Annotated in this window: 51 protein-coding genes and 2 tRNA genes (1 of these 53 running past the window's edge); 31 read left to right on the forward strand and 22 right to left on the reverse strand. The window is 32.7% G+C overall.

Translation table 11 applies throughout. The features are described 5' to 3' along the window. The first annotated feature begins 557 nt into the window (after positions 1–557). From thrS to ACQ0RB_RS13315, 6 genes are all read left to right on the forward strand, one after another. Positions 558–2,495, forward strand: a complete 1,938-nt coding sequence (gene thrS / locus ACQ0RB_RS13290) for a threonine--tRNA ligase (protein WP_430499032.1) — start codon at positions 558–560, stop codon at positions 2,493–2,495. A gap of 30 nt (positions 2,496–2,525) precedes the next feature. Continuing rightward, the gene (gene infC / locus ACQ0RB_RS13295) at positions 2,526–3,074 is read left to right on the forward strand and encodes a translation initiation factor IF-3 (protein ID WP_202865202.1); all 549 of its coding nucleotides are present in this window, start codon (positions 2,526–2,528) and stop codon (positions 3,072–3,074) included. Between the two features lie 64 nt (positions 3,075–3,138). Then, on the forward strand, positions 3,139–3,336 hold the full coding sequence (gene rpmI / locus ACQ0RB_RS13300) for a 50S ribosomal protein L35 (protein ID WP_129761794.1): 198 nt from the start codon (positions 3,139–3,141) through the stop codon (positions 3,334–3,336). A gap of 103 nt (positions 3,337–3,439) precedes the next feature. Further along, complete coding sequence (gene rplT / locus ACQ0RB_RS13305; RefSeq protein ID WP_129761793.1) at positions 3,440–3,784, forward strand: 50S ribosomal protein L20; 345 nt, start codon at positions 3,440–3,442, stop codon at positions 3,782–3,784. A gap of 153 nt (positions 3,785–3,937) precedes the next feature. Next, positions 3,938–7,198, forward strand: a complete 3,261-nt coding sequence (locus ACQ0RB_RS13310; RefSeq protein ID WP_430499034.1) for an amidohydrolase family protein — start codon at positions 3,938–3,940, stop codon at positions 7,196–7,198. 67 nt (positions 7,199–7,265) lie between these two features. Then, positions 7,266–8,096 (forward strand): HAD family hydrolase, encoded by an 831-nt coding sequence (locus tag ACQ0RB_RS13315; protein WP_430499036.1) that lies wholly within the window; start codon positions 7,266–7,268, stop codon positions 8,094–8,096. Here ACQ0RB_RS13315 and ACQ0RB_RS13320 read toward each other — a convergent pair. The 8 genes from ACQ0RB_RS13320 to tgt all read right to left on the reverse strand — a co-directional run bounded on the left by ACQ0RB_RS13320 (position 8,070) and on the right by tgt (position 16,763). Then, a complete protein-coding gene (locus tag ACQ0RB_RS13320) occupies positions 8,070–8,492 on the reverse strand; it encodes a secondary thiamine-phosphate synthase enzyme YjbQ (protein ID WP_430499038.1) in 423 nt (140 codons plus the stop codon). The two genes, ACQ0RB_RS13315 and ACQ0RB_RS13320, sit on opposite strands and share 27 nt — an antisense overlap. A 5-nt stretch (positions 8,493–8,497) precedes the next feature. Continuing rightward, positions 8,498–9,757, reverse strand: a complete 1,260-nt coding sequence (locus ACQ0RB_RS13325) for an asparagine synthetase B (RefSeq protein WP_430499040.1) — start codon at positions 9,755–9,757, stop codon at positions 8,498–8,500. Positions 9,758–9,838: 81 nt separating this feature from the next. Next, positions 9,839–10,858, reverse strand: a complete 1,020-nt coding sequence (locus tag ACQ0RB_RS13330) for an AI-2E family transporter (RefSeq protein ID WP_430499042.1) — start codon at positions 10,856–10,858, stop codon at positions 9,839–9,841. 89 nt (positions 10,859–10,947) lie between these two features. Further along, positions 10,948–12,486 (reverse strand): replicative DNA helicase, encoded by a 1,539-nt coding sequence (gene dnaB / locus ACQ0RB_RS13335; protein ID WP_129761788.1) that lies wholly within the window; start codon positions 12,484–12,486, stop codon positions 10,948–10,950. 168 nt (positions 12,487–12,654) lie between these two features. Then, on the reverse strand, positions 12,655–13,608 hold the full coding sequence (locus ACQ0RB_RS13340) for an acetyl-CoA carboxylase carboxyltransferase subunit alpha (protein ID WP_129761787.1): 954 nt from the start codon (positions 13,606–13,608) through the stop codon (positions 12,655–12,657). A gap of 53 nt (positions 13,609–13,661) precedes the next feature. Further along, on the reverse strand, positions 13,662–14,567 hold the full coding sequence (locus ACQ0RB_RS13345) for a DMT family transporter (RefSeq protein ID WP_430499044.1): 906 nt from the start codon (positions 14,565–14,567) through the stop codon (positions 13,662–13,664). Further along, on the reverse strand, positions 14,554–15,633 hold the full coding sequence (locus ACQ0RB_RS13350) for an LptF/LptG family permease (RefSeq protein ID WP_430499045.1): 1,080 nt from the start codon (positions 15,631–15,633) through the stop codon (positions 14,554–14,556). The genes ACQ0RB_RS13345 and ACQ0RB_RS13350 overlap by 14 nt, the downstream gene beginning before the upstream one ends. After that, entirely contained in the window at positions 15,633–16,763 is a 1,131-nt protein-coding gene (tgt, locus tag ACQ0RB_RS13355; RefSeq protein WP_430499047.1) for a tRNA guanosine(34) transglycosylase Tgt, read from the reverse strand. Before tgt ends, ACQ0RB_RS13350 begins: the two co-directional genes overlap by 1 nt. A gap of 171 nt (positions 16,764–16,934) precedes the next feature. On the opposite strand from tgt, the gene ACQ0RB_RS13360 reads away from it, so the two are divergent. The 3 genes from ACQ0RB_RS13360 to ACQ0RB_RS13370 are packed head-to-tail and all read left to right on the forward strand — an operon-like array spanning position 16,935 to position 19,394. Then, positions 16,935–17,780 carry a transketolase gene (locus tag ACQ0RB_RS13360; protein WP_430499048.1) on the forward strand — a complete coding sequence of 282 codons (846 nt, stop codon included), beginning with the start codon at positions 16,935–16,937 and terminating at the stop codon, positions 17,778–17,780. An 18-nt stretch (positions 17,781–17,798) separates the two neighbouring features. Then, positions 17,799–18,752, forward strand: coding sequence for a transketolase family protein (locus ACQ0RB_RS13365; RefSeq protein ID WP_430499050.1), 954 nt, complete (start codon positions 17,799–17,801; stop codon positions 18,750–18,752). A 54-nt stretch (positions 18,753–18,806) separates the two neighbouring features. Then, complete coding sequence (locus ACQ0RB_RS13370) at positions 18,807–19,394, forward strand: porin family protein (protein WP_129761781.1); 588 nt, start codon at positions 18,807–18,809, stop codon at positions 19,392–19,394. A gap of 52 nt (positions 19,395–19,446) precedes the next feature. Here the strand turns inward: ACQ0RB_RS13370 and ACQ0RB_RS13375 are convergent, their stop codons facing one another. Beyond that, a complete protein-coding gene (locus ACQ0RB_RS13375; RefSeq protein WP_430499052.1) occupies positions 19,447–20,391 on the reverse strand; it encodes an FKBP-type peptidyl-prolyl cis-trans isomerase in 945 nt (314 codons plus the stop codon). 137 nt (positions 20,392–20,528) lie between these two features. Here ACQ0RB_RS13375 and ACQ0RB_RS13380 point away from each other — a divergent pair, with 137 nt between their 5' ends. Together ACQ0RB_RS13380 and ACQ0RB_RS13385 are read left to right on the forward strand one after the other, a co-directional pair. Next, positions 20,529–20,900, forward strand: coding sequence for an RNA-binding S4 domain-containing protein (locus tag ACQ0RB_RS13380; protein ID WP_129761778.1), 372 nt, complete (start codon positions 20,529–20,531; stop codon positions 20,898–20,900). 42 nt (positions 20,901–20,942) lie between these two features. Continuing rightward, the gene (locus ACQ0RB_RS13385) at positions 20,943–21,446 is read left to right on the forward strand and encodes a phosphoribosyltransferase family protein (protein ID WP_129761777.1); all 504 of its coding nucleotides are present in this window, start codon (positions 20,943–20,945) and stop codon (positions 21,444–21,446) included. On the opposite strand, the gene ACQ0RB_RS13390 is transcribed toward ACQ0RB_RS13385, so the two are convergent. Next, positions 21,438–21,959 carry a shikimate kinase gene (locus ACQ0RB_RS13390; RefSeq protein ID WP_430499054.1) on the reverse strand — a complete coding sequence of 174 codons (522 nt, stop codon included), beginning with the start codon at positions 21,957–21,959 and terminating at the stop codon, positions 21,438–21,440. The genes ACQ0RB_RS13385 and ACQ0RB_RS13390 overlap by 9 nt on opposite strands. Positions 21,960–22,090: 131 nt before the next feature. On the opposite strand from ACQ0RB_RS13390, the gene ACQ0RB_RS13395 reads away from it, so the two are divergent. From ACQ0RB_RS13395 to ACQ0RB_RS13425, 7 genes are all read left to right on the forward strand, one after another. Beyond that, positions 22,091–22,163 (forward strand) — tRNA-Lys (locus tag ACQ0RB_RS13395). Between the two features lie 57 nt (positions 22,164–22,220). Then, a tRNA-Leu gene (locus ACQ0RB_RS13400) sits at positions 22,221–22,306 on the forward strand. A gap of 53 nt (positions 22,307–22,359) precedes the next feature. Then, a complete protein-coding gene (locus tag ACQ0RB_RS13405; RefSeq protein ID WP_430499056.1) occupies positions 22,360–23,253 on the forward strand; it encodes a MerR family transcriptional regulator in 894 nt (297 codons plus the stop codon). Between the two features lie 45 nt (positions 23,254–23,298). Then, the gene (locus ACQ0RB_RS13410; protein WP_430499058.1) at positions 23,299–24,765 is read left to right on the forward strand and encodes a phytoene desaturase family protein; all 1,467 of its coding nucleotides are present in this window, start codon (positions 23,299–23,301) and stop codon (positions 24,763–24,765) included. A gap of 2 nt (positions 24,766–24,767) precedes the next feature. Then, a complete protein-coding gene (locus ACQ0RB_RS13415; protein WP_430499060.1) occupies positions 24,768–25,607 on the forward strand; it encodes a phytoene/squalene synthase family protein in 840 nt (279 codons plus the stop codon). A gap of 11 nt (positions 25,608–25,618) precedes the next feature. Next, positions 25,619–26,068 carry a sterol desaturase family protein gene (locus ACQ0RB_RS13420; RefSeq protein ID WP_131509039.1) on the forward strand — a complete coding sequence of 150 codons (450 nt, stop codon included), beginning with the start codon at positions 25,619–25,621 and terminating at the stop codon, positions 26,066–26,068. Positions 26,069–26,071: 3 nt separating this feature from the next. Continuing rightward, positions 26,072–26,764 carry a lycopene cyclase domain-containing protein gene (locus tag ACQ0RB_RS13425; RefSeq protein WP_335976270.1) on the forward strand — a complete coding sequence of 231 codons (693 nt, stop codon included), beginning with the start codon at positions 26,072–26,074 and terminating at the stop codon, positions 26,762–26,764. Here ACQ0RB_RS13425 and ACQ0RB_RS13430 read toward each other — a convergent pair. The 10 genes from ACQ0RB_RS13430 to ACQ0RB_RS13475 all read right to left on the reverse strand — a co-directional run bounded on the left by ACQ0RB_RS13430 (position 26,750) and on the right by ACQ0RB_RS13475 (position 41,110). Continuing rightward, entirely contained in the window at positions 26,750–27,313 is a 564-nt protein-coding gene (locus ACQ0RB_RS13430; RefSeq protein WP_430499063.1) for a TlpA family protein disulfide reductase, read from the reverse strand. The genes ACQ0RB_RS13425 and ACQ0RB_RS13430 overlap by 15 nt on opposite strands. Before the next feature lie 117 nt (positions 27,314–27,430). Further along, positions 27,431–28,306, reverse strand: a complete 876-nt coding sequence (locus tag ACQ0RB_RS13435; RefSeq protein ID WP_430499065.1) for an anti-sigma factor — start codon at positions 28,304–28,306, stop codon at positions 27,431–27,433. A gap of 70 nt (positions 28,307–28,376) precedes the next feature. After that, on the reverse strand, positions 28,377–29,048 hold the full coding sequence (locus tag ACQ0RB_RS13440) for a Crp/Fnr family transcriptional regulator (RefSeq protein ID WP_131509035.1): 672 nt from the start codon (positions 29,046–29,048) through the stop codon (positions 28,377–28,379). A 121-nt stretch (positions 29,049–29,169) separates the two neighbouring features. Further along, on the reverse strand, positions 29,170–31,434 hold the full coding sequence (locus tag ACQ0RB_RS13445; RefSeq protein ID WP_430499067.1) for an aconitate hydratase: 2,265 nt from the start codon (positions 31,432–31,434) through the stop codon (positions 29,170–29,172). A gap of 247 nt (positions 31,435–31,681) precedes the next feature. Next, positions 31,682–34,462 (reverse strand): bifunctional aconitate hydratase 2/2-methylisocitrate dehydratase, encoded by a 2,781-nt coding sequence (locus ACQ0RB_RS13450; RefSeq protein ID WP_430499069.1) that lies wholly within the window; start codon positions 34,460–34,462, stop codon positions 31,682–31,684. 264 nt (positions 34,463–34,726) lie between these two features. Continuing rightward, the gene (locus ACQ0RB_RS13455; protein ID WP_430499071.1) at positions 34,727–35,839 is read right to left on the reverse strand and encodes an acyltransferase family protein; all 1,113 of its coding nucleotides are present in this window, start codon (positions 35,837–35,839) and stop codon (positions 34,727–34,729) included. A gap of 59 nt (positions 35,840–35,898) precedes the next feature. After that, a complete protein-coding gene (locus ACQ0RB_RS13460; protein WP_430499073.1) occupies positions 35,899–36,852 on the reverse strand; it encodes an AAA family ATPase in 954 nt (317 codons plus the stop codon). Between the two features lies 1 nt (position 36,853). Then, complete coding sequence (locus ACQ0RB_RS13465; protein ID WP_131509030.1) at positions 36,854–38,305, reverse strand: peptidylprolyl isomerase; 1,452 nt, start codon at positions 38,303–38,305, stop codon at positions 36,854–36,856. After that, a complete protein-coding gene (locus ACQ0RB_RS13470; RefSeq protein ID WP_430499075.1) occupies positions 38,268–39,086 on the reverse strand; it encodes a peptidyl-prolyl cis-trans isomerase in 819 nt (272 codons plus the stop codon). Before ACQ0RB_RS13470 ends, ACQ0RB_RS13465 begins: the two co-directional genes overlap by 38 nt. Before the next feature lie 38 nt (positions 39,087–39,124). Further along, a complete protein-coding gene (locus ACQ0RB_RS13475) occupies positions 39,125–41,110 on the reverse strand; it encodes a peptidylprolyl isomerase (RefSeq protein ID WP_430499077.1) in 1,986 nt (661 codons plus the stop codon). A gap of 131 nt (positions 41,111–41,241) precedes the next feature. On the opposite strand from ACQ0RB_RS13475, the gene ACQ0RB_RS13480 reads away from it, so the two are divergent. From ACQ0RB_RS13480 to ACQ0RB_RS13500, 5 genes are read left to right on the forward strand one after another with little or no spacing between them, the layout of a single operon-like run. Then, positions 41,242–41,697, forward strand: coding sequence for an SRPBCC family protein (locus ACQ0RB_RS13480; RefSeq protein WP_131509028.1), 456 nt, complete (start codon positions 41,242–41,244; stop codon positions 41,695–41,697). Next, the gene (locus ACQ0RB_RS13485) at positions 41,690–41,926 is read left to right on the forward strand and encodes a hypothetical protein (protein ID WP_129761762.1); all 237 of its coding nucleotides are present in this window, start codon (positions 41,690–41,692) and stop codon (positions 41,924–41,926) included. Before ACQ0RB_RS13480 ends, ACQ0RB_RS13485 begins: the two co-directional genes overlap by 8 nt. Positions 41,927–41,935: 9 nt before the next feature. Continuing rightward, positions 41,936–43,804 (forward strand): M1 family metallopeptidase, encoded by a 1,869-nt coding sequence (locus ACQ0RB_RS13490; RefSeq protein ID WP_430499080.1) that lies wholly within the window; start codon positions 41,936–41,938, stop codon positions 43,802–43,804. 12 nt (positions 43,805–43,816) lie between these two features. Next, entirely contained in the window at positions 43,817–44,263 is a 447-nt protein-coding gene (locus ACQ0RB_RS13495) for a 2-dehydro-3-deoxyphosphooctonate aldolase (RefSeq protein ID WP_129761760.1), read from the forward strand. A 3-nt stretch (positions 44,264–44,266) separates the two neighbouring features. Then, on the forward strand, positions 44,267–45,076 hold the full coding sequence (locus tag ACQ0RB_RS13500; protein WP_129761759.1) for a hypothetical protein: 810 nt from the start codon (positions 44,267–44,269) through the stop codon (positions 45,074–45,076). On the opposite strand, the gene ACQ0RB_RS13505 is transcribed toward ACQ0RB_RS13500, so the two are convergent. Continuing rightward, positions 45,071–46,300, reverse strand: a complete 1,230-nt coding sequence (locus ACQ0RB_RS13505; RefSeq protein ID WP_430499082.1) for a peroxiredoxin family protein — start codon at positions 46,298–46,300, stop codon at positions 45,071–45,073. The genes ACQ0RB_RS13500 and ACQ0RB_RS13505 overlap by 6 nt on opposite strands. A gap of 241 nt (positions 46,301–46,541) precedes the next feature. Here ACQ0RB_RS13505 and pheT point away from each other — a divergent pair, with 241 nt between their 5' ends. The 8 genes from pheT to ribB all read left to right on the forward strand — a co-directional run bounded on the left by pheT (position 46,542) and on the right by ribB (position 57,108). Continuing rightward, complete coding sequence (gene pheT, locus ACQ0RB_RS13510) at positions 46,542–48,968, forward strand: phenylalanine--tRNA ligase subunit beta (protein WP_430499084.1); 2,427 nt, start codon at positions 46,542–46,544, stop codon at positions 48,966–48,968. 73 nt (positions 48,969–49,041) lie between these two features. Further along, on the forward strand, positions 49,042–49,863 hold the full coding sequence (locus ACQ0RB_RS13515; protein WP_335976294.1) for a phosphatase PAP2 family protein: 822 nt from the start codon (positions 49,042–49,044) through the stop codon (positions 49,861–49,863). 92 nt (positions 49,864–49,955) lie between these two features. After that, positions 49,956–50,456, forward strand: coding sequence for a thiol peroxidase (gene tpx, locus ACQ0RB_RS13520; RefSeq protein WP_129761755.1), 501 nt, complete (start codon positions 49,956–49,958; stop codon positions 50,454–50,456). 7 nt (positions 50,457–50,463) lie between these two features. Further along, a complete protein-coding gene (locus ACQ0RB_RS13525) occupies positions 50,464–50,832 on the forward strand; it encodes a diacylglycerol kinase (RefSeq protein ID WP_129761754.1) in 369 nt (122 codons plus the stop codon). Between the two features lie 63 nt (positions 50,833–50,895). Then, entirely contained in the window at positions 50,896–53,283 is a 2,388-nt protein-coding gene (locus ACQ0RB_RS13530) for a DNA translocase FtsK (protein ID WP_430499087.1), read from the forward strand. Between the two features lie 17 nt (positions 53,284–53,300). Further along, positions 53,301–53,936 (forward strand): LolA family protein, encoded by a 636-nt coding sequence (locus tag ACQ0RB_RS13535; RefSeq protein WP_131509018.1) that lies wholly within the window; start codon positions 53,301–53,303, stop codon positions 53,934–53,936. A gap of 10 nt (positions 53,937–53,946) precedes the next feature. Beyond that, entirely contained in the window at positions 53,947–55,923 is a 1,977-nt protein-coding gene (locus tag ACQ0RB_RS13540) for an LptF/LptG family permease (RefSeq protein WP_430499089.1), read from the forward strand. A 33-nt stretch (positions 55,924–55,956) separates the two neighbouring features. Then, entirely contained in the window at positions 55,957–57,108 is a 1,152-nt protein-coding gene (ribB, locus tag ACQ0RB_RS13545) for a 3,4-dihydroxy-2-butanone-4-phosphate synthase (protein ID WP_129761750.1), read from the forward strand. Here the strand turns inward: ribB and ACQ0RB_RS13550 are convergent. Next, a protein-coding gene (locus tag ACQ0RB_RS13550; RefSeq protein ID WP_430499091.1) for a hypothetical protein crosses the window boundary here: on the reverse strand, positions 57,105–57,671 show its 3' portion. The gene runs 387 nt beyond the window's last position; the window shows 567 of its 954 coding nt (coding positions 388–954); the start codon falls outside the window, past its right edge; its stop codon occupies positions 57,105–57,107. The genes ribB and ACQ0RB_RS13550 overlap by 4 nt on opposite strands.

Here is a 57,671-nt window from a genome sequence, read left to right on the forward strand (position 1 = left end):
TATCGGTTAAGCGGGTGCAAATATAAAACCCTTTTTTTTATCCCACAATCTTTTTTGATTTTTTTTTGAAAATTTTTTCGAAACAATTCAAAACCCTTTTCTTAATCAGTATTTCTTGTGAACTTTTAGCCTCAACGTTCCCGTTTTTAGCGGCTGCAAATATACAACCTATTTTTTCTTTATCGCAAACTTTTTTTTACTTTTTTTTAATGTTTTTCTCGAAAAATTTCGCCCAACCTATAAACCAATACTTTACATATAATATTATTATCATTTATACTTCCTGAAAAACTACATTAAACTAAAATACACACTTTAAACACATATATACATAAACTTAAAACACACAAAATAACTCTACACTATTAATCACTATTAACTATATGTATATAAAGTTCACACTACATATACGTACTATAGATTAGCCTGCCTTTAAACGCTAATCATACATATCTATCCTTAATAAATAAAGATGTAAAAATTTATACATTATATATTATTGTATGAATGTAATTAACCTATTATCTTTGCATTCTTATTTTCATATATATAATATAATGGTAAACATCACATTGCCTGATGGCAGTATAAAATCGTTTGAGGGAGCTACTACTCCAATAGAAGTCGCTAAAAGTATTAGTGAAGGGTTAGCTAGAAATGTTATTTCTGCAAAGTTTAATGATACTACGGTAGAAACAACAACTCCTATAACGACTGATGGATCATTGGTTTTATACACTTGGAATGACGATGAAGGTAAAAAAGCTTTCTGGCATTCTTCGGCTCATATATTAGCACAAGCAATTGAAGAGTTGTATCCTAGTGTAAAGTTATGGGTTGGTCCTGCTATTGATAATGGTTTTTATTATGATATAGATTTAGGAGATGATGTGATTTCTGACAAAGACTTTAAGCGTATAGAGGACAAGATGCTGGAGATTGCAAGAGGTAAGCATGATTTTAAAATGCGTTCAGTATCAAAAGACGAAGCATTATCTTATTATAAAGGTAAAAATGACTATAAAGTTGATTTGATAGAAAATCTTGAAGATGGTACTATCACATTTTGTGATCATGACTCATTTACTGACTTATGCCGAGGAGGGCATATACCAAACACTGGAATTGTTAAAGCTGTTAAAATATTGAGTGTAGCTGGAGCCTATTGGAAAGGTGATGAAAACAATAAACAGTTAACACGTGTTTATGGTATTTCATTTCCGAAGCAAAAAGAGTTAACTGAATATTTGCAACTACTAGAAGAAGCTAAAAAACGTGACCATAGAAAACTCGGTAAAGAACTTGAATTGTTTACTTTCTCACAAAAGGTAGGTCAAGGTCTTCCACTTTGGTTACCTAAAGGAGCTGCTTTACGTGAGCGCTTAGAAAACTTCTTAAAAGTTGCTCAGAAAAAAGCAGGATACGAAATGGTTGTAACACCTCACATTGGCCAAAAGGAGCTATACGTTACTTCTGGTCACTATGCTAAATACGGAGAAGATAGTTTTCAACCAATTCATACGCCAAAAGAAGGTGAAGAATTTTTACTAAAACCTATGAACTGTCCTCACCATTGCGAAATTTACAATAACTCTCAATGGTCTTATAAAGATTTACCAAAACGTTATGCTGAATTTGGTACTGTATATAGATATGAACAAAGTGGTGAGTTACATGGATTAACTCGTGTAAGAGGTTTTACTCAAGATGATGCTCACCTATTTTGTACTCCAGAGCAATTAGACAAAGAGTTTAAAGACGTTATCGACTTAGTGCTTTATGTTTTTGGCTCATTAGGTTTTGATAACTTTACCGCTCAAGTATCTGTAAGGGATCCTGAAAATCCCGACAAATACATTGGTGATGTAGCTAACTGGGAAAAAGCTGAACAAGCAATTATTAACGCAGCAAGTGACAAAGGTCTAAATTATGTAATTGAAACTGGTGAAGCTGCCTTTTATGGTCCTAAACTTGACTTTATGGTTAAAGATGCATTGGGCAGACAATGGCAATTAGGAACTATACAAGTAGATTATAATTTACCTGAGCGTTTTGATTTAACATATAGAGGAAGTGATAATGAACTTCACAGACCTGTTATGATACATCGTGCACCTTTTGGCAGCATGGAAAGATTTATAGCTATTTTGCTAGAACATACAGGAGGAAATTTCCCACTTTGGTTAATGCCAGAACAAGTAATTGTCTTATCAATTAGTGAGAAATATGAAAAATACGCCAAAAAAGTTTTAAATTTGTTAGAAAATAACGAAATTCGCGCCCTAATTGACAATAGGAATGAGACTATGGGTAAAAAAATTCGGGAAGCCGAAATGAAAAAAATCCCATTCATGATTATTGTCGGTGAGAATGAAGAATCAGAAAACAAAGTTTCTGTGCGTCAACATGGTGGAGAAGATCTTGGCATGATTACTGTACAAGAATTTTCGAATATTGTTGACCAAGAGATAAAAAAATCTTTGAAACAGTTTTAAAAAATTAAGTTTAATCAAAATTATATAGCCATAGCAATACGTAGAAACAGAAACAACTCTAGAAGAGTTGAAAAAGAAGATCAACACAGAATTAATTCAAAAATTAGAGCCGAAAAAGTACGAGTAGTCGGTGATAATGTTGAAGTAGGAATTTATACAACTAAGCAAGCTCTTGCCATTGCTGATGAGCAAGGTTTGGATCTTGTTGAGATTTCTCCAAAAGCTGATCCTCCAGTATGTAAGGTTATGGATTATAAGAAGTTTCTTTATGAACAAAAGAAACGAGATAAAGCCTTAAAAGCAAAAGCTTCTAAAGTTGTAGTTAAAGAAATTCGTTTTGGCCCTCAAACTGATGACCATGATTATAACTTCAAAAAGAAGCATGCCGAAAAGTTTTTAAAAGATGGAGCAAAATTGAAAGCTTTTGTGTTTTTCAAAGGACGTTCTATCGTATTTAAAGAGCAAGGACATATTTTACTACTTAGGTTAGCTCAAGACCTCGAAGAATTTGGAAAAGTAGAGCAAATGCCAAAATTAGAAGGTAAAAGAATGACCATGTTTATTGCTCCAAAAAAATAAAATAAGTGCTGAGAAACTCTCAGCTAAAAATAATAAGCGAAACGTAAATTAAAACTAGGAGAAAATGCCTAAAATGAAAACTAAATCAAGTGCTAAGAAACGTTTTAAACTAACTGGCACTGGTAAGATCAAAAGAAAGCACGCTTTTAAAAGTCACATCTTGACTAAAAAATCTAAAAAGCGTAAGCTTGCTTTGACTCATGATACATTAGTACATAAGTCAGACGAAGACAACATTAAAACAATGTTACGTTTAAAGTAATAACGTTTTAATCGGTTAAAATAATTTATAAACCCTGGAGTTAGGCAAAACAATTTAGCAAGTACCAATTAAGGTCGCCTACTACAAAAAACAAATTTAAGAAATGCCAAGATCAGTAAATTCAGTAGCTAAAAGAGCCAGAAGAAAAAAGGTTCTTAAGCAAGCAAAAGGTTACTTTGGAAGACGTAAAAACGTTTGGACAGTAGCTAAAAACGCGGTTGACAAAGCGATGCAATACTCGTACAGAGACCGTAGAAACAAAAAAAGAACGTTTCGTGCGTTATGGATTCAACGTATTAACGCTGGAGCTAGACAACACGGAATGTCATATTCAAAGTTTATGGGTAAATTAAAAGCTAACAATATCGAATTGAACCGTAAAGTTCTTGCAGATTTAGCTATGAACAATCCAGAAGCTTTTGAAGCAATAGTAAACAAAGTAAAATAAGGCGTTCGCCTAAATAATAACAACAATTCGCTTATAAAAATCCGATTCATTATGAATCGGATTTTTTGTTTTTAACATAGTTATACTTTTATCACTCAAGTGAAAATCGATAATAAACCTTATCTTACACCTTTATTATAATTTACAATCAAGATGAATAAAATTAATCTAATCTCCTCCCTCATTTTATTAATAACACTTAGCGTTTTTGGTCAAGAAACAAAAAAAGACAGTGTTTGGAATGTTTCAAATCCCCAAGGAAATTGGGATTTTAAAGACATAAAACTATCTACCAACGAAGGTACATGGATGAATATTGATGTTAGTCCTGATGGAAAACTTATTGTTTTTGATATGTTAGGCGACATCTATAAAATAGATATCAATGGTGGAAAAGCAACAGTTTTAAGAGAAGGTTTAGCTTTTGAGATACAGCCTAGATTTAGTCCTGATGGAAAATCAATTTCATTTACTAGCGATGCTGGTGGCGGTGACAATATTTGGGTTATGGATTTGGATGGCAATAATGCTAAACAAGTCACTAATGAAAATTTCAGACTTCTTAATAATGCAATTTGGACACCTGATAGCAATTATCTTATTGCCAGAAAACACTTTACTTCTACACGATCTGCAGGTGCTGGTGAGTTATGGATGTATCATAAAACTGGTGGTAAAGGTTTACAATTAACAACGAGAAAAAATGACCAACAAGATGTAAATGAACCTAGCATTTCAAGCGATGGCAAGTATTTATATTATAGTGAAGACGTATATCCTGGAGGTTTTTTTCAATACAACAAAGACCCCAATAGCCAAATTTATGTCATAAACAGATATAATATGAAAACAGGCGAAATTGATAGAATTACAGGAGGTCCTGGTGGTGCAGCGCGTCCACAAGTATCAAGAGATGGAAAAAAACTCGCTTTTATAAAACGTGTACGTGAAAAATCGGTACTATTTATACATGATTTAGAAACCAATGAAGAATGGCCTCTTTATGACAAGCTAAACAAAGACCAACAAGAAGCTTGGGCTATTTTTGGTGTATACCCAAATTTTAACTGGATGCCAAACAACCAAGACATTGTGTTTTGGTCTGGTGGAAAAATAAACCGAATAAATATCAATTCCTTGGAAGTTACTAATATTCCTTTTCAGGTTGATGCTACACTAAAAATCGCTAAAGCTGTTGAGTTTGATACTCCTGCGTCTCCTGATACTTTTGAAGCCAAAGTAATACGACATGCCGTAACATCTCCTGATGGAAAACATTTAGTGTTTAACGCATTAGGTTATTTATGGTCTCAAAAATTACCTAACGGAACTCCAAAACGTTTAACTAAAGGAACTGATTTTGAGTTTGAACCTAACTTTTCTCCTAACGGAAAAGACATCGTTTATGTAACATGGAATGATGAAAACCTTGGTTCAATATATAAAGTGTCCGCTTCGGGAGGAACTCCTACAAAGCTTATAAATGAAAAAGGAATTTACAGAAATCCTTCTTATTCACATAATGGACAAAATATTGTTTACCGAAAAGAAGGTGGAAATAATGAACAAGGAAGAACTTTTGATAAAAATCCTGGTCTTTATGTAATGAACTCTAATGGTTCAAATATAAAATTTGTAACAAAAGAAGGCGATTTTCCTAGTTTTAATGCTGATGATTCACGAATTATTTACCAAAAAGGAGGACAATATTTTGGTGACTTAACCAAAGAACTTAAGAGTGTTAATCTTGATGGTTTTGACGAGAAAATTCTTGTAAAATCAAAACATGGTAATAGATTAGTACCAAGTCCTGATAGCAAATGGATAGCATTTGTGCATCTTCATAAAGTATATATTGCTCCAATGCCGCAATCTGGTCATACACTTGATATGACTGATAAAACAAAATTTGTTCCTGTAACACAACTTTCAAAAGATGCTGGTATAAACCTTCATTGGTCCTCTGATAGTAAGCAATTGCATTGGACACTTGGTAATATGTATTATTCAACTGAAGTTTCAGAAGATGTTGAACTTGTTGAGAACGGAACTAAAATTAATATCGAAGTAAAAACCGATAAACCTAATGGAACTATTGCTTTTAAAGGTGCTCGAATAATCACAATGGAAGGTGATGAAGTTATTGAAAACGGTACTATTGTTATTACTGAAAATAAAATAGTAGCTATTGGTAAAAGCGATGCTGTTACCATTCCTTCTAACGCAAAAGTATATGATGTTACAGGAAAAACTATAATGCCTGGAATGGTTGATGCTCATGCGCATATTGGCGGTTTCCGTTACGGACTTACAACTCAAAAGCACTGGCAATTTTATGCAAATCTAGCATTTGGAGTTACAACAGCTCATGATCCTTCTGCAAATTCTGAAACAGTTTTTGCTTTATCAGAGTTACAAAAAAATGGAACTTTAGTTGGTCCTCGCCTCTACTCTACAGGTTTTATTCTATATGGAGCTGATGGTGATTTTAAAGCTGTAATTAATAATCTTGAAGATGCACGTTCGTCAGTAAGACGTACTAAAGCTTTTGGTGCTTTATCGGTTAAGAGTTATAATCAACCAAGAAGAGACCAACGTCAACAAGTATTACAAGCAGCTAGAGAAGAAGGTATTTTTGTGGTTCCTGAAGGTGGTTCAAACTTTTATCATAACATGACAATGGTTATGGATGGTCACACTGGTGTTGAACATAATATTCCTGTTGCTCCTGTTTATAAAGACGTTTTAAAACTTTGGGGAAGTAGTAATGTAGGTTACACGCCTACTCTTATTGTTAATTATGGCGGAATGAGTGGTGAATACTTTTGGTACCAAAACACAAATGTTTGGGAAAATGAAAAACTCTTAAAATATACACCTAGAGGTATTATAGATTCTAGGTCTAGACATCGTACTATGGTTCCTCATAGCGAATATGAAAACGGTCATATTTTAGTTTCTAAAACTTGCAAAGCACTAAGTGATGCAGGAGTTAAAGTAAATCTTGGTGCACATGGTCAGCTACAAGGTCTTGGTGCTCATTGGGAATTATGGATGCTTCAACAAGGTGGTATGACAAATCACGAAGCCTTAAAAGCTGCAACAATTAATGGCGCAAATTATATTGGTGCTGGTAACGATATTGGCTCATTAAAAGTTGGAAAACTTGCTGATTTAATTGTAATGGAAAAAAACCCTTTAGAAGACATTAAAAACTCTGAAAGTATTATATATACTATGGTTAATGGTCGTTTATACGATACTGAAACTATGAATGAAATTGGTAACTCACCAAAAGAAAGAACTCAATTTTACTGGGAAAACAATAAGTATAACCAAGCATTTCCTTGGCATGAAGCTAGCCAAAGTTTTACTAAAGAATCTTGTGGTTGTCATATAGGTTCTTCGCACTAAAACAATTAGTTAACCTTAATTTTAAACAGAGTTTAAAGCCTATTAGTATTTTTGAAAAAAATGCGATATGAATCTATCTCAAGTTAAACTTGTAGTCACTGATATGGATGGTACACTTCTTAATTCTAAAGGAGAAGTTAGTGATAGTTTCTACTCTATTTTTAAGGAACTAAAACACCATAACATTCATTTTATAGCTGCTAGCGGAAGACAATACCATAGTATAATTGATAAGCTTCATGACATTAAAGATGAAATTACTGTAATTGCTGAAAATGGTGGTATTGCTAAACAAGGTAAAACTCAGCTTCTATCTAACTACTTTCCAATTGAGGTTATTCATCAACTTATTGTTTTATTGAGAACTATTGATGATGCTCATATTGTACTTTGTGGTGAAAACTATGCGTATGTTGAGTCTAAAGATGATGATTTTATTTTCATGTTTAGCGAATATTATACGCAGTTTAAATTAGTTGAAGACCTTACTGAAGTGCTGGACGACAATTTTTTAAAAATTGCTGTTTACAGTTTTGGTGGGTCTGAAGAGTTTGTGTATCCACATGTAAAAAACTATGAAAATGATTTACAGGTAAAAATTTCTGGTAACAACTGGTTAGATTTATCTCACATCAATACAAACAAAGGTTATGCTTTACAGCAAATACAAACCGCTTTAGGTATTACCAAAGCAGAAACTATGGTGTTTGGCGACTACAATAATGATTTGGAAATGCTACAATTAGCAGATTATAGCTTTGCAATGAAAAATGCGCATCCAAACGTAAAAAAAGTAGCTAAGTTTGAAACCAAAAGCAATGATGAAGGTGGTGTTGAATTTATTTTAAAACAGTTGATAAACGACAAAGAATTAGTTGCCAAAAGCAGTAAGCACTAAACGTCTTCCGTTAGCAAAATTTCGATGTTCGCATAAGTAAATTCCTTGCCACGTTCCAAGATTTAAATTCCCATTTGTAATAGGAATTTGGACAGAACTTCCCATTAACGAAGCCTTAATATGCGCTGGCATATCATCAGAACCTTCATAATTGTGTTTGTAATAAGGTTGATTTTCTGGAACCATAACATTTATATGACTTTCAAAGTCAGCCCTAACAGTAGCATCAGCATTTTCATTAATGGTTAAACTAGCTGATGTATGTTTAATAAACACATGTAGTAATCCTATATTGATTGTAGCAATTTCGGAGAAATCCTTTATGATTTCAGAAGTAATTAAATGAAAACCTCTCTCTTTTGCAGTGAGTACAATTTCCTTTTGAAACGTTTTCATAACTATTAGGTCTTCTGTTTTTTCTTTTTAGCTGCAGGAAACAATACATTATTAAGTATTAATCTATAACCTGGTGATGTTGGATGCAAATCCAATTCGGTTTTTGGGTCTCCTACTCTATGCGTATAATCTTCTGGGTCGTGTCCACCATAAAATGTAAAAAAGCCTTTTCCTTTAATACCATGAATATATTTAGCTTCTCCATTGGTTTTGTTTTCACCCATAATAAGCACATTACTTTTTATTTCATCTCTAGTAAATGCAGTAGTCTGTCCCATAAAACCTTTTACCAATGCAGTATGATTTTGACAAAGCATTGTAGGAACAGGATCCCACTTAGCCGAAAATTCCATAAGCGTAAAGTAATCTGTAGTTTTAGGAATACGTCTTTTTTGAGTCATATCAATTGAAGAAAACTCATACACATTAGGATTTCTTTCCAATAAATAATCTTTAAATGCAAAGGTTTTACTGTAATCTATTTTATTTTGATAACCAGGATCACTACCATCTCCATCAAACATGGGCTCACAAATATCTACACCTTCTGCGCTTAAAGCAATATCAAAACTATCGGTTGCACTACACATTGCAAACATAAATCCACCTCCTACTACGTAGTCTTTAATTTTTTTTGCAACAGCTAATTTTTCCTGAGATACTTTAGAGTAACCTAATCTTGCTGCCAATGCTTCTGCTTCTTTCTTTTCTTCAATATACCAAGCTGCAGACTTAAATCTTCTGTAAAACTTACCATATTGTCCTGTAAAATCTTCATGATGTAAATGCAACCAATCGTATAACAATAAGGCATCATTGAGCACTTCTTCATCATAAATGGTATCGTAAGGAATTTCGGCATAAGTAAGTACCATGGTTACAGCATCATCCCAAGGTTGTAAACCATAAGGTGTGTAGACAGCTATTTTTGGTGCTTTTTCCAACACTACAGCTTCCATATTTTGTGAAGGACTACTAATAAGTTCCAGTATTTCTTCTGCTTTAGAATTAGAAATCACTTCAAAACTTACACCACGTATTTGACATTCTCTCTGAATTTCTTCAGTATCAGGAACCAAAAACGATCCTCCTCTATAATTCAATAACCATTTTACCTTTAGTTGTTTTTCTAAAGTCCAATAGGTAACTCCATACGCTTTTAGGTGGTTTTTCTGTCCTTCAGCATCCATAGGAATTAAAACATAAGACGCAAAAGCTCCTGTAGTAACACAAAGGAAAAATAATAAGGCAAGTATCTTCTTCATAGACGAAATATACTCAAAAAATATTCCGCGATAAAAGGGTTTAAGGAAATATTAGCTAAAACAATATAAGAACAAGCTCAACTAACTACCAGATAATATGTTTGCTATTTTCTTGGTATTAGGAAATTGTTCCAATATAATTTTTATGAAAACCGTAATTGGAATAGCCATAATAAGACCTGGAATTCCCCAAATATAACCCCAAAGCATAAGCATTACTAAAACAGTAATAATGTTTATTGAGAAGGATTTCCCCATAAAAATAGGCTCTAAAATAGCTCCAAAAAGCACTTGAACTCCAGTAATGGATACAATAAAGAAGAATAATGTACTTGTTGGGTCTAACTCTACAAAAGCAAAAATTGATAGTAGTATTACCGAAATAAATGAGCCTACCATTTGTACAAAGTTGATTACAAACGCAAATAATCCCCAAAAAATTGGAAAACTCACATCAAAAAACAAACACGCCAATCCTGTACCAATGCCTGTGAGTAAGCTTACAAAAAACTTTACCTTTATAAATGTTATAAGGTCTTTTTCAATTTTCATAAATGCTTTTACAGAGGCATGCTTTTGTTTTAAAATAGTATTATTTAAAACATTATGAACGTTAATAGATTCTGCCAACCATAGCACAACAAAAAAGGCTGTCATTAAGATCATGGTTAAAAACTTCCTTAAAAAATCGAAAGTTGTACCAATATTATCCTTTTCAAAAAAACCAGAAATCATGTTTTTATCATTCTGAAAAACAATACCAAAAGTTTCTTCTAAATATAGTTTTGCATCAGCAAGTTTAACTTCTGCTTTATCAAAAAACTCAGTATTAGAAGCCATGATTTGTTTACTTGATAACTTTATGAGTTCTGCTCCTACTTTTAAGCCTATAAAAATTAAAAGAATAACAAGAACAATACTTATCCATTTTGGCACCTTACGTTTACCCAACCAACGCATTAATGGTAAAAACAATAATGCTATAAACATTGAAAAGATTAAGGGAATAAAGATGAATGATAAAATCTTTAAAAGGTAAAATACCAAAGGGATTACTATAATAAGCAATAATAAATTTGTAGTACGTCTTTGATCTAGCATGGAGCGTTTTTTCTTTTTCAACCGAACAACAAATTTAGCTTAAAATGTTGTTATAAAGGGTAATAAAATACGTTAGAAAATGTTAAATATTAAAACGGAACATCGTTATCATCGTCTTCTGGAGCACCAAATGCATCAGAAGCTGACGGAAAGTTGTCTGGCTTAAAAGTGTTATCGTTGGCAGCATTCATTTTACTATGGAATTCATTACCAAAAGGCGTATCAAAATCATCAAGATTATCAAACTTACCAAGATGTCCAATGAACTTCAATCTGATGTTTTCTAAACCACCATTTCTGTGCTTTGCAACAATAAACTCACCTTGTCCTTCGGTTGGCGAACGGTCTTCATCGTCCCATTCGTCAATTTTGTAGTATTCAGGACGGTAAATAAACGATACAATATCGGCATCCTGCTCAATAGCTCCAGATTCACGTAAATCAGATAGTAAAGGACGCTTACTACCACCACGAGTTTCAACAGCACGTGATAACTGAGAAAGTGCAATAACAGGAACATTAAGTTCTTTTGCCAATGCTTTTAAGTTTCTAGAAATTGTTGAAATTTCCTGTTCTCTGTTTCCTCCTTTTTGACTTCCTCCTGCTGTCATTAACTGAAGGTAGTCAATCATAATCATTTTGATACCATATTGTGATGCCAAACGACGTGCTTTTGCTCTTAAATCGAATATAGAAAGTGATGGTGTATCATCAATATACAAAGGTGCTTTTTCTAATGTTTTTACTTTAACATTAAGTTGCTCCCACTCGTGTTTTTCTAGCTTTCCTGTTCTTAATTTTTCTGAAGACAGTCCTGTTTCACTAGAAATCAAACGCGTAATCAACTGTACCGATGACATCTCTAAAGAGAAAAAAGCTACAGGTTGGTTAAAATCAACAGCAATATTTCTAGCCATGGTAAGCGTTAAAGCTGTTTTACCCATACCAGGACGTGCAGCAACAATGATTAAATCACTTGGTTGCCAACCAGACGTTAACTTATCTAGCTTATCAAATCCTGTAGGAATACCACTTAACCCTTTTTTGTTAGAAATCTCTTCAATCTTTTTCTTTGCTTGTATTACTAAGCTTTGAGCTGTTTCGGTAGATTTTTTAACGTTACCTTGAGTAACTTCATAAAGTTTTGATTCGGCATTGTCCAAAAGATCGAAAACGTCTTTGGTTTCATCGTAAGCTTCTTCAATAATTTCACTTGAAATTTTAATTAAACTTCTTTGAATATATTTTTGAAGAATAATACGTGCATGAAACTCAATATGTGCCGAAGATGACACTCTTTGTGTTAATGAAATGAGGTAAAAATCACCTCCAACCAAATCTAGCTTCGCATCCTTTTTAAGTTGACTAGAAACGGTTAATAAGTCAACAGGTTCACTATTTTCAAATAATTTGAAAATAGCTTCAAAGATGTATTTATGAGCATCTTTATAAAAGGCTTCAGGACTTAAGATATCAATTACCTCATCAACCCCTTTTTTATCAATCATCATTGCCCCAAGCACAACCTCTTCTAAATCAATAGCTTGAGGAGGTATTTTTCCTTTCTCTAAACTAATGATAGTGCTTTTATCTACTTTATAACCTTTTATTGGGTCTGGTTGTTTCATAAGATGCGAATGTAACTAAAATGTTAAGAAAGAACAGAATTTTAATACTTTCAATCTTAACAGTTCTTCAACAATTTAACTGTTAATAACTTATATATATTGTTAATAGCGACAAAAAAAACCGAAGTTCAGCACTTCAGTTTTTTTGAATACTATATTTTATTAGGATTAGCCTTTGTAAACTCCCATTTGCATATATTTTTCCATGCGTTGGTCTACTAACTCTTTTGGTGATAAGTTTTTTAATTCTTCGTAATTTTTTACGATAGCATCACTAACCGATTTAAAAGTGGTTTCTCTATCAGTATGTGCTCCACCAAGAGGTTCTTTTATGATTTGGTCTACAAGCTTAAGCTTTTTCATATCTGGTGCAGTAAGTTTTAAAGCTTCGGCAGCTTGCTCCTTGTATTCCCAGCTACGCCATAAGATAGATGAGCAAGATTCAGGTGAAATTACAGAATACCATGTGTTCTCTAACATCAATACTTTATCTCCAACACCAATTCCTAAAGCACCACCAGATGCTCCTTCTCCTATTATTATGGTAATAATTGGCACTTTAAGACGTGCCATTTCTAAAATGTTTCTTGCAATAGCTTCTCCTTGTCCGCGTTCTTCAGCTTCTAATCCTGGATATGCTCCTGGAGTATCTACTAAGGTTACAACAGGAATACCAAATTTTTCGGCAGACTTCATTAAACGCAATGCTTTTCTGTAGCCTTCTGGATTTGCCATACCAAAGTTTCTGTATTGTCTAGTTTTGGTATTATAACCTTTTTGTTGACCAATAAACATATAGGTTTGGTCTCCAATTTTACCCAATCCACCAATCATTGCTTTGTCGTCTTTTACATTTCTATCTCCATGAAGTTCAAGAAATGAATCACCACAAAGTGCTTTAATATGGTCTAGAGTATAAGGTCTGTTTGGATGACGAGATAACTGTACACGTTGCCATGCAGTAAGATTTTTGTATATATCTTTTTTGGTCTCTTTTAGCTTTTTTTCAATTTTCTTACAAGTCTCAGTAACATCTACATCACTCTCTTCTCCTATTATCTGGCATTTTTGCAACTGATCTTCAAGCTCTTTAATTGGAAGTTCAAATTCTAAATATTCCATTGAAAGTTACGTTTAATTTTAGTTAGCATACAAATATAAAAACTTTAATCGTCTTAGCTTGTTAAGCTGCTTTTCTTTTTAACTATTTTTCTATTTTTAAGTAAAGCATCCCATAAAACAGTAATAAAAATAAGCGCTGCACCATAATAGAATTGTTGGCTCATAATCTCGGTTTCAGGAAATAAAATGATTGCTAGTGTAATACCATAAATTGGTTCTAAATTGTACGAAAGTATTACTGTATAAGGACTTATATGTTTCATTACTTCTACTGAACCAATAAATGCATAGGCTGTACAAACTGATCCTAAAATTATGAGGTATATCCAATCAGAATTTGATAGCGTGAAAAACTGTGTGTTAAACGCATTGTCTGAACGAATAATAAATAGCGACAGTAAAACAATACCGCTTATAAATTCATAAAATGAAATAACCGAAGCGTTGTGCCTTTCAATGAACTTGCCATTAATAACTGCAAAGGTTGTAGAAAAAAGTGCTGAAAGTATGCCTAGAATTATTCCGTAAAGGTATTGAATTTCACTCTGGGTTATTAAAAATACACCAACTACAACAACAATTCCGAAGAATATTTCGTAACCAATTATTTTACGCTTATAAATTAAAGGCTCTATAAAAGAAGCAAAAAAAGCTCCTGTAGAAAACATAGCGAGTGCTATTGATACATTAGCTTGATTAATGGATTCAAAAAAAGTAATCCAATGTAAAGCGATGATAATACCTGCACCAAAAAAACCGAGTATCGTTTTTGGTGGAAGGTTTAAAGGAATTCTTGCTAGCTTTATGTAAGCATACATTAATACTGCTGCAATTACCATTCTGTACCATACCAACTCAGTTGAGCCAATGGTTATTAACGCTCCTAAAATAGCAGTAAATCCAGCAATGAAAACTAAAAAATGTAAGTGTAAATAATTTTTAAGCTTAACGTTTGGCATTATATAGAAGGTATATGGCTATTATACCAAAGATAACATTTGGAAACCAAACTGCAACCAAGGGAGGAAAATCTGATTGCTCTGCCATTACACCAAACACTTTATCGAAAAACACATAAACCATTGCAATAGTAATACCAAAAGCAAGATTAACTCCCATACCTCCTCTTCTTTTAATTGAAGATACAGCAACAGCAATAATAGTAAGTATATATACCGAAACTGGTAAACTCCATTTTTTATACTTTACTACTTCATATCTCCCAATGTTTGATGAGCCTCTCTTTTTTTCTTTTTCAATGAAACGGTTAAGCTCTCCATATTGAAAAGTTTCTGCAATATACTCAACAGGTGTAAGGTCTTCGAGATCAAATGTAAAGAGCGTATCAAAACGTCTCGTAGTTTCGATAATCTCAGAGTTTTCGTTGAAAATTCGCTTTGTGTAGTTAATTAATCTATAAGTAGAATCTCTTTCTATAAATGTAATATTATCGGCTGAAATTTTGTACTCCAACTTATTACCATCAAAATGCTCTAAAGTAAATTTAAATCCTCTTTTTGCATTAGGGTCAAATCGACTTACGTAAATAAAGTCGTTATCGTTTATCTGCCTATAAATATCTTGAGTTTCAAATGCTTTTCTATTTCCTTTTAAATATTGATACTTAAACTGATTAAAACCTTTACTTGCCATAGGTGCTAAATACAAACCAAGTAATAATGCAAAACCAGCTACTATTGTAGACCCTATCATATAAGGTTTTAAAAATCTTGAAAAAGAAACTCCAGAGCTTAATATGGCAGTAATCTCAGTATTGTTGGCTAACTTAGAAGTAAACCAAATTACTGACAAGAATAAAAACAAAGGAAATAACAAGTTAGCAAAATAGATTGTAAAATCTAGATAGTACTTCGCTACAGCAGGAAAAGGCACTTCTTTTTCAAGAATTTTACCAATCTTTTCAGCAAGATTTACAGTTATCCCAATAGGAATAAACAACAGCAACATCATTAAAAATGTAAACAGGTAACGCTTTAATATGTACCAATCTAATATCTTTAACATTACAATCGTTTATCCATTTGTTTTACCATTTTATCTTTCCAGCTTCTAAAATCTCCTGCTAATATATGTTTTCTAGCTTCTCTAACCAACCATAAATAAAAACCAAGATTATGTATAGTTGCTATTTGCTTACCAAGTAATTCATTTACAGTAAATAAATGACGCAAATAGGCTTTACTATATTCGGTATCTACAAAGGTTATTCCCATTTCATCAATTGGAGAAAAATCGTCTTCCCATTTTTTATTTTTGATGTTTATTGTACCATGAGCTGTAAATAACATTCCATTTCTAGCATTTCTTGTAGGCATTACACAGTCAAACATATCTACACCTAACGCTATATTTTCTAAAATATTGATTGGCGTACCGACTCCCATTAAATAACGAGGTTTGTCTTCTAGCAAAATTCCGCATACAACATCAGTCATAGCATACATTTCTTCGGCAGGTTCTCCTACCGAAAGTCCACCAATAGCGTTTCCTAAAGCTCCAGAGTTAGCAATATATTCAGCAGACTGAATACGTAAATCTTTGTATGTACTTCCTTGAACAATTGGAAAAAACGTTTGTGAGTACCCATATTTAAATGGTGTTTTTTGTAAATGCGCAATACATCTGTCTAACCAACGATGCGTCATGTGCATAGAGCGTTTTGCGTAATTATAATCGCAAGGATAAGGTGTACACTCATCAAAAGCCATTATAATATCAGCACCAATACTACGCTGAATTTCCATAACATTTTCAGGCGTAAATGTATGGTAGCTACCATCAATATGTGATTTAAACTTAACACCTTCTTCCTTAATTTTTCTATTTGCAGAAAGCGAGTACACTTGGTAACCACCAGAATCGGTTAGTATATTTCTATCCCAATTCATAAACTTATGAAGTCCGCCTGCCTTTTCTAAAATATCAGTTTGAGGTCTTAAATAAAGATGATAGGTGTTACCTAATATAATATCAGGATTTATATCGTTTTTAAGCTCTCGTTGATGCACTCCTTTTACCGAAGCCACAGTACCAACTGGCATAAAAATAGGTGTTTCAATAACACCATGATCTGTAGTAATTTTTCCTGCTCTAGCCTTACTTTGACTATCTTTTCCCTTTAATTCAAATATCATATGCTTTACTCAATGAGTTGGCAAAGATAAATAACTAAATGTGATGTGCTTCTTAATAAATTCAAAATTGTTAGCAAAAGCATCATTTTGGTTAATAAATGCTCATAAAGTCTTTTTGTTAATCTGTATAAAACTTTACTTTTGCATCAAGAAAAAACTTAGATTAAAAACATGTCAAACACACAACAACTAGAAGATTTAGTAACACAGGTTCGTAGAGACATTTTACGGATGGTACATAAAGTAAACTCAGGGCATCCAGGTGGTTCTTTGGGCTGTACAGAATTTTTTGTAGCGCTTTATAATGAAATAATGGAAACCAATGACACCTTTGATATGGATGGTATTGGAGAAGATATTTTCTTCCTATCAAACGGTCATATTTCGCCTGTTTATTACAGCGTATTAGCAAGAGCAGGTTACTTTCCTGTAGATGAACTAAACACTTTTAGAATAATCAACTCTAGATTACAAGGACATCCAACTACTCACGAAGGTTTACCAGGTGTTCGTATTGCATCAGGTTCTTTAGGACAAGGAATGAGCGTTGCTCTTGGTGCTGCACAAGCAAAAAAATTAAATAATGACAACCATTTAGTATACAGTTTACATGGTGATGGCGAGTTACAAGAAGGTCAAAACTGGGAAGCTATAATGTATGCATCAGGAAACAAAGTTGACAATATTATTGCTACTATTGACTTAAACGGTCAGCAAATTGACGGTTCTACAGATGACGTTTTACCTATGGGAAATGTCAAAGAAAAATTTGAAGCTTTTGGATGGACTGTTTTAGAAATTGAAGAAGGAAATAATATTGAAGCTATATTAAAAGGTATGGCTGAAGCAAAATCTAAAACTGGGCAAGGGAAACCAGTATGCGTTTTACTAAAAACTGTAATGGGTAATGGTGTTGATTTTATGATGCACACTCATGCGTGGCATGGTAAAGCACCAAACGATGAGCAGTTAGCTATTGGACTAGCACAAAACCCAGAAACTTTAGGAGATTATTAAGCAGCAACAACTAAGACAATGAAAACATATACATACACAGAAAAAAAAGATACTAGAAGTGGTTTTGGAGCAGGACTTGCAGAGTTAGGTAGAACAAATCCAAACGTTGTTGCACTTTGTGCAGATTTAATTGGTTCGTTAAAAATGGATCAATTTATTAAGGAAAATCCTGAGCGTTTTTTCCAAGTAGGAATTGCTGAAGCTAACATGATGGGTATAGCAGCAGGGTTAACTATTGGTGGAAAAATTCCATTTACTGGTACTTTTGCTAATTTCTCAACAGGAAGAGTTTACGATCAAATTCGTCAATCTATAGCTTATTCTGGTAAAAATGTAAAAATATGCGCATCACATGCAGGTTTAACTTTAGGCGAAGATGGAGCAACACATCAAATACTAGAAGACATTGGATTAATGAAAATGCTTCCAGGAATGACAGTTATAAATCCATGTGACTATAACCAAACCAAAGCTGCTACTATAGCTATTGCAGAACATGATGGACCTGTTTACCTTCGTTTTGGTAGACCTTCAGTTCCTGTGTTTATGCCTGAAGAGCAAAAATTTGAAATAGGGAAAGCTATTCATCTTACTGAAGGAAGCGATGTAACTATTGTTGCTACAGGGCATTTAGTTTGGGAAGCATTAGAAGCTTCAAAAGCGCTTTTTGAAAAAGGTATCAAGGCTGAAGTTATTAATATTCATACCATAAAACCTCTTGATGAAAAAGCAATATTAGACTCAGTCGCAAAAACTAAATGCATTGTAACTGCTGAAGAACACAACTATTTAGGTGGTTTAGGAGAGAGTGTAGCTAGAGTTTTAGCTGAAAACGAACCTACGCCTCAAGAGTTTATTGCTACTCAAGATACTTTTGGAGAATCTGGTACACCAGCACAACTAATGGACAAATACGGACTTAACAGTTCTGCTATTATAAATGCTGTTGAAAAAGTAATGAAAAGAAAATAATATTCGTTTGGCAACGTTTTTGATACTATAATCCAAATCTAAAAAACGAATATTATGAAAAAATTAGTTATTACTACAATTCTGTTATTTGCAATTAATTTATCTTTTGCTCAAGACGGAAACAGCTTTGGTCTTAAAGGTGGACTAAACTATAATGCCAATGGAGATTATTTTGAATCTATTGGTGATAATGCACAACACCCAGACCGAAACATAGGTTATCATATTGGTGTTTTTGGTAAAATTGGAAACAAGTTTTACTTCAGACCTGAGCTGATGTATACTAGTACTAAAAGTGATTACGATAGTGATGATTTCACTATGCAGAAAATTGACGCTCCTCTATTATTTGGTGTTAAAGTTTTAGGACCTGTAAGTGTTTTTGGTGGACCATCATTACAATATATCTTGGATACTGAGTTTGATGGTATAAGCATTAGCGAAGTTGAAGATGACTTTTCAGTTGGATTAAACTTTGGTATTGGACTAAGCTTTCAATCGTTTGGAATTGACCTAAGATACGAAAGAGGTTTTAGTGATAACGAAGCTACATTTATTGGAAACAATTTAGGAGAAGGTGTTGTAAGTAGAATTGATACCAGACCTGATCAACTTATCTTAAGTTTATCGCTAATTCTATAAAAAAAGAAATAAATAGATACAAAAAAAGCCGCTTTAAAAGCGGCTTTTTTTGTTAGTCTTCATCTTGATTGGATTCTGTTGAATCTTCATCTAAATAATTTGGAATTCCATCTCCATCAGTATCATCGTTGGTTGGGTCTCCATCATTATTAATATCTTCATGTATTGTTAAGACACCATCACCATCATCATCAACATCTAAATAGTTAGGAATATCATCTTCATCAGTATCTTCATCAAAAATATCTTCATCGTTATCTAAATCTTCTAAATATGTTGGCACTCCATCTTCATCATGGTCATTAATTTCAGTTTGGTATAACGCAAACTTAAATATTAAATTAGAATAAGAAGTCACACCAAATGGTGGTGAAGAAAAATAGGCTAATCCTGAAGGTAAAAACATAACTCCCAAACCGTAGTCTGAATACGTTACAGTTCCATCTCCATTTATAACAAACGAACTTGCTGTATTAAATTGTGGCATTACTCTTCTCCATCCAGGAATTAAGTTAACTAAATCTAATTGAGTAGGGTTTACAGTACTATCAAAAACATCTCCATCTTGCATATTACCAGAATAGTTTACCCTTACATCATCACAAAAATTTGGAGCATCTCCTCCTCCTTGGTTTAACCTAAGTATATAATATTCATACTCTACATCAGCAAAAGTTGTTGTGTGTACTTCAATTACTCCAGGGTCACTTAGCATAGTATTGTTTTCTGGATCAGGCATTTCTAAATAATTTCCATTTTCGTCCATAGGTAATTCAGAAATTTCTATATCAGAAATTGAATAATCTCCAGGAGTCTCAAACATTGAAGAATTATAGTAATGAGTTTCAAAATACCCTAGCAAGGAATCTCTATCGGCAACTTGTTGTTCTGTTCTATCTCGTTCAACAAATGTAGAACCATTATCATCATCTTTTTTACACGATGTAAAACCTAAAACCAGAACTAGAAGTAAAGCACAGTAATTTTTAATTTTCATAAATAGTAAATTTTTCTTTCATCAATTCAAAAACAAGACCTCTTGCCTGAATTTATATTGCTCATTTTTATTAGCGCAAGATACAATATTATAATATTTTTGTACAACAACATTAACGTAGTTTTTATATTTTTAATATGCGGATAGACAAATTCTTGTGGAGTGTTAGATATTACAAAACCCGAAGCATTGCAACACAAGCATGTAAAAAAGGTCATATTAAAGTAAATGATCAAGTAGTAAAACCCAGTAGAGAAGTTTATATAGGTGATAAAATTGAATTGCGAAAAAATCAAATCAACTATCAGTTAACAGTTAACGATATACCTCCTAACAGAGTTGGAGCTAAGTTAGTTGATATTTATAGAACTGATACAACTCCTAAAGAAGCCTTTGAAGCTCAAGAACTACTTAAATATTCTAAGGATTATTACCGTAAAAAAGGTACAGGAAGACCTACTAAAAAAGATAGACGCGATATTGATGATTTTTATGACGAAAATGAATAGTATTGAAAATTCTCCTTTATCTTTGAAAAAACACTATTACAAATGACAGCCACTAAAAATACAATACTAACACATCAAGAAATTTTACATAAAATAAGACGTATTGCTTATCAAATTTACGAAAGCAATGTAAATGAATCTGAAATTATTTTGGCTGGTATTGATACTAATGGCTATTTATTAGCAAAAAAACTCAAGACGAATCTTGATAAAATTTCTGATATAAAATCTACTTTATGTAAAGTTGTTGTCGATAAAAAAAATCCGTTATCAGAAATAAAAACATCTCTTTCAGAAGAGGAATACACCAATAAATCTATCATTCTTATTGATGATGTTTTAAACTCAGGAAGCACACTTATTTATGGTGTTAAACATTTTTTAAACGTGCCATTAAAGCAGTTTAAAACTGCTGTTCTTGTTAACCGAAACCATAAGAAGTTTCCTGTAAAAGCTGATTTTAAAGGTATTTCTTTATCTACTTCTCTAAAAGAGCATGTTGAAGTTGTACTTGATGGAAAAAACTTTGAAGCGTATTTAAAATAGCTCTAGTATAATTTTTTCAGTTATTTCTTCTATTGATTTATTGTCAGTAAGGATTGTAGCGTCAGATTGATTGTAATAATTAGTTCGCTCAAATAAATGCTTACCTATAAACTCTACCATCTCTTCTTTTGAATCAATATGAGCAATTAAAGGTCGTTTTCCCTTTTCATTAAACAATCGCTCAGTTAAAACAGGTATAGACGCCTTTAAATAAATACTCTTTGAGTGTTTAGAAGCTTTTATAAGTTCCATGTTATTTCCATAACACGGAGTTCCTCCTCCTAGAGAAATAATAGTATTGGCTGTGTCTTCAATTAACTCCTTTAAATATATGTTTTCAATTTTTCTAAAATAAATTTCTCCTTTAGATTGAAAAATTTCAGAAATAGTCTTTTTTTCCTTGGATTGAATATAATCATCAAAATCTATAAAATTATAGTCCAAAACTTGTGCAAGTTTGCTTCCAACAGTAGACTTTCCAGAGCCCATATATCCAATTAAAAAAAAATTCATTTTTACGTTATAAATTGATTATTAAATCCATAAGATTATGAAATGCAAAAAAACGAAAATTTATCTAAAAAAGGGTTTGGAAAATAAATTAATCGTTTTATATTTGCACCCTCGTTAAGAGAAACACGGCAGACTTGGTAGCTCAGTTGGTAGAGCATCTCCCTTTTAAGGAGAGGGTCCTGGGTTCGAGCCCCAGCCAAGTCACTAAAAAAAGTTAAGCATTTCGCTTAACTTTTTTTATTTTTGAACACTTCATTTTTTGCGCACGTGGCGGAATTGGTAGACGCGTTAGGTTGAGGGCCTAATGACCGTTTTTGGTCGTGGAAGTTCGAGTCTTCTCGTGCGCACTTTTTAAATTACTTCTTTTTTATTAATTTTGTTTAGTTTTTTTAAGTAAAAGATGAACAACATTAAGAACGAATTCAGTATCAAAGACCTTGAACACCTTTCGGGTATCAAGGCACACACAATACGTATTTGGGAAAAACGCTACAACCTATTAGCTCCCAACCGTACTGAAACTAATATTAGAACTTACAGTATTGAAAGCCTACAAAAGCTTTTAAACATTACTGCTCTTTACAATAATGGTTTAAAGATTTCAAAAATTGCAAAACTAACTCCTGAAGAAATTATTGAAAAAGCAAAGGAACTTGCAATCTCTTCTAATGAAAACCATCTTTTAAATACTTTTAAGATAGCTGCACTAAACTTTGACAAAGCTCTTTTCATTAATACATTTAAGAATTTAGAGGAAGAAAAAACGTTTTCAGAAATTTTCTATGAAGTATTTATTCCTTTATTAGAAGAAATTGGTTTTCTATGGCAAACCAATACAATAACTCCAGCCCAAGAACATTTTATTTCTGAACTGATAAAGCAGAAAATATTAGTTAATACTGAGCAATTTCAAACTGCTGAAATAAAAAAACATGACAGAGTTTATGCTTTATTTCTTCCTGAGAATGAAATCCATGAACTTGGTTTACAGTTTGTAAATTTTGAACTTACAAAATTAGGTTATCAAACTATCTATTTAGGTGCAAGCGTACCAAGCAAAAGTCTTGAAGATTTACTTACTCATTATGATCATGTAGACTTTATAAGCTATTTTACAATAAAACCTGATACAGATAATATTGACAACTATCTCAGTTCTTTTTACGATACATTATTAAAAAAAGAAAACAAATTACATATCTTAGGAAGATTAGCTTTAGAAATAGACGAATCATCAATTAATAAAAAGATTAAACGCTACACTTCCATTAAAAATTTAGTAGACTCGATATAAATATTTTTATTTTGTTTAATCTTTTTTTATATTTGTTAAACATTTATGAAAAAAGTTGCAATTATAGGTTCTGGGTTTTCGTCTTTGGCTGCGTCATGTTACTTAGCCAAGTATGGTTATGACGTAACCATTTACGAAAAAAATAAGACCATAGGTGGTCGAGCTAGACAATATGTAAAAGATGGTTTTACATTTGATATTGGTCCAACATGGTATTGGATGCCAGATGTGTTTGAACGCTTTTTTAGCGATTTTAATAAGCATCCTAAAGACTATTATCAATTAGAAAAGCTCAATCCTGCATATAGTGTTTATTTTGGGAAAAATGATTTTATCACCATTGAAGATACTTTAGATAAAATCTGTATTGCATTTGAAAAAGAAGAACCAGGAAGCTCTAAAAAACTTAAAAAGTTCATTCAACAAGCCGAAGACAACTACAATATTGCCATCAAGGATTTGGTATATAACCCTGGAGTTTCTCCTCTAGAGCTTGTGAATTTACAAACAGCTAAAAAATTAAATCAGTTTTTTGGTACTATTAAAAAAGATGTTAGAAAAGCATTTAACAATAAACGCTTAGTACAAATTCTAGAGTTTCCTGTTTTATTTTTAGGCGCTAAACCAAGCGACACACCTTCGTTTTATAGTTTTATGAATTATGCCGATTTTGGATTGGGCACCTTTCATCCAAAAGGAGGTATGTACCAAGTAATCTTAGCACTTGAAAAGCTAGCAAAAGAACTTGGTGTTACTATTGAAACTGAAAACCCAATCAAAAAAATTTTCGTAGATAATGGAAAAGCCAATACCATTATCAGTAAAAACAGTGAAATAATTAATTGTGACATTGTATTAAGTGGAGCAGATTATCATCATACCGAAACTTTACTAGAAGAACCCTACAGGCAATATAGCGAAGCATATTGGACCAAAAAGACTTTTGCTCCTTCTTCACTCCTATTTTATGTTGGGTTTAATAAAAAACTAAAAAATGTAAATCATCATACTTTATTTTTTGATGTAGACTTTGACACTCATGCCGAAGCTATTTACGATAATCAAAAATGGCCTGAAAAACCTTTATTCTATGCGAGCTTTCCTTCAATAACAGATAATTCTACTGCTCCTAGCAATAAAGAAGCTGGAATTTTTTTAATTCCTTTAGCTCCAGGACTTAAAGATACTGAAGCGCTACGAAACAGTTATTTTGAAAAAATTATCAATCGATTTGAAGCATTAACATCTCAATCGGTTAAAGAAGATATTCTTTTTAAAGAATCGTTTTGTGTAAACGATTTTATATCAGAATATAACTCCTATAAAGGAAATGCCTATGGAATGGCCAATACGCTATTACAAACTGCATTTTTACGACCTAAATTAAAAAGTAAAAAGGTTAACAACCTTTATTTTACTGGACAACTTACCGTTCCTGGACCTGGTGTTCCACCATCATTAATATCTGGGAAATTGGCTGCAGAACTAATAAACAAACATCATTCTCTTTAATTATGAAAGCTCTATTTGACACTGTTTCTCATGAGTGCAGTAAAATCACCACTAAAACGTACAGCACTTCTTTTTCATTAGCAACAAAAATGCTTGCTAAATCCATTCGTCAAGACATTTACAACATTTATGGTTTTGTAAGGTTTGCTGATGAGATTGTTGATTCTTTTCACGACTACAATAAAGAGTTTTTGTTTCATTGGTTTGAAAAAGACCTAGAACTAGCAATACACAATAAAATTAGCTTGAACCCTATTTTAAATGCGTTTCAAGAAACGTATCATAAATACAATATCGATAAAGCTCTTGTCACTGCTTTTATGAAAAGCATGAAAATGGATTTACACAAAACAGATTATTTAACACAAGACGAGTTTAAAGAATACATCTATGGTTCTGCTGATGTTGTTGGGTTAATGTGCTTAAAGGTATTTGTTAAAGGTGATGAAGAGAAATACCAAAAACTTAAAGATAGTGCTATGAGTTTGGGTTCTGCTTTTCAAAAAGTAAATTTCTTAAGAGACTTAAAGGCCGATTTTGAAGATTTAAACAGAAGTTATTTTCCTGATGCTGATTTATCTAAACTTGACGAGCAATCAAAACAAGATATAATTAATGATATTGAAGAAGATTTTAGCAAAGGCTTGGAAGGTATAAAACAGTTACCAATTGAGGCTAAATTTGGTGTATTCATGGCTTATAGATATTACAGCCAATTATTAAAAAAGCTCAAGAAAACGCCTGCGCTTAAAATAAAGTCTACACGTATTAGGGTTTCAAATTCTAAAAAAATTGAACTCTTAACTAGGAGTTATGTTAAATATCAATTGAATTTATTGTAACTTTAAAAACGATGCAAACACTTTACTGGATATTAGTTTTCTTAGGCACATTTTGCTTTATGGAATTTATGGCTTGGTTTACTCATAAATACATTATGCATGGGTTTTTATGGCATTTGCACAAAGATCATCACAGAAAAGATCATGACAGTTGGTTTGAACGTAATGATGCTTTCTTTTTGTTTTATGCAGCTGTAAGCATTGTTTGCTTTTATTTATGGAGCTATGAAAACGTTTGGTTTTGCTTACCTATTGGGTTAGGTATTTTTGCTTATGGAGCTACCTATTTTATTGTTCACGATATTTTTATTCATCAACGATTTAAGCTCTTTAGAAATGCTAACAATTGGTACGCTAGAGGTATTCGTCGTGCACATAAAATGCATCATAAACACTTAGGAAAAAGTGATGGAGAATGCTTTGGAATGCTGTTTGTTCCTTTTAAGTATTTCAAAAAGTAATTTATGAACTACTTATACCTACTTCTTAATATTGGTTCGTTATCTGTTCCTTTTTTATTTAGTTTTCACCCTAAATTAAAGTTTTACAAATACTGGAAATCATTAGCTATTTCAATAGCTATAACTATGCTGTTTTACATTCCTTGGGATGTATTATTTACACAAAATGGCTTTTGGGGTTTTAACGACACCTATTTTTTAGGACAAAAATTTCTTGGTTTGCCTATTGAAGAATGGCTGTTTTTTATTTGTATTCCGTATGCATGTGTGTTTACTCACCATTCACTTTTATATTACTTTCCACACAAAAAACTATCTGAAGGTTTTACTAAAAAACTTAGTTACTGTTTAATTATACTCTTTTTATTTTTGAGCATATTCTTTTACAGCAAATGGTACACTCTTATTAATTTTAGTTATGCTGTTATACTTCTTTTGTTAGTTATCAAGTATAACTTACAATTACTTAGAACTTACTATTTAACCTTTATAGTGATGCTTATTCCTTTTTTTATTGTGAATGGAATTTTAACAGGAAGTTGTATTGAAAACGAAGTGGTTTGGTATAATGATGCTGAAAATTTAGGCATAAGACTTTTTACAATACCAATTGAAGACAGTATTTATGCTTTTACCTTAATTTTAACCAACTTAGTGTTAACTGAGTTTTTCCAGTCAAAATTACTTAATAAGTAATTCGTCTAACTGTTCACGAACCTTATCACTGTTCCAATTAGCAGCTCCATTTTTATCAACCACAAGATATCCTTCTCTATCTATAATAAATGTTCTAGGAATACTTCTTGAACTAAGATCTTCAGGATACTTTGTCAAAGGATTAAAAATTTGAATATTATACCCTTTTTTATCTAAGAACGCATTAAGGACTTCAGGAGATTCATCTGAAACTAATAAAAACACAACGTTTTCGTTATAATCATTATACAGATCTTGAATAGACTGAAATTCTGCAATACAAGGAGGACACCAAGTTGCCCAAAGATTTATAAACACCACTTTACCTTTAGCGTCCCTAAAATTAAACTCGTTGCCATTTAAATCTCTTAAGTTCCAACTAGAATACTTTATTTTTTTTCGGTCTTCTTTATCAATAACCGAAGGACTAAACTTTGAAATCACAGACTGAATTGCTACTTGAATAGGTTGCCTTGTTTGAGGAATAAGCATTAAAACTATTATTACTAAAAAAACAATATTGCTTATTTTAAGTTTTCTAAATGTCATTTGCTATTGTATATTTTTTTCAAAGGTAAAATAGAATATCCAAACACAAGAAAAGCATAGCCTCATAATTGAAACCATGCTTCAAATCTATAAATTAATTAAACTCTAAACTATAAATTATCTTGTAACAGAACCTGATAAACTAGCAACAGGTCCATCTCCTAAATTAATTACTGTATGTGTCATAGCATCATTTGGAACCATGTGAGCTAATGGCTTTAGCGTAAATGGCATTGGGCTATTGTCTGGAAAAGGTTCAACCGAAACAACTACTGTTGTTCCTCTTAAATCTGTTGGAAAAGTTAATCCTGCAGGTGCATTTTGTAAATAATCTTCTCCTGGGTAACTTGGTCCATCTCCTGAATCTCCTTTAAAAGGTGATGTTGTTGCGTTATCATCAAAATCATCAACCGATGTAAAAGTACCTGTACTTACAGGAGTTCCATCTATTACTGCCCAACCTTCATATTTCCAACCATCTTGTAATGTTGGTAAGTTTAAACCTGTCATAGGACTTCCACTTGAATTATCTAAAAACCAAACACCACTAGCTTCATTAGTATCATCCATATCTGTTGGTGTTGCTAAAATATAAGTACCAGAAGCTGCGCTAAAGTCACCAACTATACTATTGCTATCCACCATTGCCAAATCTCCAGTAAAAGCACCAGCTAAAATTTTTGTTGCAGCTGGAGCAGGATCAGGATCAACAGCTGGTTCAATAGACAACACAAACATCGTTGCTTCATTTAATTGCATTGTGTTAACTGAAAAGGTTTGTGGAAAAGTAACACTAGAAAAAGTTCCTGTTGATACTGGTTGACCATCAACAATAATCCAGCCTTCATAAACATAATCGTCACCTAAAGCTTCTAATCCGTTAAAGTTTAACGTTAAATCTGAATTTGGATTTGTAGTATTATCGTCATCATCACTACACGACACCACTAACACTGAAAGCAGTACTACTGCTAAAAACATTCTTTTAATCATTGCATAAATTTTTAAGGTTATATGCCAAAATTAAAAGAGCTACAAATTATAAAATGTTAGCTAGCTAACATTAGGCAATTTTTTTCAATAATCTTATCTCTTTTCTATTGAAATCAATTAAATGTTCTTCTTTCAATTCGTTTAAAAGCACATTTAGTGTTGGTCTAGAAGTTCCTATAAGTGACGCCATATCTTTTTGGGTATATGGATGTTTTATCACTCTATTTCCTGTGTCTTTACAGTCATAACCATACTCATCACACAATTCCTCTAAAAACTCCATAAGTCTAGTTTTTGAGTCTTTAAATAATAACAACTGCAAACGTCTTTCTAGTTTCTTAAATCTAAACCCAATAAGTTTATACACTCTAAAACTAAAGGTTTCATTATCGCGCATTAAAGTATGCATCGTATCGACACCTATTGGACAGATAGACGTTTCATTGTCTATGGACTGAGCAAATTCATCTCGCATACGTTCTCCCAAAATGGCTTTTTCTCCAAAGAGTTCTCCTTTAGTTAAAATAGCTTTTACTACTTCGTCTCCTGATTCGCTGTAATAACCAATCTTTACTTTACCTTTTTCTATAAGAAATACCTTGTTAGAATTATCAGCTTCAAAATAGATATAATCTTGCTTTTTATAAGAAGTAAACTCGTGAGATTTTCTATATGCTTTAAACTTATGAGGACACAGTATTTTAAACAAGTTAACATCCTCGAAAAACCAAACTGATTTCATAATATACTTGAATTGTGTTAGTTATCAAATTCAGTCGAAAGCACTTGCTTTATCCTTACATACAAAACAAAAAAAACTCCTGAAGAACCTTCAGGAGTTTTAGTATTCATTTCGTTAATGTTTATGCATTTTCTGCAGCAATTAGGTTTAATGCAGAACCAGCTTTATACCATGCAATTTGTGCCTCGTTATAGGTGTGATTCACTTTTATAGTGTCTTTATTACCATCTGCATGAACAACTTCAATAGTTAATTGCTTGTCAGGAGCAAACTCGTTTAAATCTAAGAAGTTAAACGTATCATCTTCCTGAATTAAATCGTAATCAGCTTCATTCGCAAAAGTTAATCCTAACATACCTTGCTTTTTCAAGTTGGTTTCATGAATACGCGCAAAAGATTTCACAATTACGGCAGCAACACCAAGATGTCTTGGTTCCATTGCAGCATGCTCACGAGAAGAACCTTCTCCATAGTTATGATCTCCAACTACAATCGTTTTAATGCCTTTAGCTTTATATTCACGTTGTGTATCAGGAACACCAGCATAATCTCCAGTAATTTGACTTTTAACCAAGTTTGTTTTCATATTGAATGCATTTACAGCACCAATTAAACAGTTGTTAGAGATATTATCTAGGTGTCCACGAAAACGCAACCAAGGTCCAGCCATAGAAATATGATCTGTTGTACATTTTCCATGTGCTTTGATTAATAACTTTGCACCTTTAATTTCATCTCCAATTGGCTTAAATGGCGTTAAAAGTTCTAAACGTTCAGAAGTTGGAGATACAATTACCTCTACTCCACTTCCGTCTGCTAATGGCTCTACGTATCCATTTTCTTTTACCTCAAAACCTTTAGGTGGTAATTCCCATCCTGTTGGTTCATCTAACATCACTTCTTCCCCATCTTCATTGATTAATTTATCAGTCAATGGATTAAAATCTAAACGTCCTGCAATAGCAATAGCAGCAGTCATTTCAGGCGATGCTACAAATGCATGTGTATTTGGGTTACCATCAGCACGCTTAGCAAAATTACGGTTAAACGAATGCACAATACTGTTTTTAGGCGCATTCTTAGGGTCTTCATAACGAGCCCACTGACCAATACATGGTCCACATGCGTTAGTAAAAATAGTAGCATCTAGTTTTTCAAAAATCTCTAAGATACCATCGCGCTCAGTTGTATATCGTACTTGCTCAGAACCTGGGTTAATCCCAAATTCAGCTTTTGTTTTTAATTTTTTATCTAAAGCTTGTTGCGCAATAGAGGATGCTCTTGATAAATCTTCATAAGACGAGTTAGTACAAGAACCAATCAATCCCCACTCTACCTTCATAGGCCAATCGTTTGCCTTAGCTTTTTCAGTCATTGTTCCTACTTCTGTAGCTAAATCTGGAGTAAAAGGCCCATTTAAGTGTGGTAACAACTCTGATAAATTAATTTCAATAACTTGATCGAAATATTGCTCAGGATTAGCATACACTTCAGGATCTGCTGTTAAATGTGCTTTTACTTTATTAGCTTCGTCAGCTACATCTTCTCTATCAGTAGCACGCAAGTAACGCTCCATAGACTCATCATAACCAAACGTAGAGGTTGTTGCACCTATTTCAGCTCCCATATTACAGATAGTACCTTTTCCTGTACAAGACATAGAAGTCGCACCAGGACCAAAATATTCTACAATAGCTCCAGTACCACCTTTTACAGTAAGTATTTCAGCTACTTTTAAAATCACATCTTTTGGTGCTGTCCATCCAGATAATTTACCTGTTAATTTAACACCAATTAACTTTGGAAATTTCAATTCCCAAGCCATACCTGCCATTACATCTACAGCATCAGCACCTCCAACTCCAATAGCAACCATACCTAATCCTCCTGCATTTACAGTATGCGAATCAGTACCAATCATCATTCCTCCAGGAAACGCATAATTTTCTAAAACTACTTGATGGATAATTCCAGCTCCAGGTTTCCAAAAGCCAATTCCATATTTGTTTGATACAGAGGCTAAAAAATCAAATACTTCACTACTCGTTTCATTTGCTCGTTTTAAATCGGCAGCCGCTCCTTGCTTTGCTTGAATTAAGTGATCGCAATGTACAGTTGTAGGTACAGCAACCTTGTCTTTACCAGCTTGCATAAACTGTAACAAAGCCATTTGCGCTGTTGCATCTTGACAAGCAATACGGTCTGGAGCAAAATCTACATAATCTTTACCTCTTACAAATGCTTTTTCTGGACTACCATCCCAAAGGTGAGAATATAAAATCTTTTCAGATAGTGTTAATGGTTTACCTACAACTTCACGTGCTTTATCTACACGTTCGGCCATGTTAGTATAAACCTTTTTAATCATGTCAATATCAAATGCCATATAAATCTTCTTTTATAGTGTTTACGTATTAAAATTATTAAAAAAAAGTGACACGTCTTTTTATTTAAGTAAGATATCACTTTAATTTAGATTTGTTATAAGTTACATTGCCTTTAAAGCATAATACTGCAACCATAACGTAGTAGCGATAATTTAATAAAATTCAACTCAAACTATCATAAAAAAAGGTTAATAAAAAAGCCCGAATTTTTAAATTCGGGCTTTTGAATATAAGTTGTTATGACTATTACGCCATTACTAATTGTTTTTGAGATGGTTTAAATTTAGTTAACACAATTCCATCTACTGCAGCTTCGTATTCTTCCATAGTTGGCGTACGACCAAGAATAGTTGATAATACTACAACTGGTGTTGATGATAATAATGACTCACCTTTTTTACCATCGGCATCTTTTACAACACGACCTTGGAATAAACGTGTAGATGTAGCCATTACTGTATCTCCAGGTTCAGCTTTTTCTTGATTACCCATACAAAGGTTACAACCAGGTCGCTCTAAATACAACATGTTTTCGTATTTAGTACGTGCAGCTGCTTTTGGTGCGTCGTCGTTAAACTCGAATCCTGAGTACTTTTGTAATACTTCCCAATCACCTTCAGCTTTCAATTCATCAACAATATTGTATGTTGGTGGCGCTACAACTAATGGCGCTTTAAATTCTACTTTACCGTGTTGAGCTTCGATATTTTTTAGCATTTGCGCTAAAATTTTCATATCACCTTTATGTACCATACATGATCCAACGAAACCTAAATCTACTTTTTTAGTTCCTCCATAGTAAGATAATGGACGTATTGTATCGTGAGTATAACGTCTTGAAGGATCTTCGTTGTTTACATCTGGATCTGCAATCATTGGTTCTGCGATTTCATCTAAATCGATAACCACTTCTGCATAATATTTAGCATCTGCATCTGGCTTTAATGCTGGTTTAGAACCTGATTTAAGCTCTTCTATTCTGCTGTTTGCTTTATCTACTAACCCTTGTAACATTTGCTTTTCGTTATCCATACCTTTTTTAATCATGATTTGGATACGATCTCTAGCAATTTCTAAAGATTCGATTAAGGTTTCTTCTTCCGAAATACAGATAGACGCTTTAGCTTTCATCTCTGCAGTCCAATCTGTAAATGTAAAGGCTTGATCTGATGTTAATGTACCAATGTGTACTTCGATAACACGACCTTGGAACACGTTTTCGCCATCAAATTGCTTTAACATTTGTTGTTGCGTTGCATGTACCACATCACGGAAATCCATGAAGCTTCTCATGTTACCTTTAAACGTAACTTTTACAGACTCTGGAATTGGCATTGTAGCTTCACCAGTTGCTAAAGCTAATGCTACAGTACCAGAATCGGCACCAAAAGCAACACCTTTAGACATACGTGTGTGTGAATCTCCACCAATAATGATATCCCAATCGTCTACCGTAATATCGTTTAATACTTTATGAATTACGTCTGTCATTGCGTGATAATGACCTTTAGGATCACGACCAGTAATTAAACCGAAATCGTTCATAAACTTCATTAAACGCGGAATGTTAGCTTTTGATTTGTCATCCCAAACCGAAGCTGTATGACAACCTGATTGGTAACCAGCATCTACAATTGGTGAAATTACGGTTGCTGCCATCATTTCTAATTCTTGAGACGTCATTAAACCTGTAGTATCTTGAGAACCTACAATGTTTACTTCTACACGAACGTTAGATCCAGCATGTAATGTTTTTCCTGGTGTCGTACCAACAGCATTTTTATTAAAGATTTTCTCAACAGCTGTTAACCCTTGGTTTTCTAAAGTAATTTCTTTAGAAGCTGCGTACACTTGAGGAATTTCGATACCTAAAGCTTTACAAGCAAAGGTTTGTAATTTTTTACCAAAAACCACAGCGTAAGATCCACCAGCTTTGATAAACTCCATTTTTTGTGGTGTTAATGCTGTAGAAATATCTTTAAGCTCTTGGTCTCCGTTATATAATTTTTTCTCTTTTGTATTAATCGTTAAAACCGTACCAGTTTTTACAGAATATACCTCTTTTAAAATTGGCTCGCCATCTGCATCTACAACTGTATTACCGTTTTCGTCTTTTTGTTTTACCCAGTTTTTAAGATCAATTCCAATTCCTCCTGTTACACCAACTGTAGTTAAGAAAATTGGTGCAATACCATTTGTTCCTGCGATTACAGGTGCAATATTAATAAATGGTACATAAGGTGATGATGGAATACCTGTCCATAATGCCACGTTATTTACACCAGACATACGAGAAGATCCTACACCCATTGTTCCTTTTTCTGCAATAAGCATAATACGTTTATCTGGATGTTGCTCTTTTAAAGCTAACACTTCTTGTTGCATCTCTTTGTTATGCTCAAAAATAGATTGACCATGTAACTCACGATCTGATCTTGAGTGCGCATCTGCACCTGGTGATAATAAATCGGTAGAAATATCACCAACACCAGCAACATAAGTTACAACTTGAATTTCTTCTTGAACTTCTGGAAGTTTTGTGAAAAATTCAGCTTGAGCATAGCTCTCGATTATCTCTTTTGCAATTGCGTTACCAGCTTTCATTGCTTGTTCTAAACGCTCGGTATCTGCTTCGTATAAAAATACTTGTGTTTTTAATACTTTAGCTGCAGCTTCAGCAATTGCTTTATCTTCACCTAAAGCTAAATCTAAAAGTACTTCTACAGATGGTCCTCCTTTCATGTGAGATAATTGCTCGAAAGCAAAGTCTGAAGTAATTTCTTCTACTTTAGTTTCACCTAAAATAATTTCTTTTAAAAAGTCTGCTTTTACACGTGCAGCACTTGTAGTACCTGGTAAAACGTTATATATAAAAAAGTTTAAAGAATCTTTTCTATGCTCGTTATTTTCATCTTTTATTTGCGCTATAATTTCGCTTAATAATTCTGCGCCATCAATAGGCTTTGGATGTAATCCTTGAAGTTTACGAGTTTCAATTTCTTTAAGGTAGTCGTTGTATGTTTGCATATATGTTTATATATATTTTATTATTGTAAAAAACGTAATGCACATAAGCATTACTTTATTTAAAACAGACAGCAAAATTACGAATTTTAATATGCATTTTAAAATATGCAACGAAATTGCATTTTCTTTGAAAATAAACCACGAAACAATAACAAAACAACGTTTAAGGTAAAAAATTAGCTTTTAAATTATTAGTTGAATAAAAATTTAACAATTCACCTTATTTAGAATGAGTCTTTATTGTAGTTTTTTCTGTCGAACAACCTAATTACCTACATGTTTATCTCTATAAAATAATATTGGTCGTTCAAAAAACGCATAGATTATTTGCGACATACTTAAAGTTAATACCAAGAACAAAAGCAACAGTAAACCTTTTTCAAAAAAAGCTAATTGTTCTATTTTAAAATTCCTTTGAATACTTAGCAGAATCAAAGAATAATTCACCAAATAAATAGCATACGATCGTGTACTTAAAAAGTAAAAGATCTTGCCAAAAATCTTGTTTTCTTTTAATTGAATACAATACGGAAACAACAAAGCACAACTCAGCAGTACTAAAGGCAAATAAAAAAACACATAAAAAACTAAATGCGTTTGAGGCAGTAAACTATAATGGTAAATCAAGAGATGAGTTCCTCCAAAAACAGTACATGCGATACTAATACAAATTTTTCGGTTTTGTTTAAAAAACGTAGCATAAGTATTCATTATATAGACTAATAAAAACCCAAAATAGATAGCATCCATTCTATATAACACTACTTTTCTAAACCCTGAGCTCCAATCTTTATAACTAGTAACATTAGCATTGTAATAATAACTTATTTTGAAAGCGAAAAGCGCAACTATCGTAATGAGCGTCACCTTTAAAAACAATTGCTTATGCTGCTTTTTAAACATAAAAAAAGACAAATACAGCAAAAAAGGAAGTAGTAAATAAGCATACTCTTCAATGGATAAACTCCAAGCTTCTGTAAAAAAATCAGGATGTGGATTTATAAAGTTTTGTAAAAACGGAATGTAAAGCCATAAGGTTTTAGGTAAAACATCACCAAGAATTAGTAGTAAAACGACATTAAGCACTAATACCAAAAAGTAATTAGGCAATGTCCTAAGCCAACGTCTTTTCCAGAAGGTTATTAAATCAGAAAATGAAGTCTTACCAGACTCAATATTTTTCAGCAGCAGGCCACCAATTAAATAACCACTGAGCACAAAGAATAAATCTACTCCTACAGCTCCTAAAGTTCTTGTAAAAAGTATAATTGGGTTATTGGTCTCTGTATAAAATAAAAATGTACAATGCGATATTACTACCAAACTGATAGCAATAGACCTAATAACATCTAAACCATAAATTCTTTTGGAACGCATTAAAGCCGCTTATTCTTTTTAAAAATAAGCAATTTACTGGATAATTGAAGTGAATTGAATTAGAACAAGCTTTTTATAATTTGCTCGTCGGTAACACCTTCAGCTTCGGCTTTGTAGTTTTTAATAATTCTATGTCTAAGAATACCTGTAGCAACAGCTTGAACATTTTCAATATCTGGAGAGAATTTTCCGTGTATTACAGAATGTGTTTTTGCAGCAAGAATTAAGTTTTGAGACGCTCTTGGTCCTGCTCCCCAATCCACAAACTCCTTAACCAAATCAGAAGCTGTAGATGCATTTGGTCTCGTTTTTCCAACCATACCAACAGCATATTCTATCACGTTATCAGCAACAGGAATACGACGTATTAAATTTTGAAAATCTATAATTTCTTGTGCAGTAAATAAAGCATTTACTGTTTTAGCAACATCAGTTGTAGTGGCTTTTACAACTTCGACTTCTTCAGCAAAAGATGGATATTCTAGATTAATTGCAAACATAAAACGGTCTAATTGCGCTTCTGGTAAAGGATAAGTTCCTTCTTGCTCAATCGGGTTTTGTGTTGCTAATACAAAGTATGGTAAATTTAGTTTGTAATGATGACCTGCAACCGTTACTGCACGCTCTTGCATTGCTTCTAATAAAGCAGCTTGCGTTTTCGGAGGTGTACGGTTAATCTCATCAGCAAGAATAATGTTAGCGAAAATAGGTCCTTTTATGAATTTAAACTGACGGTTTTCATCAAGAATTTCACTTCCAAGAATATCACTTGGCATTAAATCTGGTGTGAACTGTATACGTTTGAAATCTAATCCTAAAGCTTGAGCAATGGTATTTACCATTAAGGTTTTAGCTAAACCAGGAACTCCTATCAATAAAGAGTGTCCTCCTGAAAATATTGAAATCAAGATTTGGTTTACTACTTCATCTTGACCAATAATTACTTTGGCTATTTCACTTTTTAGGGCTTGATATTTTTTTACAAACTGTTCTACAGCTGCTACGTCAGACATATTATTCTTCTTTTTTTAACCAATTGCTGCTAAATTCACAATCTCTATATTCACCATTAACTTTTATGTAAGTATCCAATATTTTTTCATCTAGCCACTTGTCAATTGCTTTGTATTGCTTGTCTTGTTCAGCTAAACTTTTAATTTTCAAGTAGTCTTTAGCAAAATCGGCTTTGTGCTCATCAATTCTATCAGTAACCGTCAAGATTTTAAACTTAATACGGTTTACTCTATCTTCATCTTGATACACTAAACTTATTTCGTTGTCTTTTAGGTTTTGAATTTGAGTATATAATTCAGGATCCATTTTAGTTAACTCAAAATTGAAATCTTGAGTTTTTGGATTAATTAACTGTCCACCATCTTGTCTGGTTTCTTTTTCATCACTCATCTCTCTTGCTGCATCAGCAAAAGTAATTTCGCCATCAACTATACGTTGTCTAATTAATTCTATTTTATCTTTAGCTTCTTGAATTGCTTCTTGCGTAATTTCAGGACGTAAAAGAATGTGTCTTACATCGTAAATTTGACCTCTAATTTTTTCAAGGTAGATGATATGGTATCCAAAATCGGTTTCAAAAGGCTCAGAAATTTCACCTTCCTGTAAAGAGAAAGCAACATCTCTAAACTCTTTTACCATTTGAGGTCTTTTCTTATTTAAAGAGTATTTTCCACCATCTTTACGAGAGGCAACATCATCAGAATAAAATACAGCTTTTGTTGTGAAACTCGCTCCATTTTCGATAACATCAGCTTTAAATTCTCTTAACCTGTCAATTACCTTTTGTTTTTCTTCTTCAGATACTTTAGGAATCACTACTATTTGAGCCACTTTTAATTCAGTACCAAAAATTGGTCGTTCCTCTTCAGGGATTTCGTTGAAATACTCACGTACTTCTTCTGGAGTTACTTCAATATCCTCAACAATTTTACGCTGCATTTCCATTGCAAGCTTTCCGTTTTTGTTGATTTCAAAAATTTCTTCTCTTAGACTTTCTTCTGAGTCTTTATTATAGAATTTTAAGATCTCTTCCATTGAACCAATTTGCTCCATTAAATAGCTCATTTGCTGGTCGATGTTAGAACGGATTTCTAACTCATTTACCACAATACTATCTTGTATAGCATGATGTGCATACAGTTTATCTTCTAGCAGCTTACCAAACAACTGACAACGTGAAGGCATTTCGCTAGCTGAAACTCCTCTTTGTTGTAACTGAATGATTTCTTTGTCTAAATCGGAGTCTAATACTACATAGTCTCCAACTACTGCTGCTACACCATCTATTTTTTTACGTTGGTTAGCAGTATTAACAGTATCTACAGACTTTACCTCTTCTTTTTCTTCGATAATTTCTTGAGCATTGGCAAATGTAAATCCAAGCAGTGTTGTTACTGTAAACAGAAACTTTGTATTAGTTAAAAATTTCAAATTGATTGTTTTTAATTGCATCTTTGGTAATATCTTTTTCAAGTTGCTTTATAAGCTCTAACTTCCTTTTATTTATTATTATTTGATTAATGGTAGGTTTTACATACTCTAATGGAGCATAATCATTTTGCAGTAATACATCATTAATTTGCATCAAATATAGGTGTAATGAATCTTTGAGTTGTAAAAAATTAGATTTTTTTAACAGTTCTTTTTTATTCTCTGCATTTAAAACTGGTACCTTCTCAATAACTTGCGAAGTTTTTACCCAAACAGAATCGTTTAACGAGTAGGATTTAAACTGAACCGAAATAGAATCTAAATATCTTTTATCATTGACATCAAATCGTTTAAAACGTTTTTCTATATCGTCAAGATTAATTGCATTTTGAGGAATATTGATATATCTAAACTTTACAAGCTCTTCGTTAAGCTTAAATGTTTCCTTGTTTTTTGAATACACTGTATCAGCTTCAGACTGACTTACCGTTGTATCAATATTTTTCTTTACTAAAGCATCTAAATAGGCTTTCGTAAACAAGTCCTTTTTATATTGACTTACTAATTTATTGAAATTATTTTGTGTGTTTTCAGGCAAGTTACGTTCAGCACCTTCAACCAACAATAATTGGGTTGCCCAACGTGTAATGTAGTTGTTAACTAATAGCGTGCTATCTTCTACCGAAGTTCCCTCAGCCACTAAATCTTTTATATCTTCTTCGTAAAGATAGGTTTCGTTAACACGAGCTATAGGAGTTCTATCTTCTGTCTTTTTAAAAAAATCACAGGATAAAACACACAAAAAAGTTATTATAATAACGCTAAAACGTTTAATCAAAACTAGTTTAAAATTTGAGATTTTACCTTTTCTAAAACAGCATTATCAACTTCTACTTTATAAGTTTCATTTAGGCTTTGTAACCAGTTTTGTTCAATGTAGTTTTGATAATCGCTTATAACCATACCTTTTGCCTCTTCAAAAGTTTTTGTACTCTTAGGAAGCACTTTATCTACTTTTATAACATGGTAAGCTCCATTGTAATTGTAAATTTTTGAAAGTCCTTCTTTGTATTCAAAATCTTTTGGTAAAGATTGGTGTTGTGTGTCCATAATACCTCTTGTAAAAATCACTTTTTGTTCTTTATCAGTATTAAGTTGAGTATTTATCTCATCCACAGTTTTACCAGCTTTAAAAAGGTCTATCACTTTAGAAACATCTTTCTTTTTTGCAGCAGTTGCAACTACTCCATCAATTCTATTTTCCCAAACGTAGTTTGAAGAATTTTTATTGTAATAAGCTTCAAGCCCAACAGTATCTTTTACTGCTGCATTCCACACTTGTTTTTCCATAAGGTCAAACAATAACAATCCATCTCTGTATTCGTTTAAAATAAATGCAAAATTTTCATCTTCAAACTCAAGATTATCTTCTCTGTATTTAATAAGGTTAGCATCTAAAAAAGCGTTATATTCTTTAGAAATAACATCTTTTGGTGAAACATTTTTCCCTAAATACCCTCTTTGTACACTTTTAAGATGGTTAGCAAAATCACCATAGCTAAATTCAGTATTTCCTATAACTAGAAAGTTTTTCTTAGCATCAAAACCTGAAGGAACATTCCAAGCGCCTTTGAAAAAGTCATCAACAATTAAGGTTTCAAAATAAGTTAAGGCTTTTTCGTTTTCAGTAATCTTGTAACTGGATTTCAATTTTTCGGTTAATGCTGTATTTATTAATGCTGAACGAGAATCGCGCTTAACCCTTTGTTCTAATTCAGGTTTCATAACATCAAAAGCATCTAACGGTTTTTTATCCACTAGCTTAACTATGTGCCAACCGTATTCTGATTGAAAAGGCTCAGAAATATCACCAGCATTTTTAAGAGCAAATGCACCATCTTCAAAAGCTGTTGAGCTTAATTGACCGCTTTTAAATGGTGATAACAATCCTCCTTTCCCTGATGAACTTTTATCGTCCGAAAATTGTTTAGCCAACATTTCAAAACTCTCTCCTTGTTCAATCTTTTTATATAGTTCGTTGATACGTACTTCTGGTTTTAAAGTAGAATCCATTTGCTTGTTTGACACCATTATATGCTTAACTGTAACCTCTCCTCTTGATGGTCTTTTGTCTTCTACCTTTAAAATATGATATCCAAAACTACTTCTAAATGGCATCGATACTTCTCCAACATTTGTATTGTAAGCTACATTTTCAAAATCGTAAACCATTTTAAATGCCGAAAAATAGCCTAAATGCTCAGCGTAAGTTTCGTAACCCTTATAATTTAACGCTCGTGAGTTTTGCTGCTTGTAGTTAGTATTTAAATCATTAAAAACTGTTTCAAAACCTTCTTTTTGTGCACGTTTTCTAAGCTCTAACAAGTCGTTGTAAACAGCAGTAGTATCATTATTTGAAGCATCAAACCTAAATAAAATATGAGAAACTTTTACATCGTAAGCCAAACGATCGTAAGCCTCTTTAACCAAAGCATCAGTTACTTTATTATCGGTTAAATAGTTTTTGGTAAGTTGTTTTTTATAGTTTAAAAATTCTCTTTTATAATTAGCATTCTCATCTAATCCTAATCGTTTTGCTTCTTTTATCTTAAGCTTATAATTGATAAACAATTTTAAATACTCATCTACATCTTTTTGAGATTCGTCTTTTACCAATTCAAGATTTTTATTGTAAACTCTAATAAACTCTGATGCTTTTACAGGATCTCCATCAACTGTAAACAATACATCTTGCTTATTTGTTTGGGCAACACTAAATGCTGTGAAACAAAAAAAAGCAGAAAGTACAAATAACTTTAAATTCATAAATTTAGTAGTCTATTATGTGATTTGAGCAAAAATAAAACAATTAGAATATTAAACAACATGCTTTTACATCACTTTTACATTTTACTTAAAAAAACTAACTATATTTAGTCCGTTTAAATTATACTATCATGAAGTATACTACCGAAATCATTATTGAAAGTCCTATTGATACGGTTATCAGAAAACTAGACAATCCTGAAAACCTTAAACATTGGCAACGTGGTTTGGTATCTGCCGAACATATTTCGGGTACTCCTGGAGAATTTGGTGCAAAAATGAAGCTGAAATACAAAATGGGTAAAAGAGATATGGAGCTTATTGAAACCATTACTTATAGAAACCTACCTCATGAATTTCATGCAACTTATGCTACCAATAGCATGAATAACATCCAGGAAAATTACTTTAAAGAAAATAGCGAAGGCCATACTATTTGGACATCTAAAAGTGAGTTTATCCCTTTAAACTTCTTTATGAAAATTATGACTAAGCTTATGCCTAAAGCTTTTAAAAAACAATCGTTACTTTACATGCAAGATTTTAAAAATTTTGTTGAAAACGGAACATCTGTTGCCAATGCGTAAACTAAAACTCATTTGGGATTTTAGAGGTCCAGCTGCACTGCAAACCGCTAAACACCATGAAATTCACTTAAAAGAATATATTAACATTCAAAAACTTAACGTTACAATAACAGGTTTTGAAGCCATTAACGATATGCATGCAATTGCATTTTTAGTTATAGACGAAAACAACATGAAACCTGTAAGAGATGCACTTAAACCTCATAGAGGTCAAGTGTACAATAATTAATATTTACTCATGAAAAAAACCTTTTTACTATTATCAACAGCACTTGCCTTATTTACAAATTGCAAAAAAGAAAAAGCGTCAGAACAAGCACAAGAACCTACCAAGACTTACGTTGAAGAACCACACTCTTTTGCTCAACCTAACAAAGCAGTAATAACACATTTAAATTTAGACATTGAAGTAGACTTTAATACTGAAAGAGTTTCAGGAACCGCTACTTATGATATAAAAAACAATAACTCTAATACCATTGTATTAGACACTAAATACCTAGAAATACAATCGGTTTTAGCTGATGGACAACCAACCGAGTTTTCATTAGGTGAATTTAATGAGCAACTTGGTAAACCTCTTACTATCACTATCAAAGAAGACACTAAAACCATTAGTGTTAATTACAACACTACCAACAAAACAGAAGCGCTACAATGGCTTAGTCCTCAACAAACAGCTGACAAAAATCATCCGTTTTTATTCACTCAAGGTCAAGCTATATTAACACGTACTTGGATACCAATTCAAGACAGTCCTCAAGTTAGAATTACTTATGATGCTACAGTAAAAGTGCCTGTTGAGTTAATGGCAGTAATGAGTGCCGAAAACCCAAAAGAAAAGACCAAAGATGGCGTTTATCATTTTAAAATGAAACAAGCCATATCGCCTTACCTTATTGCTTTAGCTGTAGGTGATATTGAATACAAACCGGTTAGCGACAGAACAGGAGTTTATGCAGAAAAATCTATGATTGAAGCTGCTCACTATGAGTTTTCTGATATGGAAAACATGGTTGCAGCTGCTGAAAATTTATATGGAACATATGACTGGGATCAGTTTGATGTAATTGTCCTACCTCCTAGTTTTCCTTTTGGTGGTATGGAAAACCCAAGACTTACTTTTGCTACACCTACAGTAATTGCAGGAGATAAAAGTTTAACCTCTTTAATCGCTCATGAATTAGCACACTCTTGGTCTGGTAATTTAGTAACCAACGCTACATGGAATGACTTTTGGCTTAACGAAGGTTTTACAGTTTATTTTGAAATAAGAATCATGGAGGCACTTTATGGAAAAGACAGAGCAAATATGATTGCACTCATAGGAAGACAAGATCTTACCGAAGAAATTGAAGCCTTAAAAGATACTCCTGAAGCTACAAAACTGAAACTAGACCTAAAAGGACAAAATCCTGATGATGGCATGAACAGTATCGCTTACGATAAAGGTTATTTGTTTTTAAGAACACTAGAAGAAACCGTAGGAAGAGAAAAATTTGATGCGTTCATTAAAGACTATTTTAATACACATGCTTTTTCTACACTTACAACCGAAGATTTTGTAGAGTATCTTAATACTAACTTGTTACAAAAAAACAATATCACTTTTAATGTTGAAGAATGGATTTATCAACCAGGTGTTCCTGATAATCAATCTAAAATTGTATCAGATAAGTTTAAAAAAGTTGAAGAAGCTATTGATCAGTTTATTTTAAGAACTGCTGTTTACAAACCTTTAACCGAAAATTGGACTACACAAGAATGGGTTCACTTTGTGAGAAATTTACCTGAAGACATTACCACTAAACAATTAGCAATGCTTGATAATGCTTTTGATTTTTCAAACGCAAGCAATTCGCACATAGCTATGGTATGGTTTGAGCAAGCTATAAAACACAATTACCACAACAATAATGTAGACAAAAACATTGACAGCTTTTTAACTCGTGTAGGAAGACGTTGGTATGTTGAAACACTATTTAGAGCGTTTAAGAATGCCAACAGGGTTGATGAAGCTCTTGTTATTTACAAAAAAGCAAGACCTAATTACCACTCAGTTACTGCTGGTACAATTGACAAGCTACTAGGTTATAGTCCTGAATAAAAAAAGTATAGAATGAAAAAAATTGTTTTACTCATTTTAGTTTGCATTGCTACAATTGCTTGCTCTTCGTCCAAAAGTGCAATAAAGGAAACCTCTAAAAATCAAGCTCAAATTTTAGTTAACGAATATATGTTTTTGGTGACTGAAATTTCAACCGATGACAGTTATGGATATTCTCCTAAAAATGCTGTTGAAGTTGGAGGAGTGAGTGAAAATGAAGGTCCGATGAACGAACGCAGATACCTTAATGCCTTAACAGGACCAAATGGTGAAACCGTTTCTTATTACAGAGCAGGAAGCTGCTGTCCTGTAAAAAGTGAAAATGGAATAATGGGTCATGCTATGTTAGACAATTACAGAGTGACTTGGGAAGGTTCAAAGGATACTGTTTCAATATATATAAACATGTATGATTCCTCAAAACTAAAAGCGCCTAAAGGGTTTGGGTTAAGAAAATAAACTATGAGACTACTACTTTTTTGTTGTGTATTATTTATTTTCAAAACATCTTTTTCACAAGATTATCCTGAAGGCACAAAGCATATAAAAACAATATTATCGACTGTTTATAAAAAGAAAGACACCCTTGAACACAGAAAGCTTGTTACATATTACGATGAAAATTGGAATGTCCTACATAATACCAATACACTTTCTTCAGCTTTAGACAAAGGCTCTAAAACAGTAACATTAATAGATACTGATAAGAAATATGTATCAGCAATAATTACTTCTGAAAAAGACACATTAGATTACATAGTCTATCTATATGATGACAAAGGTAACAGAACTAATTATTACCAAATAAGAAAAGGTGACACTCTAAATGACCAAAAAAGAACTTATGATGAGTTTGGTAACAATACTAAACTTTATAATAAAAAAAACGGCAACTATTATTTAAGCTTTGAGGCCAACTATAACAAGCATGGTGAAGTTACACAAAGACATTGGTATAATGTTAACCAAGACATAATTAAAATTGAAAAGTTTATTTATTCAGATGATGGAAAAACTAAAAAATACTTCAAAACCAACAATAAAGGCAACTTAGAACTACAAACCGAAACTCAAGAAATAGCTCATAGAGTTATTAAAAAAACATATCATACTGAAGCTAGAGGCATAAATTATGGAATAACAATTATTAAGAAAAAAGGATATTATTCTATAACCAAAAATGACGAAAAAGACCAACTTAAACGATTAGAGATTTTTGACAAAAAAGGAAAACTCACTACTTCGGTCTATATAAACTACGAAGAGTTATAATATAATTTTAGTGTCTTCTGCTAACAACTCATTTACAAAACTGCCAAACTCGGTTTTAAACTCAATATATTTTTCACCTGTAGCAGGACCATTAAATCCTGTATGAATTTTTCTTACTGCTCCTTTTTTATCTATAAAAATGGATGTTGGATAAGACAATACATGGTTTAACATTGGTAGTTTCTCTTGTGCTTTGGTTTTATTAGAGGTTCCGTATTGTGCCAATAGTATAGGATATTCAATCCCAACATCATTTTGTAATCGTTTTATACTATTAAAGGCTTTTTCTTCAGTTTTAGAATACTCAAAAGCAAGTGCAACAAAAGCAATATCTTTATCTTGATTGTTCTTATAATATTCAGAATAAAATTTACTTTCATCCAAACAGTTAGGACACCAGCTACCCATAATTTGCACCACAACCACTTTATCTTTAAACTGCTCATCAGCTAAAGACACCATTTCACCTGATGCATCAGGAAAAGAAAACTCCAACGCATCATAACCTTCTTTTAAATAGGTTAAATCGTTAGCGTTAGGTAATTCAAAAGTGTCATTTCTATTTGCTACAAAAGGCTCTTTCCAATGTGATCCAGAGTAAAACATACCTTCCATTGTACTATCAGTTACTGTAGCAGTAAATAAAAATGCATGTGCACCATCAAAGGTTGACAAACTTAATTTATTAGCATTAATAACACCTTCAAGATATCTGTAATCGCCAGTTGTGGTTCTAAAAGTTCCTGTTACTTTATTTCCATCTTGCTTAAAAATACCTTTAGCTATGTATTTATCTTCTTCAGAGTTTGGGCTAAAAAGCGTTTCCCAACTCCCTTCAACTGTATATTTAGAGACTCTTTCGCTTGTAGCAAATCGCTCAGAGTTGCCAAACTCCGCTTCAAAATCAACCACACGATTCAAGTCCTCTTTTACATAAAATCCTTTAAGCATATCGCCTTCTATCTTCGCTTTTAAATAAGCGTCAAAAACTGGCATTTGAATAATTACCGAGTCGTTAGCATAAGTAATCTCATTTACTAAAATAACTTCTTCAGCATTAAATATTTTAATGGACTTAGGTGCAGTTACTTCAAAGTTAAACGGTAAGTTTAAAGTGTCATTGACTTTAAGCGTTGCTCTATAGTTTCCTGTTTTTAGCTTTTCAGGATTGTCTTTACACGACACTATAAGCAATATAAGTAGCAAAGTGAGGTATTTTTGCATAAATAAAATGGATTAATTATATACTCTCCAAAGAAAAACAAGGTGCAACACAAAAACAAACATCGAGCATTAAAAAATTCAATAGCAGACTAAAATCTTTTATATAGGAGCAATTATTACTCAAAAAGTAAGTGACTAACTACAAATTTATTATTCACAATAATAAAAACAGAAATTAGTTAGCAATATTTGAATCATTGCAGCAATGTTTTATCTTTGTCGATTCTATTTAAAACATCACATGAAGATTTCATATAATTGGTTAAAGCAGTTTATAAAAACAGATTGGAGTCCTGAAAAAACTGGAGAACTCCTAACTGATTTAGGCTTGGAAGTTGAAGGTATTGAGTCGTTTCAATCCATTAAAGGTGGACTTGAAGGTATAGTTGTTGGAGAGGTTCTTACCTGTGTACAACACCCAAATGCTGACAGACTAAAAGTTACTACTGTAAATATTGGTGAAGAAACGCCTTTACAAATTGTTTGTGGAGCACCTAATGTTGCTGCTGGTCAAAAAGTACCTGTCGCTACTATAGGAACTACACTTTACACAAGCGAAGGTGAAGCTTGGAAAATCAAAAAAGGAAAAATTAGAGGTGAAGAAAGCCACGGAATGATTTGCGCTGAGGATGAACTTGGTCTAGGATCGTCTCATGAAGGTATTTTAGTTCTAGATGAAAAAATAAAGGTTGGCGCATTAGCTTCTGAAATTTTCAAAGTAGAAAACGACCATGTTTTTGAAATTGGGTTAACTCCTAATAGAGCTGATGCAATGAGTCATTTTGGTACTGCAAGAGACCTCAAAGCTGGCTTACTTCAAAAGGATATTAATCTTGAGTTGATAACACCTTCAGTAAGTGCGTTTCATGTAGATAGCAGAACTTTAAAAATTGATGTAGAAGTTAATGATAAAGAACTAGCTCCTCGTTATTGCGGAGTTACAATTTCTGGAATAAAAGTTGAAGCATCTCCTGCTTGGTTACAAAACCGATTAAAAGCCATTGGTTTAGCGCCAAAAAATAATGTTGTAGATATCACCAACTATGTACTTCATGAACTTGGTCAACCCTTACATGCTTTTGATGCTAATAAGATTACAGGAAATAAAGTTATTGTAAAAACGCTACCTAAAGGTACTAAGTTTACAACTTTAGATGAAGTAGAACGCGAGTTACATGAAGAAGATTTAATGATTTGTGATGCCGAAAAACCTATGTGTATTGCTGGTGTTTTTGGTGGTATAGAGTCTGGAGTAACCGAAAGTACAACTAGTATCTTTTTAGAAAGTGCTTATTTCAATCCTGTAAGTGTGCGAAAAACAGCTAAAAGACACGGTTTAAATACTGATGCTTCTTTTAGGTTTGAACGTGGTATTGACCCTAACATTACTGAATATGCACTAAAACGTGCTGCATTATTAATTCAGGATATTGCTGGTGGCGAAATAACGAGTGACGTTATTGACATGTATCCAAATAAAATTGAAGATTTTCAGGTACGTTTAAGTTTTGAAAACGCTAAAAAACTTATTGGAGAGGAAATTCCTAAAGAAGTTATCAAAAGAATACTTACGTCCTTAGACATTAAAGTAAATAACGTTACTGAAGCTGGTTTAGGACTAACAGTTCCTGCCTATAGAAATGACGTACAACGTGAAGCTGATGTTATTGAAGAAATCTTGAGAGTTTATGGTTACAACAACATTAAAACCACTGAAAAACTAAATGCTTCAATTTCAAACTCATCGCGTTTTGAAGATTATAAATTGCAAAATATTGTAGGTAATCAATTGTCTGCTCAAGGATTTTATGAGATTATGGCAAATTCACTTACAAATCCAAAATACATTGCTTTAACGCAAAACTTAAACGACGAGCATAATGTAGAAATGCTTAATCCGTTGAGTAACGATTTAAGCGTTATGCGTCAAAGTCTACTGTTTTCTGGTTTAGAAGCTGTAAGTCATAACATCAACAGAAAAAGAGACAACCTTAAATTATATGAGTTTGGTAAAACTTATCACAACTACAATGGTAATCGTGAAGAGCACAAACACTTATCTCTTTTTGTTAGCGGAAACAGAAATACTGAACGTTGGAACGCTCCAACACAACAAAGTGATTTCTTTTACCTAAAAGGAACTATTACTGCTGTTTTAGAACGTCTTGGTATAACTTCGTTAAAAGTTTCTCCTATTAAAAATGATGTTTTTAGTGAAGGTATTTCTTTATCTAAAGGAAAAGTCAAACTAGTAGAATTTGGATTAATCGGTAAAAAAGTATTGAAACATTTTGGAATAGCCCAAAGCGTACTTTTTGCTGATTTTAATTGGGGTAACATTTTAGAAACTGTTAAACAGAATAACATTACTTTTAAAGACATTCCTAAATACCCAGAAGTAAGACGAGATTTTGCGTTGTTACTTGATGATAATGTTACTTTTGAGCAAATAGATACTATTGCTATGCAAACTGAAAAACAGCTTCTTAAAGATGTTGATTTGTTTGATGTATATCAAGGTAAAAACCTTCCAAAAGGTAAAAAGAGTTATGCTGTGAGTTTTACATTACAAGACGAGCACAAAACACTTACAGATAAGCAAATAGATAAAATTATGAACAAGTTGCAATCTAATTTTGAAAAGCAACTTGGAGCTGAATTAAGATAAACCAATACCAACACGCTTAATTGTAATAAAGAGAGTGCTTCTTAGATTTAAAGTATTAACAGTTCTAGCTATAATGCTGTTTACCTACAACAACTCTGTAGCGCAACAGCTTGTTATTGATGTACAAGAGCAAGACTCTACTTCAATATGGCAATTAGCAAAGCATGATTTTAAATACACTTTAAAAGGTGTAGGACATTCTTTTACTAGACCGCTACATTGGAAGTCTAAAGATTTTGAAAAGCTTGGTTTATTTGTTGCAGGTACTGCAGCACTTAGTTTAGCGGATGAGCCTATTCGTGACTTTGCTTTAAACAATAAAGACGACTTCCCTACACCATTAAGAGATTTTGGTTGGTATTTTGGTAGTCCACAAAACTACTTTATGGCAAATGCAGGTTTATATGCGTTTGGGATATTTACTAAAAATGAAAAAGTCCGTAAAACTAGTGTTTTAATTATATCATCATCTATAACTACAGGTTTAATACAAACTGTTAGTAAAGCTGCAATTGGTAGAGCTCGTCCTGGTTCTGGTTATGACAACTACACTTTTAAACCCTTTTCAGGCGAAGCCGCTTTTAGATCCTTTCCTTCGGGACATACTATTCTTTCTGTAACTATGGCACATTCAATTGCCAAACAATTTAAAAACCCTTGGGTTAAAGCAGGTATTTATACCGTTGGAGCAATTCCTCCAATATCAAGAATTATTGATGATGCGCATTGGGTTACTGACATTGCTTTTAGTGCAATTGTTAGTATAGTTGTTGTAGATAGTATTGATAAGTTTTTAAACGATGAAAATGCTTACAACACTCCTAAAAGAGAAAAACAAATCAGCTGGAATATTAAATTCAGTACCAACCAAATAGGTTTAGTAGGTACGTTTTAATTTAAACTTCAATTTTAAAAATATTATACTTTTTTTAATGATTAAGCCTCAAATAATCATTAATTTTAGCATAAATAAAAAATCACAATATTATGGCAACCGTAACTTTAAAAGGAAATACAATACATACTTCAGGAACTTTACCATCTGTTGGTTCTAAAGCTCCAGATTTCACCCTTACCACAAACGATTTAGGCAGTAAATCGTTAAATGATTTTAAAGGCAGCAATGTAATTTTAAACATCTTCCCAAGTGTTGATACTGGTACTTGTGCTCAATCTGTAAGAACTTTTAACAAAGAAGCAAGTAGCTTAAACAACACTAAAGTATTGTGCATCTCTAAAGATTTACCTTTTGCACAATCACGTTTTTGTGGTGCTGAAGGACTAGATAATGTGATTAGTTTATCTGATTACAAAGATGGCAGTTTTGGGAAAGCTTATGGCTTAGATTTTACTGATGGTCCATTAGAAGCTTTACACTCTAGATGTATTGTAGTAATCAATGCTGATGGTGTTGTTACACATACTGAGCAAGTTGCTGAAATTGTAGACGAACCTAACTACAAAGCTGCATTAGACGCTTTATCTTAATTTACAAATGCCCAAAAAGGAGTCTTTTTTACAAAACAGATTAAAAAGCGTAGGTTTTGCCTATAAAGGTGCTGCTTACTTAATCAAAACTGAAGCAAGTATAAAAATTCAGATAGTAGTAGCTATTCTAGTTACTGCTGCTGGATTTTATTTTAATATTTCTACTACCGAATGGTTATTTCAAATAGCGTTTATTGGTTTAGTAATAAGTATTGAAGGTGTTAATACTGCTGTTGAATATATTGCAGATTTTATTCATCCTGAACATCACAAGTCAATTGGCAGAATAAAAGACATAGCTGCTGGAGCAGTTTTTATCGCATCGGTTACAGCTATTATAGGCGCTTTGGTGATTTATATCCCAAAGTTGTTTTAATACTAATTACGTTAGGATAAACGTTAGTAATTTGTATTTTTGTTTTAATCTAACAATGCGTTGATGGCGAAGAAGAAAACCAAAACTAAAAGCAGTAAAACTTCTAAATTTAAAAAGCCGAATTTAACATTAACAAGCCAACAAAAATTAATTTTTGGTAGTTTGTTGATGATATTTGGTATCATACTCTTTATAGCTTTCTTGTCGTTTTTATTTAGTGGAAAAGCAGACCAAAGCATTGTTAGTCAATTTCCTTCTCGCGAGCAAGAAGCCGAAAACTGGATGAATGTTATTGGTGCTTGGTTAAGCGAATTGTTTATCACTAAAGGATTTGGTATTGCATCGTTTATCTTTTCAGGTTTACTATTCCTTTCAGGTGTTTACGTTACACTAGATATTAATAAAACTAAGCTAAGAAAACACTGGATATGGGGAACACTCATTGTTATTTGGTTATCCATATTTTTTGGTTTTTTCACACATAAATACAACATACTTGGAGGAACCATAGGCTTTGAAATGAACTCTTATTTCCAAGATTATATTGGTAAAATTGGTACAGCTCTACTCCTACTTTTTGGGTTGATTTCTTATTTAGCTATCCGATTTAAATTTACAGGTCAAACCTTTGTAAACCTTTTTAAACGTGCCAAAAAAGACCTTAAAAATGAGTTCAACACTACCTCTGATGATGATACTTCAATTGCTGTAGATAATGACCTAACTGCCGAAGCTGAAGATATCAAATCTGCTTTTGAGCTTAATGTTCAAGACACCCTAGAGCCAACTATTGAAAACCATTCAAAACCAGAACCTAAAAAAGAGCCTATAAAAGTTGAAGTTACTGAAGAGGTTAAAGAAGACGTAGAAATAGAGATTGAACAATTTGAAGAAGAAATTTCTGAAGCTGATAACTTATCAAATAAGCTCGTTGAAGATTTCGGACAGTTTGACCCAACACTAGAACTTAGTAAGTTTGAATTTCCGCCTTTAGATTTGTTAAAAAAATACGATTCTGAAGGTATCACCATAAACCAAGAAGAGCTAGAAGAAAACAAAAACCGAATTGTAGAAACCCTGAATAACTACAAAATTGGAATTTCTAACATTAAAGCTACTATTGGACCAACAGTAACACTTTATGAAATTGTCCCTGAAGCTGGAGTAAGAATTTCAAGAATCAAAAACCTTGAAGATGATATTGCATTATCGCTTTCAGCATTAGGAATTCGTATTATTGCTCCTATTCCAGGAAAAGGAACCATAGGTATTGAGGTGCCAAACAAAAACTCAACTATTGTTTCCATGCGTTCGGTAATTGCTTCGCAAAAATTTCAAAAATCTGACATGCAATTGCCTATTGCTTTTGGTAAAACCATTAGCAATGAAACTATGGTTGTAGACTTAGCAAAAATGCCTCATTTACTTATGGCAGGTGCTACAGGACAAGGAAAATCAGTAGGTTTAAATGCAGTTTTAACTTCGCTATTGTATAAAAAACATCCTGCAGAAGTTAAGTTTGTGTTGGTTGATCCTAAAAAAGTAGAACTTACTTTATTCAATAAAATTGAGCGTCATTATTTGGCAAAACTACCCGATAGTGAGGAAGCCATAATTACCGATAACACTAAAGTGATTAACACGTTAAACTCTTTGTGTATTGAAATGGATAATCGTTACGAAATGCTTAAAAACGCAATGTGTCGTAACATTAAAGAATACAACGAAAAGTTTAAAGCTAGAAAATTAAATCCAAACGATGGACATCAATACTTACCATATATTGTCTTGGTTGTTGATGAGTTTGCCGATTTAATTATGACAGCAGGAAAAGAAGTTGAAACTCCAATTGCGCGTTTAGCACAATTAGCTCGTGCCATTGGTATTCACCTAATTATTGCTACACAACGTCCATCGGTTAACGTTATTACAGGTATTATTAAAGCAAACTTCCCTGCTCGTATCGCTTTTAGAGTAACTTCAAAAATAGACTCACGTACTATTTTAGATGGAGCTGGAGCAGACCAACTTATTGGTCGAGGAGATATGCTTTACACTCAAGGAAACGACATTATAAGAATACAATGTGCTTTTGTTGACACACCAGAAGTAGAAAAAATCACTGAATTTATTGGTGCACAAAAAGCATATCCAGATGCTTACCTTTTACCAGAGTATGTTGGTGAAGAAAGTGGCACAAGTATTGATATAGATATAGAAGACAGAGATAAGCTGTTTAGAGAAGCTGCCGAAATAATTGTAACTGCACAACAAGGTTCAGCATCATTGTTGCAACGTAAATTAAAATTAGGTTACAACAGAGCTGGAAGGTTAATTGACCAACTTGAAGCTGCTGGTATTGTTGGTGGTTTTGAAGGCAGTAAAGCACGTCAGGTTTTAGTACCAGATTTAGCAGCATTAGACCAACTATTAGAAAACGAAAGCCTTTAGGCACAAAAAACATAATGATGAAAAAAATTGTAATAGCATTAGTCCTTTTAATCAGTTTTAGCACAGTAGCACAAAATTCAGCTAAAAACTTACTTAATGAAGTTAGCGCAAAGATTAAAAGCTATGAAAACATTAGTATTGACTTTAAATATGCATTAAAAAATACAAGCGAAAACATTGACCAAGAAACTCGTGGTGATGTTGTAATGCAAGGTGAAAAATACAGACTTAACATTTTAGGAGCTACTAGAATTTTTGATGGTAAAACCCTTTATACGATAAGTCCTGATGATGAAGAAGTAACTATTTCTTCAGATAATTCTGAAGATGAAAGCACAATCACACCTAGTAAAATGTTATCTTTTTACGAAGATGGTTACACATACACAATGGATATTGTTCAAAATGTAAATGGTAGAAAAATTCAATATGTAAAACTAAGTCCTATTGATACTAATTCTGAAATTAAGCAAGTTTTATTAGGTATTGATGCACAAACCAAGCATATTTACAACCTTATTGAAGTTGGTAAAAATGGAACAAAAACAACTTTAACTGTTAATTCTTTTAAAACTAATGAGCCGATTTCAAAATCCTTATTTACTTTTGATGAGAATAAGTATAAAGATTACTACATCAATAAATTGGATTAGGCTTTAATTAATGAAAATACTTGATAGGTACATACTTAAAACGTACTTAAAAACATTTATGAGCGTGTTTGTGATACTCATGCTCATTTTTGTTTTACAATCTATTTGGTTGTATATAAGTGAACTTGCAGGAAAAGATTTAGCGGTTTCTGTAATACTTAAGTTTCTTGTATATGTAACTCCTACCCTTATTCCTCTAATTTTACCGCTTACTATTCTTTTAGCCTCAATAATGGTGTTTGGTAGCTTTGCCGAAAACTATGAATTTGCCGCGATGAAATCTACAGGTATTTCATTACAAAGAGCAATGAGAGGCTTAAGTGTTTTTATACTCATACTTGCTGTAGTTACATTTTTCTTTGCTAACAACGTTATTCCTTGGGCAAACTATAACTTTTATAACTTAAGAAAAAACATTGCCAAAACCCTACCTGCTATGGCAATTGCCGAAGGGCAGTTTAACGAAGTTGGTAACTACAATATTAAAGTAGAAGAAAAAAGTGGTGAAAAAGGCCAGTACTTAAAAAATGTTTACATACATAAAAAAAACACGAAAAGAGTTGGGAACTATACTGTAATTTCTTCTGAAACTGGAGAACTGATAAGTAGTGAAAACTCTAATATTTTACAATTAGTACTTTACAATGGTAATTACTATGACGAAGTTATTAGTAACGACCCAAAACAAAATGTAAAAAAACCACATGTAAAAAGTTACTTTGAGAAGTACGTTATAAATGTTGATTTAGAAGGACTAAACGATGTAGATTACGAGGAAAAGAGTTACGAAAGCAGGTTTAACATGCTTGATGTGAGCGACCTAAACTACACTATAGATAGTCTTTACAATGAAAAATCAAATGACTTTAAAGATTTTTCTAAAACGCTTTATGAAAGAACATCTATTGCCAATTTAAAAGACGACATTCAAACCAAAAAAGATTCTAATTACACAGGTGAAGTCCTAGAGTTATTTGATACAAAAACCAAAGTTCAACTTCTTAATTTGGCTACAAATACAGTTAATAGTACTAATCAAATTATAGAATCTAAATCATTTGCAGCTACCAGTAAAACCAAGTGGCTAAACAAGCACATCATTTCATTACACGAAAAATACGCACTAGGATTTGCTTGTATAATTCTATTCTTTGTTGGCGCTCCTCTTGGTGCACTAATAAGAAAAGGAGGTATTGGTTTACCTTTGGTTATTGCAATATTATTGTTTTTGACCTACCATTTTATAGGAATTTTTTCTAAAAACAGTTCTCAGGATGGGTCTTTCAATCCTGTTTTTGCAACATGGCTCTCGACATTAATCATGTTACCTTTAAGTATTTATTTAACACGTCGTGCCACAAAAGATAGAGGTTTATTTGAATTTGATTCCATATTAGATCCGCTTAAAAAACTATTCAGAATAAAACCCAAAGATGAAAATGATCCACTTCTACTAAGTTATAAGAAGCTTGAAACTTATAATGAAGATAAGCTAGTAGATGTTATTAAAAACTTTGAATCCTACGATTACGACGAAACCGTAAAACCTAGAGCCTATGCGCAACTTAAAAAACTAGGTTTAAACACAAGCGAAATAGTTGAAAAAGGCATTAACATTGATAAGAATTTTATAGCCTCTGAAAAAGTTGCAAAAGACTTTAACGACTACTCGTTAACCACATTTGTGTCTTATGCTATTGCTGCTGTTTTTATAGTACTTCATTTTGTATTTAAAAACAATAAGCTTCCTGAATTAGCAGTTACTATACTTAACTTAGGTTTAATTGCACTATTATTCTTTGCGATTTACTTTGTAGTATCTTCAATTAAGATTTCTAAGTTTTTCAGCACACTCAAAGAGAGTGATAAAAAAATCAATTACTTTTTGCTGCTTATTGGTCTGCCTTTTTATGCTTTAACCTACTTCTTGTTAAAAAACAGAGTAAAAGAAGAGTTATCAAAAAGTAGCATAAAAAATATAAAATAAGCCATATCTTTGCAGCATAAATATATGCTCGTTATGCTTAAAACCGCAAAACAATCCGTGAAAATTGAATTGAATACTATAGAAGAAGCCATTAATGATATTCGTGATGGTAAAGTAGTAATTGTTGTTGATGATGAAAACAGAGAAAACGAAGGCGACTTTATAGCTGCTGCTGAAACGGTTACTCCAGAGATGATTAACTTTATGGCAACTAATGGTAGAGGCTTAATTTGTGCGCCTTTAACTGAAGATAGGTGTCAAGATTTAGACCTTAACATGATGGTACAAAACAATACTGTTTTGCACCATACACAATTTACTGTTTCTGTAGATTTAATTGGTCATGGATGTACCACTGGAATTTCGGTACACGACAGAGCAAAAACCATTAAAGCATTGGTGGATGATGACACTAAACCTCATGACCTTGGAAGACCTGGTCATATCTTTCCTTTAAGAGCAAAAAATGGAGGTGTACTTCGTAGAACAGGTCATACTGAAGCTGCTGTAGATTTAGCACGTTTAGCAGGATTTAAACCAGCAGGAATTCTTGTTGAAATCTTAAATGAAGATGGCACAATGGCACGCTTACCTCAACTGGTTAAAGTGGCTGAAAAGTTTGACTTGAAAGTAATTTCTATTGAAGATTTAGTGGCTTACAGAATGGAGCACGATTCTTTAATTGATAAAAAAGAAGACTTTAACATTGAAACTCGTTTTGGAAGTTTCCGATTAAGAGCATACCAACAAACAACCAATAATCAAATTCATATTGCACTTACCAAAGGAACTTGGACTAACGATGAAAGCATATTAACACGAGTTAATGCTACTTTAGTAAACAATGACATTTTAGGAACTTTAACTAACAATGCCGATGAGAAGTTGGATGATATGTTTAAAGTTATAAATGAAGAAGGCAAAGGTGCTATTATCTTTATCAACCAGCAATCACAATCTATGAATCTTTTAAAACGTCTTAGTGCTTTAAGAGACAGTCAGGTTAAAGGTGAAGTTGTAAAAGCTCCAAGAATTGAAATGGACAGTAAAGACTTTGGTATTGGTGCTCAAATACTTCATGACTTAAACATTCATAAACTACGTTTAATCTCTAATAGCCAACAAACCAAACGTGTTGGTATGATTGGTTATGGTTTAGAAATTGTTGAGTACGTTAAGTATTAATCTAACACTTCAAATTCTTTAAATAATCCTTTTGCTTTTGCATTTGGTACTTCAGCGATGAAAGCGTATTTACCTGGTTTTAAATTGGCGTAAAAATAGCCTGTGCTGCCTTGTACTGCATCATTAAAACCACCTAAAAACTCAACACCATTAGGAACAGGTGTAATAAACCCTTTTGGGTCATACCATACCATCCAAGACTCTAAAGTGTCTCTATTTGCATGAGGTTCTAGTTTTACAAGATGCACATCAGTAGAGGCAAAGTTTTCATGTAGTTTTTGACTAAGAACATTCACCTGAAAAATATGTTTTCCTTTTGGAATATGTCTATTAAAATGAAATCCATCTTCTCTTATATCAATTGTGTCTGTTGCTTTAGGAGCTACATTTCCACTATCTGTTTCGCTTACGTATACTTGCTTTACCATTCCCATTGTTGAGTGAAATTTGCCATTAGGCATCTTTACATAACATTCCATACTATAAAGACCAGGTTCCAAGTAAAGTGCAGTATAGGTTTTACTTTTTGGTGCAATCAATCCTGAACCACCTGTAGAAATACA

Source organism: Gaetbulibacter sp. PBL-D1 (assembly GCF_050509525.1).
Lineage (GTDB): Bacteria > Bacteroidota > Bacteroidia > Flavobacteriales > Flavobacteriaceae > Gaetbulibacter_B > Gaetbulibacter_B jejuensis.

Excerpts from the sequence above, each read along its gene's own strand:
- rpmI (WP_129761794.1), top strand. The coding sequence starts at position 3,139 with ATGCCTAAAATGAAAACTAAATCAAGTGCTAAGAAACGTTTTAAACTA.
- ACQ0RB_RS13345 (WP_430499044.1), bottom strand. The coding sequence starts at position 14,567 with ATGCCAAACGTTAAGCTTAAAAATTATTTACACTTACATTTTTTAGTT.
- ACQ0RB_RS13535 (WP_131509018.1), top strand. The coding sequence starts at position 53,301 with ATGAAAAAAATTGTAATAGCATTAGTCCTTTTAATCAGTTTTAGCACA.
- ACQ0RB_RS13515 (WP_335976294.1), top strand. The coding sequence starts at position 49,042 with ATGCTGTTTACCTACAACAACTCTGTAGCGCAACAGCTTGTTATTGAT.
- ACQ0RB_RS13410 (WP_430499058.1), top strand. The coding sequence starts at position 23,299 with ATGAAAAAAGTTGCAATTATAGGTTCTGGGTTTTCGTCTTTGGCTGCG.
- pheT (WP_430499084.1), top strand. The coding sequence starts at position 46,542 with ATGAAGATTTCATATAATTGGTTAAAGCAGTTTATAAAAACAGATTGG.
- ACQ0RB_RS13315 (WP_430499036.1), top strand. The coding sequence starts at position 7,266 with ATGAATCTATCTCAAGTTAAACTTGTAGTCACTGATATGGATGGTACA.
- ACQ0RB_RS13360 (WP_430499048.1), top strand. The coding sequence starts at position 16,935 with ATGTCAAACACACAACAACTAGAAGATTTAGTAACACAGGTTCGTAGA.
- ACQ0RB_RS13525 (WP_129761754.1), top strand. The coding sequence starts at position 50,464 with ATGCCCAAAAAGGAGTCTTTTTTACAAAACAGATTAAAAAGCGTAGGT.
- rplT (WP_129761793.1), top strand. The coding sequence starts at position 3,440 with ATGCCAAGATCAGTAAATTCAGTAGCTAAAAGAGCCAGAAGAAAAAAG.
- ACQ0RB_RS13440 (WP_131509035.1), bottom strand. The coding sequence starts at position 29,048 with ATGAAATCAGTTTGGTTTTTCGAGGATGTTAACTTGTTTAAAATACTG.
- ACQ0RB_RS13460 (WP_430499073.1), bottom strand. The coding sequence starts at position 36,852 with ATGTCTGACGTAGCAGCTGTAGAACAGTTTGTAAAAAAATATCAAGCC.
- ribB (WP_129761750.1), top strand. The coding sequence starts at position 55,957 with ATGCTTAAAACCGCAAAACAATCCGTGAAAATTGAATTGAATACTATA.
- ACQ0RB_RS13350 (WP_430499045.1), bottom strand. The coding sequence starts at position 15,633 with ATGTTAAAGATATTAGATTGGTACATATTAAAGCGTTACCTGTTTACA.
- ACQ0RB_RS13370 (WP_129761781.1), top strand. The coding sequence starts at position 18,807 with ATGAAAAAATTAGTTATTACTACAATTCTGTTATTTGCAATTAATTTA.
- ACQ0RB_RS13385 (WP_129761777.1), top strand. The coding sequence starts at position 20,943 with ATGACAGCCACTAAAAATACAATACTAACACATCAAGAAATTTTACAT.
- ACQ0RB_RS13330 (WP_430499042.1), bottom strand. The coding sequence starts at position 10,858 with ATGCTAGATCAAAGACGTACTACAAATTTATTATTGCTTATTATAGTA.
- ACQ0RB_RS13540 (WP_430499089.1), top strand. The coding sequence starts at position 53,947 with ATGAAAATACTTGATAGGTACATACTTAAAACGTACTTAAAAACATTT.
- ACQ0RB_RS13530 (WP_430499087.1), top strand. The coding sequence starts at position 50,896 with ATGGCGAAGAAGAAAACCAAAACTAAAAGCAGTAAAACTTCTAAATTT.
- ACQ0RB_RS13375 (WP_430499052.1), bottom strand. The coding sequence starts at position 20,391 with ATGAAAATTAAAAATTACTGTGCTTTACTTCTAGTTCTGGTTTTAGGT.
- ACQ0RB_RS13485 (WP_129761762.1), top strand. The coding sequence starts at position 41,690 with ATGCGTAAACTAAAACTCATTTGGGATTTTAGAGGTCCAGCTGCACTG.
- ACQ0RB_RS13495 (WP_129761760.1), top strand. The coding sequence starts at position 43,817 with ATGAAAAAAATTGTTTTACTCATTTTAGTTTGCATTGCTACAATTGCT.
- ACQ0RB_RS13505 (WP_430499082.1), bottom strand. The coding sequence starts at position 46,300 with ATGCAAAAATACCTCACTTTGCTACTTATATTGCTTATAGTGTCGTGT.
- ACQ0RB_RS13405 (WP_430499056.1), top strand. The coding sequence starts at position 22,360 with ATGAACAACATTAAGAACGAATTCAGTATCAAAGACCTTGAACACCTT.
- ACQ0RB_RS13340 (WP_129761787.1), bottom strand. The coding sequence starts at position 13,608 with ATGGAATATTTAGAATTTGAACTTCCAATTAAAGAGCTTGAAGATCAG.
- ACQ0RB_RS13490 (WP_430499080.1), top strand. The coding sequence starts at position 41,936 with ATGAAAAAAACCTTTTTACTATTATCAACAGCACTTGCCTTATTTACA.
- tgt (WP_430499047.1), bottom strand. The coding sequence starts at position 16,763 with ATGATATTTGAATTAAAGGGAAAAGATAGTCAAAGTAAGGCTAGAGCA.
- ACQ0RB_RS13390 (WP_430499054.1), bottom strand. The coding sequence starts at position 21,959 with ATGAATTTTTTTTTAATTGGATATATGGGCTCTGGAAAGTCTACTGTT.
- ACQ0RB_RS13500 (WP_129761759.1), top strand. The coding sequence starts at position 44,267 with ATGAGACTACTACTTTTTTGTTGTGTATTATTTATTTTCAAAACATCT.
- ACQ0RB_RS13445 (WP_430499067.1), bottom strand. The coding sequence starts at position 31,434 with ATGGCATTTGATATTGACATGATTAAAAAGGTTTATACTAACATGGCC.
- dnaB (WP_129761788.1), bottom strand. The coding sequence starts at position 12,486 with ATGAAACAACCAGACCCAATAAAAGGTTATAAAGTAGATAAAAGCACT.
- ACQ0RB_RS13465 (WP_131509030.1), bottom strand. The coding sequence starts at position 38,305 with ATGCAATTAAAAACAATCAATTTGAAATTTTTAACTAATACAAAGTTT.
- ACQ0RB_RS13365 (WP_430499050.1), top strand. The coding sequence starts at position 17,799 with ATGAAAACATATACATACACAGAAAAAAAAGATACTAGAAGTGGTTTT.
- ACQ0RB_RS13435 (WP_430499065.1), bottom strand. The coding sequence starts at position 28,306 with ATGATTAAAAGAATGTTTTTAGCAGTAGTACTGCTTTCAGTGTTAGTG.
- ACQ0RB_RS13415 (WP_430499060.1), top strand. The coding sequence starts at position 24,768 with ATGAAAGCTCTATTTGACACTGTTTCTCATGAGTGCAGTAAAATCACC.
- ACQ0RB_RS13310 (WP_430499034.1), top strand. The coding sequence starts at position 3,938 with ATGAATAAAATTAATCTAATCTCCTCCCTCATTTTATTAATAACACTT.
- ACQ0RB_RS13430 (WP_430499063.1), bottom strand. The coding sequence starts at position 27,313 with ATGACATTTAGAAAACTTAAAATAAGCAATATTGTTTTTTTAGTAATA.
- tpx (WP_129761755.1), top strand. The coding sequence starts at position 49,956 with ATGGCAACCGTAACTTTAAAAGGAAATACAATACATACTTCAGGAACT.
- ACQ0RB_RS13480 (WP_131509028.1), top strand. The coding sequence starts at position 41,242 with ATGAAGTATACTACCGAAATCATTATTGAAAGTCCTATTGATACGGTT.
- thrS (WP_430499032.1), top strand. The coding sequence starts at position 558 with ATGGTAAACATCACATTGCCTGATGGCAGTATAAAATCGTTTGAGGGA.
- ACQ0RB_RS13380 (WP_129761778.1), top strand. The coding sequence starts at position 20,529 with ATGCGGATAGACAAATTCTTGTGGAGTGTTAGATATTACAAAACCCGA.
- ACQ0RB_RS13325 (WP_430499040.1), bottom strand. The coding sequence starts at position 9,757 with ATGAAGAAGATACTTGCCTTATTATTTTTCCTTTGTGTTACTACAGGA.
- ACQ0RB_RS13455 (WP_430499071.1), bottom strand. The coding sequence starts at position 35,839 with ATGCGTTCCAAAAGAATTTATGGTTTAGATGTTATTAGGTCTATTGCT.
- ACQ0RB_RS13450 (WP_430499069.1), bottom strand. The coding sequence starts at position 34,462 with ATGCAAACATACAACGACTACCTTAAAGAAATTGAAACTCGTAAACTT.
- ACQ0RB_RS13420 (WP_131509039.1), top strand. The coding sequence starts at position 25,619 with ATGCAAACACTTTACTGGATATTAGTTTTCTTAGGCACATTTTGCTTT.
- ACQ0RB_RS13320 (WP_430499038.1), bottom strand. The coding sequence starts at position 8,492 with ATGAAAACGTTTCAAAAGGAAATTGTACTCACTGCAAAAGAGAGAGGT.
- ACQ0RB_RS13425 (WP_335976270.1), top strand. The coding sequence starts at position 26,072 with ATGAACTACTTATACCTACTTCTTAATATTGGTTCGTTATCTGTTCCT.
- ACQ0RB_RS13475 (WP_430499077.1), bottom strand. The coding sequence starts at position 41,110 with ATGAATTTAAAGTTATTTGTACTTTCTGCTTTTTTTTGTTTCACAGCA.